At 49.9% G+C, this 57,671-nt stretch carries 48 protein-coding genes, 19 tRNA genes, 3 rRNA genes, 1 pseudogene, 1 riboswitch and 1 other annotated feature (1 of these 73 only partly in view); of the genes and pseudogenes, 60 read left to right on the plus strand and 11 right to left on the minus strand.

Going from position 1 to position 57,671, the window contains the following annotated elements:
- From BBI15_RS06260 to BBI15_RS06365, 22 genes are all read left to right on the plus strand, one after another.
- Positions 1-1,122, plus strand: a 16S ribosomal RNA gene (locus tag BBI15_RS06260); it begins 429 nt to the left of the window's first position.
- A gap of 186 nt (positions 1,123-1,308) precedes the next feature.
- Positions 1,309-4,241: ribosomal RNA gene (locus BBI15_RS06265) — 23S ribosomal RNA — on the plus strand.
- Between the two features lie 138 nt (positions 4,242-4,379).
- Positions 4,380-4,495 (plus strand): 5S ribosomal RNA (gene rrf, locus BBI15_RS06270).
- Together the 16S, 23S and 5S rRNA genes with 19 tRNA genes alongside form the textbook arrangement of a ribosomal RNA operon.
- 8 nt (positions 4,496-4,503) lie before the next feature.
- Positions 4,504-4,579 (plus strand) — tRNA-Val (locus tag BBI15_RS06275).
- Between the two features lie 11 nt (positions 4,580-4,590).
- Positions 4,591-4,666: transfer RNA gene (locus BBI15_RS06280), tRNA-Thr, on the plus strand.
- Between the two features lie 9 nt (positions 4,667-4,675).
- Positions 4,676-4,751: transfer RNA gene (locus tag BBI15_RS06285), tRNA-Lys, on the plus strand.
- Positions 4,752-4,772: 21 nt separating this feature from the next.
- A tRNA-Leu gene (locus tag BBI15_RS06290) sits at positions 4,773-4,857 on the plus strand.
- Position 4,858: 1 nt separating this feature from the next.
- Positions 4,859-4,933: transfer RNA gene (locus tag BBI15_RS06295), tRNA-Gly, on the plus strand.
- 23 nt (positions 4,934-4,956) lie between these two features.
- Positions 4,957-5,045, plus strand: a tRNA-Leu gene (locus BBI15_RS06300).
- Positions 5,046-5,070: 25 nt separating this feature from the next.
- A tRNA-Arg gene (locus tag BBI15_RS06305) sits at positions 5,071-5,147 on the plus strand.
- Positions 5,148-5,172: 25 nt separating this feature from the next.
- Positions 5,173-5,249 (plus strand) — tRNA-Pro (locus BBI15_RS06310).
- A gap of 6 nt (positions 5,250-5,255) precedes the next feature.
- Positions 5,256-5,331 (plus strand) — tRNA-Ala (locus tag BBI15_RS06315).
- A gap of 22 nt (positions 5,332-5,353) precedes the next feature.
- Positions 5,354-5,427: transfer RNA gene (locus BBI15_RS06320), tRNA-Met, on the plus strand.
- An 8-nt stretch (positions 5,428-5,435) separates the two neighbouring features.
- Positions 5,436-5,512, plus strand: a tRNA-Ile gene (locus BBI15_RS06325).
- 149 nt (positions 5,513-5,661) lie between these two features.
- A tRNA-Met gene (locus BBI15_RS06330) sits at positions 5,662-5,738 on the plus strand.
- Between the two features lie 3 nt (positions 5,739-5,741).
- Positions 5,742-5,817 (plus strand) — tRNA-Asp (locus BBI15_RS06335).
- 15 nt (positions 5,818-5,832) lie between these two features.
- Positions 5,833-5,908: transfer RNA gene (locus BBI15_RS06340), tRNA-Phe, on the plus strand.
- Positions 5,909-5,912: 4 nt separating this feature from the next.
- Positions 5,913-5,986: transfer RNA gene (locus BBI15_RS06345), tRNA-Gly, on the plus strand.
- A 3-nt stretch (positions 5,987-5,989) separates the two neighbouring features.
- Positions 5,990-6,066 (plus strand) — tRNA-Ile (locus BBI15_RS06350).
- A gap of 4 nt (positions 6,067-6,070) precedes the next feature.
- Positions 6,071-6,145: transfer RNA gene (locus BBI15_RS06355), tRNA-Asn, on the plus strand.
- A gap of 4 nt (positions 6,146-6,149) precedes the next feature.
- Positions 6,150-6,241 (plus strand) — tRNA-Ser (locus BBI15_RS06360).
- A gap of 6 nt (positions 6,242-6,247) precedes the next feature.
- Positions 6,248-6,319, plus strand: a tRNA-Glu gene (locus tag BBI15_RS06365).
- A gap of 13 nt (positions 6,320-6,332) precedes the next feature.
- Here the strand turns inward: BBI15_RS06365 and BBI15_RS06370 are convergent.
- Both BBI15_RS06370 and BBI15_RS06375 read right to left on the minus strand, forming a co-directional pair.
- Complete coding sequence (locus BBI15_RS06370; protein WP_068868791.1) at positions 6,333-7,313, minus strand: DMT family transporter; 981 nt, start codon at positions 7,311-7,313, stop codon at positions 6,333-6,335.
- Between the two features lie 139 nt (positions 7,314-7,452).
- Positions 7,453-8,367, minus strand: a complete 915-nt coding sequence (locus tag BBI15_RS06375; protein WP_068868792.1) for a 1,4-dihydroxy-2-naphthoate polyprenyltransferase — start codon at positions 8,365-8,367, stop codon at positions 7,453-7,455.
- A 161-nt stretch (positions 8,368-8,528) separates the two neighbouring features.
- Between BBI15_RS06375 and BBI15_RS06380 the strand changes: the two genes are divergently transcribed.
- The 6 genes from BBI15_RS06380 (at position 8,529) to menC (ending at position 15,809) form a co-directional block, all read left to right on the plus strand.
- Positions 8,529-9,920: an isochorismate synthase gene (locus BBI15_RS06380; RefSeq protein WP_068868793.1), complete on the plus strand. Its 1,392-nt coding sequence runs from the start codon at positions 8,529-8,531 to the stop codon at positions 9,918-9,920.
- The gene (gene menD / locus BBI15_RS06385; RefSeq protein ID WP_068868794.1) at positions 9,907-11,610 is read left to right on the plus strand and encodes a 2-succinyl-5-enolpyruvyl-6-hydroxy-3-cyclohexene-1-carboxylic-acid synthase; all 1,704 of its coding nucleotides are present in this window, start codon (positions 9,907-9,909) and stop codon (positions 11,608-11,610) included. The genes BBI15_RS06380 and menD overlap by 14 nt, the downstream gene beginning before the upstream one ends.
- The gene (menH, locus tag BBI15_RS06390) at positions 11,601-12,422 is read left to right on the plus strand and encodes a 2-succinyl-6-hydroxy-2,4-cyclohexadiene-1-carboxylate synthase (protein ID WP_068868795.1); all 822 of its coding nucleotides are present in this window, start codon (positions 11,601-11,603) and stop codon (positions 12,420-12,422) included. The genes menD and menH overlap by 10 nt, the downstream gene beginning before the upstream one ends.
- Before the next feature lies 1 nt (position 12,423).
- Positions 12,424-13,245: a 1,4-dihydroxy-2-naphthoyl-CoA synthase gene (gene menB, locus BBI15_RS06395; protein WP_068868796.1), complete on the plus strand. Its 822-nt coding sequence runs from the start codon at positions 12,424-12,426 to the stop codon at positions 13,243-13,245.
- 81 nt (positions 13,246-13,326) lie between these two features.
- Entirely contained in the window at positions 13,327-14,757 is a 1,431-nt protein-coding gene (locus tag BBI15_RS06400; RefSeq protein ID WP_068868797.1) for an o-succinylbenzoate--CoA ligase, read from the plus strand.
- A complete protein-coding gene (gene menC, locus BBI15_RS06405; RefSeq protein WP_068868798.1) occupies positions 14,748-15,809 on the plus strand; it encodes an o-succinylbenzoate synthase in 1,062 nt (353 codons plus the stop codon). Before BBI15_RS06400 ends, menC begins: the two co-directional genes overlap by 10 nt.
- 31 nt (positions 15,810-15,840) lie before the next feature.
- On the opposite strand, the gene BBI15_RS06410 is transcribed toward menC, so the two are convergent.
- A complete protein-coding gene (locus BBI15_RS06410) occupies positions 15,841-16,878 on the minus strand; it encodes a metal ABC transporter solute-binding protein, Zn/Mn family (protein ID WP_068868799.1) in 1,038 nt (345 codons plus the stop codon).
- 108 nt (positions 16,879-16,986) lie between these two features.
- Complete coding sequence (yidD, locus tag BBI15_RS06415) at positions 16,987-17,217, minus strand: membrane protein insertion efficiency factor YidD (RefSeq protein WP_068868800.1); 231 nt, start codon at positions 17,215-17,217, stop codon at positions 16,987-16,989.
- Positions 17,218-17,337: 120 nt separating this feature from the next.
- Here yidD and BBI15_RS06420 point away from each other — a divergent pair, with 120 nt between their 5' ends.
- The 3 genes from BBI15_RS06420 (at position 17,338) to BBI15_RS06430 (ending at position 19,109) form a co-directional block, all read left to right on the plus strand.
- Complete coding sequence (locus BBI15_RS06420) at positions 17,338-17,784, plus strand: Dps family protein (protein WP_068868801.1); 447 nt, start codon at positions 17,338-17,340, stop codon at positions 17,782-17,784.
- 67 nt (positions 17,785-17,851) lie between these two features.
- Positions 17,852-18,310, plus strand: coding sequence for an NUDIX domain-containing protein (locus BBI15_RS06425; protein WP_068868802.1), 459 nt, complete (start codon positions 17,852-17,854; stop codon positions 18,308-18,310).
- Entirely contained in the window at positions 18,291-19,109 is an 819-nt protein-coding gene (locus tag BBI15_RS06430; protein ID WP_084632775.1) for an alpha/beta hydrolase family protein, read from the plus strand. Before BBI15_RS06425 ends, BBI15_RS06430 begins: the two co-directional genes overlap by 20 nt.
- A gap of 76 nt (positions 19,110-19,185) precedes the next feature.
- Here BBI15_RS06430 and pckA read toward each other — a convergent pair whose 3' ends face one another.
- Positions 19,186-20,778 carry a phosphoenolpyruvate carboxykinase (ATP) gene (gene pckA, locus BBI15_RS06435; protein WP_068868803.1) on the minus strand — a complete coding sequence of 531 codons (1,593 nt, stop codon included), beginning with the start codon at positions 20,776-20,778 and terminating at the stop codon, positions 19,186-19,188.
- A 236-nt stretch (positions 20,779-21,014) separates the two neighbouring features.
- Positions 21,015-21,125: riboswitch (SAM riboswitch) on the plus strand.
- A gap of 197 nt (positions 21,126-21,322) precedes the next feature.
- Here pckA and metK point away from each other — a divergent pair.
- Positions 21,323-22,519, plus strand: a complete 1,197-nt coding sequence (gene metK / locus BBI15_RS06440) for a methionine adenosyltransferase (RefSeq protein WP_068872532.1) — start codon at positions 21,323-21,325, stop codon at positions 22,517-22,519.
- Between the two features lie 35 nt (positions 22,520-22,554).
- Here the strand turns inward: metK and BBI15_RS06445 are convergent, their stop codons facing one another.
- Positions 22,555-23,064, minus strand: coding sequence for a gamma carbonic anhydrase (locus tag BBI15_RS06445; RefSeq protein ID WP_068868804.1), 510 nt, complete (start codon positions 23,062-23,064; stop codon positions 22,555-22,557).
- Between the two features lie 99 nt (positions 23,065-23,163).
- On the opposite strand from BBI15_RS06445, the gene BBI15_RS06450 reads away from it, so the two are divergent.
- From BBI15_RS06450 to BBI15_RS06465, 4 genes and pseudogenes are all read left to right on the plus strand, one after another.
- Positions 23,164-23,961: an alpha/beta hydrolase gene (locus BBI15_RS06450; RefSeq protein ID WP_068868805.1), complete on the plus strand. Its 798-nt coding sequence runs from the start codon at positions 23,164-23,166 to the stop codon at positions 23,959-23,961.
- A 51-nt stretch (positions 23,962-24,012) separates the two neighbouring features.
- Positions 24,013-25,022 (plus strand): annotated as a pseudogene (locus BBI15_RS06455) (LLM class flavin-dependent oxidoreductase).
- 118 nt (positions 25,023-25,140) lie between these two features.
- The gene (locus BBI15_RS06460) at positions 25,141-26,739 is read left to right on the plus strand and encodes a pyruvate oxidase (RefSeq protein ID WP_068868806.1); all 1,599 of its coding nucleotides are present in this window, start codon (positions 25,141-25,143) and stop codon (positions 26,737-26,739) included.
- Between the two features lie 62 nt (positions 26,740-26,801).
- Entirely contained in the window at positions 26,802-27,824 is a 1,023-nt protein-coding gene (locus tag BBI15_RS06465) for a zinc-binding alcohol dehydrogenase family protein (RefSeq protein WP_157101689.1), read from the plus strand.
- A gap of 187 nt (positions 27,825-28,011) precedes the next feature.
- Here the strand turns inward: BBI15_RS06465 and mnmM are convergent, their stop codons facing one another.
- Together mnmM and mnmL are read right to left on the minus strand one after the other, a co-directional pair.
- On the minus strand, positions 28,012-28,581 hold the full coding sequence (gene mnmM / locus BBI15_RS06470) for a tRNA 5-(aminomethyl)-2-thiouridylate-methyltransferase MnmM (protein ID WP_068868808.1): 570 nt from the start codon (positions 28,579-28,581) through the stop codon (positions 28,012-28,014).
- Complete coding sequence (gene mnmL, locus BBI15_RS06475; protein WP_068868809.1) at positions 28,578-29,534, minus strand: tRNA modification radical SAM protein MnmL/YtqA; 957 nt, start codon at positions 29,532-29,534, stop codon at positions 28,578-28,580. Before mnmL ends, mnmM begins: the two co-directional genes overlap by 4 nt.
- Before the next feature lie 169 nt (positions 29,535-29,703).
- Here mnmL and BBI15_RS06480 point away from each other — a divergent pair, with 169 nt between their 5' ends.
- The 3 genes from BBI15_RS06480 (at position 29,704) to leuS (ending at position 33,799) form a co-directional block, all read left to right on the plus strand.
- The gene (locus tag BBI15_RS06480; protein ID WP_068868810.1) at positions 29,704-30,390 is read left to right on the plus strand and encodes a CoA transferase subunit A; all 687 of its coding nucleotides are present in this window, start codon (positions 29,704-29,706) and stop codon (positions 30,388-30,390) included.
- An 18-nt stretch (positions 30,391-30,408) separates the two neighbouring features.
- On the plus strand, positions 30,409-31,062 hold the full coding sequence (locus BBI15_RS06485) for a 3-oxoacid CoA-transferase subunit B (protein WP_068868811.1): 654 nt from the start codon (positions 30,409-30,411) through the stop codon (positions 31,060-31,062).
- Between the two features lie 44 nt (positions 31,063-31,106).
- Positions 31,107-31,301: a binding site (T-box leader), on the plus strand.
- Positions 31,302-31,387: 86 nt separating this feature from the next.
- A complete protein-coding gene (gene leuS / locus BBI15_RS06490) occupies positions 31,388-33,799 on the plus strand; it encodes a leucine--tRNA ligase (RefSeq protein WP_068868812.1) in 2,412 nt (803 codons plus the stop codon).
- A gap of 1,006 nt (positions 33,800-34,805) precedes the next feature.
- Here leuS and BBI15_RS06495 read toward each other — a convergent pair.
- A complete protein-coding gene (locus tag BBI15_RS06495) occupies positions 34,806-36,092 on the minus strand; it encodes a BaiN/RdsA family NAD(P)/FAD-dependent oxidoreductase (protein ID WP_068868813.1) in 1,287 nt (428 codons plus the stop codon).
- Between the two features lie 131 nt (positions 36,093-36,223).
- Between BBI15_RS06495 and BBI15_RS06500 the strand changes: the two genes are divergently transcribed.
- Positions 36,224-37,828: a putative polysaccharide biosynthesis protein gene (locus BBI15_RS06500; protein WP_068868814.1), complete on the plus strand. Its 1,605-nt coding sequence runs from the start codon at positions 36,224-36,226 to the stop codon at positions 37,826-37,828.
- A gap of 11 nt (positions 37,829-37,839) precedes the next feature.
- Complete coding sequence (locus BBI15_RS06505; RefSeq protein WP_068868815.1) at positions 37,840-38,553, plus strand: pseudouridine synthase; 714 nt, start codon at positions 37,840-37,842, stop codon at positions 38,551-38,553.
- Between the two features lie 27 nt (positions 38,554-38,580).
- Here BBI15_RS06505 and BBI15_RS06510 read toward each other — a convergent pair whose 3' ends face one another.
- On the minus strand, positions 38,581-38,802 hold the full coding sequence (locus tag BBI15_RS06510) for a DeoR family transcriptional regulator (RefSeq protein ID WP_068868816.1): 222 nt from the start codon (positions 38,800-38,802) through the stop codon (positions 38,581-38,583).
- Positions 38,803-39,104: 302 nt separating this feature from the next.
- On the opposite strand from BBI15_RS06510, the gene pepV reads away from it, so the two are divergent.
- The 6 genes from pepV (at position 39,105) to BBI15_RS06540 (ending at position 44,450) form a co-directional block, all read left to right on the plus strand.
- Positions 39,105-40,472 carry a dipeptidase PepV gene (gene pepV / locus BBI15_RS06515; protein WP_068868817.1) on the plus strand — a complete coding sequence of 456 codons (1,368 nt, stop codon included), beginning with the start codon at positions 39,105-39,107 and terminating at the stop codon, positions 40,470-40,472.
- Between the two features lie 22 nt (positions 40,473-40,494).
- The gene (gene dat, locus BBI15_RS06520) at positions 40,495-41,343 is read left to right on the plus strand and encodes a D-amino-acid transaminase (protein ID WP_068868818.1); all 849 of its coding nucleotides are present in this window, start codon (positions 40,495-40,497) and stop codon (positions 41,341-41,343) included.
- Positions 41,344-41,431: 88 nt separating this feature from the next.
- Positions 41,432-41,968 carry an RNA 2',3'-cyclic phosphodiesterase gene (gene thpR / locus BBI15_RS06525; RefSeq protein WP_068872533.1) on the plus strand — a complete coding sequence of 179 codons (537 nt, stop codon included), beginning with the start codon at positions 41,432-41,434 and terminating at the stop codon, positions 41,966-41,968.
- A gap of 17 nt (positions 41,969-41,985) precedes the next feature.
- A complete protein-coding gene (locus BBI15_RS06530; RefSeq protein WP_068868819.1) occupies positions 41,986-42,897 on the plus strand; it encodes a diacylglycerol/lipid kinase family protein in 912 nt (303 codons plus the stop codon).
- Between the two features lie 21 nt (positions 42,898-42,918).
- Positions 42,919-43,566, plus strand: coding sequence for a tRNA (guanosine(46)-N7)-methyltransferase TrmB (trmB, locus tag BBI15_RS06535; protein ID WP_068868820.1), 648 nt, complete (start codon positions 42,919-42,921; stop codon positions 43,564-43,566).
- A 26-nt stretch (positions 43,567-43,592) separates the two neighbouring features.
- Positions 43,593-44,450, plus strand: coding sequence for a YtnP family quorum-quenching lactonase (locus tag BBI15_RS06540; protein ID WP_068868821.1), 858 nt, complete (start codon positions 43,593-43,595; stop codon positions 44,448-44,450).
- Positions 44,451-44,504: 54 nt separating this feature from the next.
- Here the strand turns inward: BBI15_RS06540 and BBI15_RS06545 are convergent, their stop codons facing one another.
- Positions 44,505-44,819: a PepSY domain-containing protein gene (locus BBI15_RS06545; protein ID WP_068868822.1), complete on the minus strand. Its 315-nt coding sequence runs from the start codon at positions 44,817-44,819 to the stop codon at positions 44,505-44,507.
- Positions 44,820-44,961: 142 nt separating this feature from the next.
- On the opposite strand from BBI15_RS06545, the gene BBI15_RS06550 reads away from it, so the two are divergent.
- From BBI15_RS06550 to ccpA, 13 genes are all read left to right on the plus strand, one after another.
- The gene (locus BBI15_RS06550) at positions 44,962-46,068 is read left to right on the plus strand and encodes a M42 family metallopeptidase (protein WP_418312494.1); all 1,107 of its coding nucleotides are present in this window, start codon (positions 44,962-44,964) and stop codon (positions 46,066-46,068) included.
- 66 nt (positions 46,069-46,134) lie between these two features.
- A complete protein-coding gene (locus BBI15_RS06555) occupies positions 46,135-46,644 on the plus strand; it encodes a DUF84 family protein (protein WP_068868824.1) in 510 nt (169 codons plus the stop codon).
- A gap of 146 nt (positions 46,645-46,790) precedes the next feature.
- Complete coding sequence (locus BBI15_RS06560) at positions 46,791-47,288, plus strand: hypothetical protein (RefSeq protein ID WP_068868825.1); 498 nt, start codon at positions 46,791-46,793, stop codon at positions 47,286-47,288.
- Positions 47,289-47,293: 5 nt separating this feature from the next.
- A complete protein-coding gene (locus BBI15_RS06565) occupies positions 47,294-47,611 on the plus strand; it encodes a thioredoxin family protein (protein ID WP_068868826.1) in 318 nt (105 codons plus the stop codon).
- Between the two features lie 64 nt (positions 47,612-47,675).
- Positions 47,676-48,491 carry a DUF1444 family protein gene (locus BBI15_RS06570; RefSeq protein WP_068868827.1) on the plus strand — a complete coding sequence of 272 codons (816 nt, stop codon included), beginning with the start codon at positions 47,676-47,678 and terminating at the stop codon, positions 48,489-48,491.
- Positions 48,488-49,096 (plus strand): YtpR family tRNA-binding protein, encoded by a 609-nt coding sequence (ytpR, locus tag BBI15_RS06575; protein WP_068868828.1) that lies wholly within the window; start codon positions 48,488-48,490, stop codon positions 49,094-49,096. The genes BBI15_RS06570 and ytpR overlap by 4 nt, the downstream gene beginning before the upstream one ends.
- Before the next feature lie 2 nt (positions 49,097-49,098).
- Complete coding sequence (locus BBI15_RS06580) at positions 49,099-51,738, plus strand: DNA translocase FtsK (RefSeq protein WP_068868829.1); 2,640 nt, start codon at positions 49,099-49,101, stop codon at positions 51,736-51,738.
- A gap of 154 nt (positions 51,739-51,892) precedes the next feature.
- Complete coding sequence (murC, locus tag BBI15_RS06585) at positions 51,893-53,206, plus strand: UDP-N-acetylmuramate--L-alanine ligase (RefSeq protein ID WP_068868830.1); 1,314 nt, start codon at positions 51,893-51,895, stop codon at positions 53,204-53,206.
- 188 nt (positions 53,207-53,394) lie between these two features.
- Positions 53,395-53,889, plus strand: a complete 495-nt coding sequence (locus tag BBI15_RS06590; protein WP_068868831.1) for a DUF948 domain-containing protein — start codon at positions 53,395-53,397, stop codon at positions 53,887-53,889.
- A 36-nt stretch (positions 53,890-53,925) separates the two neighbouring features.
- A complete protein-coding gene (locus BBI15_RS06595) occupies positions 53,926-54,735 on the plus strand; it encodes a YtxH domain-containing protein (RefSeq protein WP_068868832.1) in 810 nt (269 codons plus the stop codon).
- A gap of 17 nt (positions 54,736-54,752) precedes the next feature.
- A complete protein-coding gene (ytxJ, locus tag BBI15_RS06600; protein WP_068868833.1) occupies positions 54,753-55,082 on the plus strand; it encodes a bacillithiol system redox-active protein YtxJ in 330 nt (109 codons plus the stop codon).
- Positions 55,083-55,331: 249 nt separating this feature from the next.
- Positions 55,332-56,417: a bifunctional 3-deoxy-7-phosphoheptulonate synthase/chorismate mutase gene (locus BBI15_RS06605; RefSeq protein WP_068868834.1), complete on the plus strand. Its 1,086-nt coding sequence runs from the start codon at positions 55,332-55,334 to the stop codon at positions 56,415-56,417.
- A gap of 197 nt (positions 56,418-56,614) precedes the next feature.
- Positions 56,615-57,610, plus strand: a complete 996-nt coding sequence (gene ccpA / locus BBI15_RS06610) for a catabolite control protein A (RefSeq protein WP_068868835.1) — start codon at positions 56,615-56,617, stop codon at positions 57,608-57,610.
- Positions 57,611-57,671: the final 61 nt, after the last annotated feature.

Here is a 57,671-nt window from a genome sequence, read left to right on the forward strand (position 1 = left end):
GATCGTAAAACTCTGTTGTGAGGGAAGAACAAGTACCAAGTAACTACTGGTACCTTGACGGTACCTCACCAGAAAGCCACGGCTAACTACGTGCCAGCAGCCGCGGTAATACGTAGGTGGCAAGCGTTGTCCGGAATTATTGGGCGTAAAGCGCGCGCAGGCGGTCCTTTAAGTCTGATGTGAAAGCCCACGGCTCAACCGTGGAGGGTCATTGGAAACTGGGGGACTTGAGTGCAGAAGAGGAAAGTGGAATTCCACGTGTAGCGGTGAAATGCGTAGAGATGTGGAGGAACACCAGTGGCGAAGGCGACTTTCTGGTCTGTAACTGACGCTGAGGCGCGAAAGCGTGGGGAGCAAACAGGATTAGATACCCTGGTAGTCCACGCCGTAAACGATGAGTGCTAAGTGTTAGGGGGTTTCCGCCCCTTAGTGCTGCAGCTAACGCATTAAGCACTCCGCCTGGGGAGTACGGCCGCAAGGCTGAAACTCAAAGGAATTGACGGGGGCCCGCACAAGCGGTGGAGCATGTGGTTTAATTCGAAGCAACGCGAAGAACCTTACCAGGTCTTGACATCCCGCTGACCGCCTTGGAGACAAGGCTTTCCCTTCGGGGACAGCGGTGACAGGTGGTGCATGGTTGTCGTCAGCTCGTGTCGTGAGATGTTGGGTTAAGTCCCGCAACGAGCGCAACCCTTGATCTTAGTTGCCAGCATTCAGTTGGGCACTCTAAGGTGACTGCCGGTGACAAACCGGAGGAAGGTGGGGATGACGTCAAATCATCATGCCCCTTATGACCTGGGCTACACACGTGCTACAATGGACGGTACAAAGGGTCGCGAACCCGCGAGGGGGAGCCAATCCCAGAAAACCGTTCTCAGTTCGGATTGCAGGCTGCAACTCGCCTGCATGAAGCCGGAATCGCTAGTAATCGCGGATCAGCATGCCGCGGTGAATACGTTCCCGGGCCTTGTACACACCGCCCGTCACACCACGAGAGTTTGTAACACCCGAAGTCGGTGGGGTAACCCTTATGGGAGCCAGCCGCCGAAGGTGGGACAGATGATTGGGGTGAAGTCGTAACAAGGTAGCCGTATCGGAAGGTGCGGCTGGATCACCTCCTTTCTAAGGATAATATCGGAACCGAACTTCGTTCGGGTTGACGTTTTGCGTTCAGTTTTGAAGGTTCACTCCGCAAGGATTGGCTTTCAGACTTGTTCTTTGAAAACTGGATAGATCGACATTGATTAAGAAACAAGCATCAAGTAGCGTGATCGCCTCAAGCGATCAACTTATTGTTTGACCTTCAGTGGTTAAGTTAATAAGGGCGCACGGTGGATGCCTTGGCACTAGGAGCCGAAGAAGGACGGCACTAACACCGATATGCCTCGGGGAGCTGTAAGTGAGCTGTGATCCGGGGATTTCCGAATGGGGAAACCCACTGTTCGTAATGGAGCAGTATCCATGTGTGAATTCATAGCACATGAGAAGGCAGACTCAGGGAACTGAAACATCTAAGTACCTGAAGGAAGAGAAAGCAAATGCGATTCCCCAAGTAGCGGCGAGCGAAACGGGAACAGCCCAAACCAGAAGGCTTGCCTTCTGGGGTTGTAGGACACTCTATACGGAGTTACAAAGGAATGGATTAGGCGAAGCGACCTGGAACGGTCCGCGAGACAGGGTAAGAGCCCCGTAGCTGAAAGTGCATTCCCTCCAGAGTGGATCCTGAGTACGGCGGAACACGTGAAATTCCGTCGGAATCCGGGAGGACCATCTCCCAAGGCTAAATACTCCCTAGTGACCGATAGTGAACCAGTACCGTGAGGGAAAGGTGAAAAGCACCCCGGAAGGGGAGTGAAAGAGATCCTGAAACCGTGTGCCTACAAGTAGTTAGAGCCCGTTAATGGGTGATAGCGTGCCTTTTGTAGAATGAACCGGCGAGTTACGATTGCATGCAAGGTTAAGGTGAGAAGCCGGAGCCGCAGCGAAAGCGAGTCTGAACAGGGCGAATGAGTATGCAGTTGTAGACCCGAAACCAGGTGATCTACCCATGTCCAGGGTGAAGGTAAGGTAACACTTACTGGAGGCCCGAACCCACGCACGTTGAAAAGTGCGGGGATGAGGTGTGGGTAGCGGAGAAATTCCAATCGAACCTGGAGATAGCTGGTTCTCTCCGAAATAGCTTTAGGGCTAGCCTCAAGATAGAGAATCCTGGAGGTAGAGCACTGTTTGGACTAGGGGCCCATCCCGGGTTACCGAATTCAGACAAACTCCGAATGCCAGTGATTTATGCTTGGGAGTCAGACTGCGAGTGATAAGATCCGTAGTCAAGAGGGAAACAGCCCAGACCACCAGCTAAGGTCCCCAAATATCCGTTAAGTGGAAAAGGATGTGGCGTTGCTTAGACAACCAGGATGTTGGCTTAGAAGCAGCCATCATTTAAAGAGTGCGTAATAGCTCACTGGTCGAGTGACACTGCGCCGAAAATGTACCGGGGCTAAACGGATTACCGAAGCTGTGGATGGACATCTGAGATGTCCGTGGTAGGAGAGCGTTCTAAGGGCGGTGAAGTCAGACCGGAAGGACTGGTGGAGCGCTTAGAAGTGAGAATGCCGGTATGAGTAACGAAAGACGGGTGAGAATCCCGTCCACCGAATGCCTAAGGTTTCCTGAGGAAGGCTCGTCCGCTCAGGGTTAGTCGGGACCTAAGTCGAGGCCGATAGGCGTAGACGATGGACAACAGGTTGATATTCCTGTACCACCTCCCCGCCGTTTGAGTAATGGGGGGACGCAGAAGGATAGGGTGAGCGTGCCGTTGGTTGTGCACGTCCAAGTTGTGAGATGAGAAACGAGGAAAATCCCGTTTCTGTATACATCAAGCAGTGATGGCAAGAGGTTTGACCTCAGAGTCCCTGATTTCACACTGCCAAGAAAAGCCTCTAGCGAGGCGGGAGGTGCCCGTACCGCAAACCGACACAGGTAGGCGAGAAGAGAATTCTAAGGTGAGCGAGTGAACTCTCGTTAAGGAACTCGGCAAAATGACCCCGTAACTTCGGGAGAAGGGGTGCTCTGGTAGGGTGAATAGCCCGAGAGAGCCGCAGTGAATAGGCCCAGGCGACTGTTTAGCAAAAACACAGGTCTCTGCAAAACCGTAAGGTGACGTATAGGGGCTGACGCCTGCCCGGTGCTGGAAGGTTAAGGGGAGTGCTTAGCGCAAGCGAAGGTGCGAACCGAAGCCCCAGTAAACGGCGGCCGTAACTATAACGGTCCTAAGGTAGCGAAATTCCTTGTCGGGTAAGTTCCGACCCGCACGAAAGGCGTAACGATCTGGGCACTGTCTCAACGAGAGACTCGGTGAAATTATAGTACCTGTGAAGATGCAGGTTACCCGCGACAGGACGGAAAGACCCCGTGGAGCTTTACTGTAGCCTGATATTGAATTTTGGTGCAACTTGTACAGGATAGGTAGGAGCCAGAGAACCCGGAGCGCCAGCTTCGGGGGAGGCGTCGGTGGGATACTACCCTGGTTGTATTGAACTTCTAACCCACAAGCCTAAGCGGCTTGGGAGACAGTGTCAGGCGGGCAGTTTGACTGGGGCGGTCGCCTCCTAAAGAGTAACGGAGGCGCTCAAAGGTTCCCTCAGAATGGTTGGAAATCATTCGCAGAGTGTAAAGGCACAAGGGAGCTTGACTGCGAGACGGACAGGTCGAGCAGGGTCGAAAGACGGACTTAGTGATCCGGTGGTTCCGCATGGAAGGGCCATCGCTCAACGGATAAAAGCTACCCCGGGGATAACAGGCTTATCTCCCCCAAGAGTCCACATCGACGGGGAGGTTTGGCACCTCGATGTCGGCTCATCGCATCCTGGGGCTGTAGTCGGTCCCAAGGGTTGGGCTGTTCGCCCATTAAAGCGGTACGCGAGCTGGGTTCAGAACGTCGTGAGACAGTTCGGTCCCTATCCGTCGCGGGCGCAGGAAATTTGAGAGGAGCTGTCCTTAGTACGAGAGGACCGGGATGGACACACCGCTGGTGTACCAGTTGTTCTGCCAAGAGCATCGCTGGGTAGCTATGTGTGGCCGGGATAAGTGCTGAAAGCATCTAAGCACGAAGCCCCCCTCAAGATGAGATTTCCCATTGCGCAAGCAAGTAAGATCCCTCAAAGACGATGAGGTAGATAGGTTCGGGGTGGAAGCGTGGCGACACGTGCAGCTGACGAATACTAATCGATCGAGGACTTAACCAACAAACTGAAACGCACGTTTCCCACAATGTCGATTTATCCAGTTTTGAAAGAACAAGATTTTTTGCCTGTGAGCAAAAAAAGACTTGTAAAACTCACCAGAGTTGGTATAATAAAACTTGTCTTTCAAAAACCTTATAGTCCAGTGATGATGGCAAAGAGGCCACACCCGTTCCCATCCCGAACACGGAAGTTAAGCTCTTTTGCGCCGATGGTAGTTGGGGGTCTCCCCCTGTGAGAGTAGGACGTCGCTGGGCATACATATGGAGGATTAGCTCAGCTGGGAGAGCATCTGCCTTACAAGCAGAGGGTCGGCGGTTCGATCCCGTCATCCTCCACCATTTTACTCTATGCCGGAGTAGCTCAACTGGTAGAGCAACTGACTTGTAATCAGTAGGTTGAGGGTTCAAGTCCTTTCTCCGGCACCACTCATATTTGAGCCATTAGCTCAGTTGGTAGAGCATCTGACTTTTAATCAGAGGGTCGAAGGTTCGAATCCTTCATGGCTCACCATTTCAATTTTATAATTGCCACGCGGGTGTGGCGGAACTGGCAGACGCACTAGACTTAGGATCTAGCGCCTTCGGGCGTGGGGGTTCGACTCCCTTCACCCGCACCAAGCGGAAGTAGTTCAGTGGTAGAACGCCACCTTGCCAAGGTGGAGGTCGCGGGTTCGACCCCCGTCTTCCGCTCCAATTTTTTATCTGTCCATTGCCCCGCCGGGGTGGCGGAACTGGCAGACGCACAGGACTTAAAATCCTGCGGTAGGTGACTACCGTACCGGTTCGATTCCGGTCCTCGGCACCAACTGTTTTATAAAATTTTATATTATGCGCCCGTAGCTCAATTGGATAGAGTACTTGACTACGAATCAAGCGGTTAGAGGTTCGAGTCCTCTCGGGCGCGCCATATTTTTGTCATCATCCTATTTAGTCGGGAAGTAGCTCAGCTTGGTAGAGCACTTGGTTTGGGACCAAGGGGTCGCAGGTTCGAATCCTGTCTTCCCGACCACTTTATGGGGCCTTAGCTCAGCTGGGAGAGCGCCTGCCTTGCACGCAGGAGGTCAGCGGTTCGATCCCGCTAGGCTCCACCAACTTATACAACATAAAGATCCTGGCGGCGTAGCTCAGCTGGCTAGAGCGTACGGTTCATACCCGTAAGGTCGGGGGTTCGATCCCCTCTGCCGCCACTTTTTTAGGACCTTTAGCTCAGTTGGTTAGAGCAGACGGCTCATAACCGTCCGGTCGCAGGTTCGAGTCCTGCAAGGTCCACCATTTAATGTTTATCACGGAGGAATACCCAAGTTTGGCTGAAGGGATCGGTCTTTAAAACCGACAGGGGAGTCAAATCCCGCGGGGGTTCGAATCCCTCTTCCTCCTCCATTATTAAAAATGAGTGGACAATTTTTCTTCAATATTATTATCGCGGGGTGGAGCAGTTCGGTAGCTCGTTGGGCTCATAACCCAAAGGTCGCAGGTTCAAATCCTGCCCCCGCAACCAAATGGTCCCGTGGTGTAGCGGTTAACATGCCTGCCTGTCACGCAGGAGATCGCCGGTTCGATCCCGGTCGGGACCGCCATTTTATAAATAATATGGGTCAGTAGCTCAGTTGGTAGAGCATTAGATTGAAGCTCTAAGTGTCGGCGGTTCGATTCCGTCCTGACCCACCATATTGCGGGTGTAGTTTAGTGGTAAAACCTCAGCCTTCCAAGCTGATGATGAGGGTTCGATTCCCTTCACCCGCTCCAAATGGGCCTATAGCTCAGCTGGTTAGAGCGCACGCCTGATAAGCGTGAGGTCGGTGGTTCGAGTCCACTTAGGCCCACCATTTTTCCGAAGTAGCTCAGTGGTAGAGCACCGCACTGTTAATGCGATGGTCGTAGGTTCGAGTCCTACCTTCGGAGCCATACTGGGGAAGTACTCAAGTGGCTGAAGAGGCGCCCCTGCTAAGGGTGTAGGTCGGTAACACCGGCGCGAGGGTTCAAATCCCTCCTTCTCCGCCAGTATTTGGCCCCTTGGTCAAGCGGTTAAGACACCGCCCTTTCACGGCGGTAACACGGGTTCGAATCCCGTAGGGGTCATATTAGAAAAGCGTCATGCATTCATATGCATGGCGCTTTTTTCTTTCTCTATTTTTTGTTCACTATGTGACGTGAAACTATGTATTGCCATTCCTACTATTACCATGGTTAAACCAATTAATGCTATTGAAGAAGGGAATGCAATGCTTAGTAGAAAAAATTCACCAATTAATGCAAATATGACTTCCAAAGATTGTGTAGCTTCCACTGCGGCAAGTTTTGACATGTTATTTCTGACCATATCGGTTGCCATAAAAAATAGAACAGTCGCTATTACTCCTGAACTGATGGCAACAATCAAAGATTGATAAGTTTGAGCGTTAGAAGGCAATCCAGTTGTTAAAAAGCCATAAATAGAAAGAATCAACCAAAGAGGCAGACTGGCAATTGTCATTCCAAGAACCCGTTGATATGCATCTAGCCGATCTTCACAAACTTCCATCATTTTTCTATTGCCAAGTGGATAAGCGAAAGCTGCAATTAAAACGGGCACTAACCCAAGCAATAATGTGAAAGTAGTGACATTAGTAAGGTGATCAAGCTGAAGAAGTGCTATTCCTGCTAGGATGATAGTTGAAAATAACAAGGCTTTAATCGGTATGTGTTGTCTGTGCATGACAGTTTGGCCGGATATATGTATTTTGAGGAAAAAAAGAGGAGCCAGTAAAGTTCCAGCGATGATTGTAAATTGCCAAGTTCCAGCTATTAGCCATCCTGGGGAGTATGCTGCTGCAAAACACAAGGGAGCGTAAAAAAGACCGAATCCTATGAAGCTCCACAATAACCATTTCACCTTATGTTTTTTCATTTCATGGAGGAGCGGAAGTAAATTACCCCTAAGTACGACAATTAATAGGAGGAAAGGGATCATAAACAGATAGCGCAAGGACGCACTCCAAACCCAATGCCCTCCTTGAGCTTCCATTAAAGCATTAATAATAAATGTGACTGCAAAAAACATTGCTCCTGCAAGTCCAAATAAAATTGGTTTCATAAGAAAACCCCTTTAACATATATTATATACAATATATCGCAATTAAGATGTTTTCACCATTCTTATTTCAAATTAGACTTCCTATAACTATCCCTATAATAAAAAGCTGATGGCCCCAATTGCCATCAGCTTTTAGATATTAAGATAAAAAATAATCTACTAGTAGACCTATTGCCAGCAGGAAGGTGAACAATGTATTCGTGATTCCCGTGTCTTTCATAGCAGGCATTACTTGTAGTGGTTCTGTGTAGCGCTTAAAAGTCATAATTACTTTCAAGGGCTTAATAACACTCAGTAACACCAATAAAGCCCAAGGTGTAACAATACCGAGCAATACCAATGAGATAATCCAAGCATAAGATAAGATAAAGAACCACATAAAAATGGTAACTGCAGCCGGTCTGCCAGTCAATATAGCCAAAGTACGCCGTCCGCTTTTTTTATCTCCATCCATGTCTCGGATATTATTGGCCATCATAATGGCTGCTACGAGCAAAGTGCTAGGGACAGCCAACATAATAGCGGTAGAGGTAATGGTTTCTGTTTGGATATAAAAAGCGACGATTACAATAAGGAAGCCCATAAACAATCCAGAAAACAATTCACCTAATGGCGTGTAAGCAATAGGGTATGGGCCTCCGGTATAAAAGTAACCGACTAACATGCCAATGCCCCCGACTGCCAATAGCCACCAACTGGTAGAAGCTGCAATATAGAGCCCGAGTATCGCAGAGATGGCATAAAGCAGGAATGCTAGTACTAAAACGGTTTTAGGCGAAACACCATTTCGGACGATAGCGCCTCCGATGCCGACAGATTCTTTAGTATCGAGTCCTCTCGCGTAATCATAGTACTCATTAAACATATTGGTTGCTGCTTGAATCAGCAAGCTCGCAATCAGCATGGCCAGGAACAGCGCCCAGTCTAAAGCCGTATAATGGATTGCGATCATTGTCCCCAGAAATACAGGGGCAAAAGATGCCGTTAAAGTATGGGGACGTGTGAGTTGCCACCAGACGCGCCACCCACTGTCGGCTTGTATGGAATGTGTCATTTCTATCTCTCCTATTCATTTCTTTCCAACCTACATTGTACTCCAAAACGTAGAGATTTACAGCATATGTTGTGCTGAAATCCAGAGAAAGGGGTATGATAGAAGATAGAGATTAAAATGTATCGCAGCAAATTGACGCTGCAGTAAACGGAGGTAATCCGGTGAATTCACAACCGTATTCATCAACTGAACAAATGGAAGCGAACCGCTTTAGCGGGTACCGTTTCTATACAGAAACCATTGAAGTATCAACCATGTCCGCTTTGGCATTTTTTGAAGCGGGGCAGGAACAATACGAAGGCAAGAGGATGTTTTGGCAGAACCGCGAGAAATCCTTTACGATGGTCGGCCTTGGACATGCTTATGTGCTGACCGCTGATGATTATAAAGGACGTTTCAGCAGCATCCAGAAGGATTGGAAAGCTTTAAGTGCCCAATTGGTAAATGAAGAAACAGCAGTGCAACCAGTGTTATTTGGCGGTTTTTCATTTGATCCTTTGAACAATCAGCCGAGCGGGTGGCGTAATTTCCCTCAGGCTTATTTTGCTGTGCCGACGTTTCAGCTTATTATTAAAGGTGAACAAGCGTATGTCAGCGTTCATTTGATCACTAAGCAGCCAAATAGTTTTATGGATTTTGAAGCGTTACGGAAAGAACGCGACCGGCTGATTCACGGTGCGCAAGTTTCAGAACCAAAGGCGTATCAAAAACCCACAGTTTCGAACAAGAAGGAACTGAAAAAAGAAGAATATATGCGGTCCATTGAAAAGGTGACAGATGTAATCCGTGCAGGGGAAGTTGAAAAAGTGGTTATCGCAAGAGCGCTGGAGCTTGGTTTTAAAGAAGCTTTAGCACCGGCCTCAGCTCTTTACCAGGCAGCTAATGAACAACCAGAAAGCTTTTTGTTTGGCCTTGAAGCCGGCAAACAATTCTTCTTCGGGGCGACTCCAGAGCGCCTTGTGAAAGTGGAACAGCAAAAGGCATTGTCTACATGTTTAGCAGGCTCTACACCCCGCGGCCAATCGGTTGAACAGGATGAAGCATTGGGGCAAGCCTTATTGGATGATTCGAAAAACCGTTCTGAGCATCATTATGTTGTACAGATGATCGGCAATGTATTCCAGGAACATTGTTCGAGTCCGCGCATTCCGCAAAATCCTAAATTGATGAAAATTCGGGATATACAGCATTTGTATACGCCCGTTGAAGGCGAGCTGAAAAATGGGAGCTCACTATTGGATCTAGTCGAAGCGCTGCATCCGACGCCGGCACTTGGCGGTGAGCCGAAACAGCAGGCATTGAGTTTAATTCGCTCGTATGAACCATTAAATAGAGGGTATTATGCGGCGCCAATCGGTTGGATTGATGCAAAAGGCGATGGCGAATTTGCCGTAGCGATTCGTTCGGCTTTACTTGACGGGGATAAAGCCTATTTATTCGCGGGCGGCGGCATTGTGGCGGATTCTACTCCACAAGCTGAATATGATGAAACATGGGTGAAGTTCCGCCCGATGCTTCGTGTATTGGGAGGAAATTTGCATGACGAATCGTGAGTTTTTAACTGAATATGTTTCGACGTTTACCCATTCGCTGATGCACGCAGGGGTAAAAAAAGCAGTCATCAGTCCAGGTTCCCGTTCGACGCCTCTTGCTTACGCTTTTATGAAACAAGAGGGGATAAAGACGTATCGTCAAATAGACGAACGTTCGGCTGGGTTTTACGCGCTTGGCTTGGCAAAAGCTTCAAACAGCCCAGTTGTTTTGATTTGTACATCAGGGACTGCGGCAGCCAATTATTTCCCAGCGATTGTAGAAGCCTATTATGCGCGTGTGCCGCTTCTCGTAATTACAGCGGATCGCCCGCACGAGCTTCGTGAAGTTGGGGCTCCGCAAGCGATCAATCAGATCAATTTGTTCGGCTCCCATGTCAAGTGGTCAGCTGATCTGCCCTTGCCCGAACAAGGCAACCGGTTGGACTTTTTAAAGCGTCATTTGGGGCGTGCAGCAGCCATGGCTGAAAGTGCACCCAAGGGTCCAGTGCATTTGAATGTGCCGTTCCGTGAACCGTTGGGCATCGATTTCGAACAGCCTTATGAAAGCGACAGAGAACTATACCGTTTTGAAAGCGGCCAGCAGCTGACCGATGAAGCTGCGGGATTTTTGCGAGAAGTATTCAGCCATCCTCGCGGCTTGTTGATTGCTGGGGAAAATACTGCTCAGATTTCATCGGAGCAATGGGAATTTATCCGCCGTCTCGGTTGGCCGGTGCTTGCCGATCCGCTGTCGAATTTGCGGTCGAATGTACCGGATGATCTTATGGATGTTATTGTTGATTCATATGATGCTTTGTTGAAAAATGAAAAATTCGCTGACAGTGTAGCGCCGGATGTGGTCGTTCGAATCGGGCCGCAGCCGGTTTCCAAGCCGCTTAGCCAGTTTTTGGCGAAAAACAAGCCTGCGAGATACGTCGTCATCGACGAAAGCCCGTTGTTCAGGGATCCGCAATCCGCCGTTACGCACCATGTCCAACAGCATAGTTCTGTCCTATGGGAGTTGAGCTTGGAAGTGAAAGCTTCAAAGCACTACTTGGAGCAATGGATCAAAGCGGGAGAATTGGTGCGGCAGTCCATGTCCGCACATTGCCAGCAAGAGTTGGATGAAGGCGTGTTGGCAAAAGCCTTTTTCGATGAACTCGATGGTTGTGATTTAACCGTCAGCAGCAGCATGCCGATCCGGGATGCGGATACCTATTTCCAGTCGACGCAGAGGGATGTGCGGATTTATGCCAACAGGGGTGCGAATGGGATCGACGGGGTGGTATCGACGGCTTTCGGGATCCAGGCAGCGAACCAACGGCCCGGGTATTTGTTGATCGGCGATTTGGCTTTGCTGCATGATATGAATGGCTTGCTTGCGTCTAAATTACAAGCTGCAGAGCTGACGATTGTCGTCATGAATAATGATGGCGGCGGGATATTCTCCTATTTGCCGCAGTCGAAAGAAGAGCGCTATTACGAGGAACTATTTGGTACCCCGACCGGGATCCAATTCAAAGCGGCTGCTGACATGTACGATGCGGAATACTTCTCTGCAAAGACTGTGGACGAATTGCAGTCGGTGCTTAGAACACCGAAAGAAAAACCGGTACGCATCATCGAAGTGGAAACAAACCGTTCGAACAACGTAACGGTTCACCGCAAATTGTGGAGCCGCCTGGATGAGGGGCTAAACACATGGAATTGATGGCAAATGGAGTTCGCTACCATGTTAAAGTGGCGGGAGGTGAAGACCTTCCTGTCCTGGTCTTGCTCCATGGTTTTACGGGCAGCACGGCTACATGGAAAACAGTCATTGAAAACTGGCGCGACCACCGGATTGTGGCGATTGACTTGATTGGGCACGGCCAAACAGAAAGCCCGACAGATGAAAGCCGTTATACGATGGAGCGGCAACTGGATGACCTTGACTTCATTTTTGAGGAGATGAAGTTAGAGAACTTCACTTTGCTCGGTTATTCGATGGGCGGGCGTACGGCGCTTGCGTATGCTTGTGAATTTCCAGACCGTGTTGACCAGCTTATTTTGGAAAGTGCTTCCCCCGGTTTGAAAACCGAAGCTGCAAGGGAAGAGCGGCGAGAGCGGGATACCCAGTTGGCCTTTAACATTCTTGAAGGCGGCATAGAACAATTTGTTGGGAAATGGGAAAATATCCCGTTGTTCGACAGCCAGAAATCCTTGCCGGAATTTGTACGCAAGCAAGTGAAGCAAGAGCGGCTCGCACAATCTGCAGTAGGCTTGGCAAACAGCTTAAAGGGCATGGGCACAGGTTCACAGCAATCGTATTGGAATTGTCTGCCGGAATTGAAGATACCGGTTTTACTGATCACCGGTGAGTTGGATCCGAAGTTTTGCGCCATCGCGCGTGAGATGCAGGAGCTCTTGCCGAACGCAGAACACTGCATCATTTCAGCGGGACATGCGATTCATGTGGAAAAACCGGCTGAATTTGCTACAATGGTTATGGAACGAATAAATGGAATCAATGAGGAGGACTAGTATGTCAACACGTCAATGGGTTACAGAACTTACATATGAAGACATTAAATACGAAACATATAATGGGATTGCAAAAATCACCATTAACCGTCCGGAAGTGCGCAATGCGTTCCGCCCGAAAACGGTCCATGAATTGATCGACGCATTTTCACGCGCGCGCGACAATTCGGACGTCGGCGTCATCGTTTTGACAGGTGAAGGCGAAAAAGCATTCTGTTCAGGTGGAGACCAATCTGTCCGTGGACACGGCGGCTATGTCGGAGAAGATGAAATTCCACGCCTTAACGTCCTGGACTTGCAGCGCTTGATCCGCGTTATTCCGAAACCGGTTGTGGCAATGGTTGCTGGATACGCAATTGGTGGCGGACACGTCCTTCACGTTGTTTGCGATTTGACGATTGCTGCAGACAACGCGCGCTTCGGCCAAACTGGACCGCGTGTCGGTTCATTTGATGCAGGCTACGGCTCAGGCTATTTGGCACGCATTATCGGACATAAAAAAGCGCGCGAAATCTGGTACCTGTGCCGTCAATACGATGCACAGGAAGCACTTGATATGGGTCTTGTGAACACAGTTGTGCCTTACGAGCAATTGGAAGACGAAACCGTTAAATGGTGCGAAGAAATGCTTGAAATGAGCCCGACTGCACTGCGTTTTGTCAAAGCGGCAATGAATGCGGACACAGATGGCCTTGCTGGTCTTCAGCAAATGGCTGGCGACGCGACATTGCTTTATTACACAACGGATGAAGCGAAAGAAGGCCGCGATGCATTTAAAGAAAAACGCAAACCGGACTTTGGCCAATTCCCGCGTTTCCCGTGATCGTATGAATTTGAAAGAGCTGTCTTCTTCGGAGGCAGCTTTTTTTCAATCGATTAACTGTAAAAGAAAGGATTTTGAAAAATGGCTTATCCAAATTGGTTGTCGCAGCGCGCTTATTTGACGGGAAATCAATTGGCTTTATCGTTCGGCGAGAATGAATGGACTTTTGCAGAAGTGAACAAGATCGCACTCGATTATGCCGGGAAGCTGGCACATTTCGGCATCACGGAGCATTCACGTGTCGCTTTGCTCGCTAAATCGAATGCCGAAGCGGTGTTTGTTATGTACGGCTGCCTGCATATTGGCTGTGAAATGGTCATGCTGAATGAACGGCTGGCGGCGGCGGAACTGGCTTATCAGATTGAAGATGCAAAGGTGGATCGAGTATTCGTGGGTGCTGAGTTATATGAAAAAGTGGCAGCAGCACAGCCCATTTCTTTTGAGCAATTGAGACAAGCGCCAATCGCGGATTTTCATTTGCAGGCGGAATGGGCGAAAGACCGCACTATGTCCATCATGTATACATCCGGGACGACGGGCAATCCGAAAGGGGTTCGGCAGACTGCTGAAAACCATTTTTCCAGCGCTGTGTCTTCTGCGCTGAATTTGGGCGTTTCCCCCGATGATGTCTGGCTGTGCACGATGCCGTTATTCCATATAAGTGGCTTCTCGATTTTGATGCGGTCGCTCGTCTACGGGATGGGCGTCAGGCTTTACGACAAATTCGATGCTAAGGCGTGTGCGGATGAATTATGCAAAGGGCAAGTGACGCATAGTTCGGTGGTCGCTGTCACGCTTGACCAAGTATTGCGGGAGATCGAGCAGCGGCAACTGCGCGTATCCCCACGCTTCAAGCAAGTTCTTGCAGGCGGCGGCCCGGTTCCCGTTTCATATTTGCAGCGGGCGGAAGCGCATGGCATTCAAGTGCTTCAAACTTACGGCATGACCGAAACATCTTCGCAGACGACGACTTTGCAGCCGGCTGATGCGAAAACGAAAATCGGTTCTGCCGGCAAGCCGTTATTTCTATATCAAGTAAAAATTGATGGTGCAATGTCGGGGCAAGCGGGTGAGATTCTTATTAAGGGACCTCAAGTGACACCTGGATATATTGGTAAGTTCGAGGAACGCGGTGTACAAGAAGATGGCTGGCTTGCAACAGGTGATATCGGTTATTTGGATTCAGAAGGATTTTTATTTGTTGTCGACAGGCGCTCGGATCTGCTCGTTTCCGGCGGGGAGAACGTATACCCGGCAGAAATTGAGAAAGTGTTGATGGCCCATCCATCCGTTCGGGAAGCCGGGGTTTGCGCGATGGCGGACAGCATGTGGGGAGAAGTGCCAGCAGCGTTTGTCGTGCTCGATGATCCCGAAGTATTGGATGAGCTTTCGCAATTTTGCCGGGAACAGCTGGCGGGCTATAAAGTGCCAAAATTGTTCCGCATGGTGGATGCGTTGCCGCGTAATGCATCGAATAAACTGCTCAGAAGGGAATTGAAGGCATGGCTGTAATTGCCGGAATCGAATTCCACAAAGTGAAGCAGCCTTTAAAGCAGCCTTTCATTACCGTCTTGCAGAAAGTCGAGCAACGGGAAGTGACGGTGGTAATTGTTCGAGACCTTGAGGGACGAGAGGGCTACGGTGAATGTGTCGCGTTTGATACGCCTTGGTACACAGAAGAAACGGTGACGGGCAGCCGTTTTGTAATGGAGCAGGTGCTAGCCCCGCTCTTGATAGATGAGCAGTTGGAACATCCGGCTGAGGCGGCGCGGTTATTTTCAACAGTAAAAGGCAACCATATGGCAAAAGCAGCTATTGAAATGGCTGTATGGGATTTATTCGCCAAGCGACAAGGCGTACCGTTGTATGAATTTGTCGGTGGAATCTCTGGTTCGATTCCAGCAGGCGTAGTCGTTGCAGGAAAGAGCGATGATCTGTCGGAGAATGTAAGCGTGGCGATCGGCAGCGGTTATCGGCGCATCAAACTGAAGATTTCGCCTGACTCGGATGCGGCTTTATTGAAAAAGCTTGTTACGTCCAATCCAGAGATTTCGTTCTACGCTGATGCCAATGGCAGTTTTTCTGGACGAGCTTTGAAAGAGTTGCTGGCATTTGACCAGGTTGGTTTCGCGCTGATTGAACAGCCCTACGGAGAACAGCAGTGGGACGCCCATCGGATTGCCCGGTCAAACATGGCAACGCCAATCTGCCTGGATGAAAGCATCCATAGCCTCGAAGATGTAAAGCGTATGGTGAAAAAGCAAGCGGGGGACATCATTGTCTTGAAGATGGGGCGTCTTGGCGGGTGGACAGAAACCTTGAAGGTCGTTGATTTCTGCAAAAACAAACAAATGGAAATGTGGGTCGGCGGCATGATCGAGTTTGGCGTATCGAAAGCGCATAATCTCGCGCTTGCCTCGCTGCCCGAAGTGAAGCTGACTGGTGATTTTTCAGATTCAAACCATTTTTGGCGGACAGATATCGTTTCCCCAGAAATCCGTGTAGAGAACGGGGAAATTAAACTAAGCGCAAGCCCAGGCATCGGGTACGAACTGAAAGTATAAAAAAACTCGCCGATCGTTCGGCGAGTTTTTGTTATTTCAAGACCGTTTCGAGTGCTTGAAGATTTTTTTCCATTAAAGTGAAATAAGTTTCGTCGTTATCGATGTCTTCTTGTGTCAAGACCCCCAAGTTATGCATTTCAATCGCTTCGGCGCCGACTTCGTTTTGGATGACTTCCGTCAGATTCGACGAGACGTTTTGTTCGAAGACGATATATTGAATGTCTTTTTCACGTGCCATGTCGACGATTTCCGTGAGTTCCTTTTGGGACGGTTCGTCCTGGCTGTTCAGGCCTGCGACGGCCACTTGCTCAAATCCGAACGGCTCGGCAAGATAGCCGAATGCTGCGTGGGAGACGAAAAAGGTGTCGCGTTCAACTTTCTCGTCCAAGTTTTGGAATGATTCGTCAAGCGCTTCTAGTTCAGCAACAAGTTCTTCATAATTCTTTTCGAATTCCTCTGCGCCTTCCGGGTCTTTCGCTGTTAGAGCATTGCGGACAGAAGCGGCGAGTTCCTGGCTCAAGACAGGGGAGATCCAGACGTGTGGATCGGTGGAACCGTGGTCATGGCCTTCGTGGCCGCTTTCTTCCCCGTGGCTGTCATCTTCGCCTTCATGGCCGTGTGCATCTTCCTCTTCATGACCGTGCCCGTCTTCCGTGTGTGCATCGTCTTGTGCACCCGCGGCAGCTTCGAGTTGTTCATCGGTGATTGCATCTGCTGTCGCGATAAATTCAAGGTCTTCATTTTTCAGCGTTTCCTGTGCGTTGTCGATAAAGCCTTCAAGCCCCAACCCGACATAAAAGAGCAAGTCGGCATCCGCCATATTGATCATGTCTTTTTGGGTCGGCTCAAAGCTGTGTTCATTGGCGCCAGCCGGGTAAACCGATTTGACATCCACACGCTCGCCGCCAATGCGTTCAGCGAAATAGACAAGCGGGTATACTGTCGCATAAACATCGAGTTTTCCTTCTGCCGTTTCGCTTTCAGCCCCGCTATCGGTTTCTGTGTTGCTGCCGCATGCGGCTAACAATATAATAAGTGCTATACCTGCAAATAATGCTAGTTTCTTCATGAAATGTCCCTCCAAATTTGATACGCGTTCATAAAATGTAATCGTTACGTTTTGTTGACTCTTAGAATCATACAATACAATCCGATTGAACACAAGAAAAAAACCCGCCTATTTTTTAGGGGGCCATTCTTCCGGGACAAAATCCACTCCGCCTTTATGGAACGGGTGGCAGCTTAAAATACGGCGCATGGCGAGATAACCGCCTTTCAATGCACCGTGTTTTTCCACGGCTTCGATTCCGTAATGGGAACATGTCGGGTAAAATCTGCAGCTTGGCGGCGACAGGGGGGAGATGAAGCGTTGATAGAAACGGAACAGCTTCACTAACGCGGTTTTCATCGTGATTACACTTCTTTCTTTGGGTTTATTGGTGATTGTTTGCTGATGTTTATTGTAGGGCTATTTGAGGTATTTATAAAGCAGAAGAGCTTAACAATAAAAAATGGAGAGTGATAGATTGTGTCAACTGCATTAAACGAAGAATTGAACGTACAAGTCGCTACATGGTCAGTGGCGTATACGAAATTACATAATTTCCACTGGTATGTCAAAGGGCCATCATTCTTTACTTTACATGTGAAGTTTGAAGAATTATATAACGAAGCGACACTTCATATGGATGAAATCGCAGAACGTTTGCTGGCACTTGGCGGCAAGCCCGTTGCTACAATGAAAGAGCAACTGGAACTATCGGTCATCGATGAAGCGACAAGCAGCGAGAGCGCGGAAGAGATGGTCGACACACTCGTTTCCGATTACGATAAGATCATGAAATCCTTGAAAAAGGGCATGGGGCTTGCGGCTGAAGACGGTGATGACATGACAGAGGATATGTTGAATGCCATCCATCAGAACTTAGAGAAGCATTCCTGGATGCTATCTGCATTTCTCGGCGAAAAGAAGTAGAATAGAGGAAATGGGCGTACGACCGTTAGCCGGTTGTGCGCCTTTTCTGAAGCCGGGAGGATGTTGGATGGAATATAGAGACTTGAACGGATGCGTTTGCCGTTTGTTTTTTGAAAAAGGGCAATCACAATTCGAAAGCCGGCATGTGCTGGTAGTGGGAAAATACAATGGAAACTGGCTGTTGACGAGGCATTCCGTGCGCGGCATTGAATTTCCTGGGGGCAAAGCCGAGCCGGGAGAATCGCTTGAACAGGCGGCCGTACGGGAAGTATACGAAGAAACCGGAGCTATCGTGAATGACTTGGAATGGCTTGCGGAATATACGGTGTATACTGATAAGCCTTTCAGCAAAACGGTATTTACGGCAACGTTCCGGGATATGGAGCAGATGGAATGGATGGAGACGGACGGCCCGGTGCTGGTACCGAAACTTGCGATCGATGATAATTACAGTTTCCTCATGCGCGATGAGGGCATGAAGGCGATTATAGAGAAGGTGAAGACTATTGAAAAATGGCGATATTGAATCGATGAGATGGTATCCTTCGCCAAACCCGAATGTGCGCTTGCGGGAAGTGACATACTGGTCCGAAGGCTTGCGCGTAAAAGGTTTATTGGCGCAGCCGAAATCAGGTGAATCCGAAAGCGCCATGTTGTACCTGCGCGGTGGCATCCAGTCCATCGGCATGGTACGTCCGGCAAGGATAGCGCAGTTCGCGGGAATGGGCTTTACCGTTTTTGCTCCTTATTATCGCGGCAATCGGGGCGGTGAAGGAAAGGATGAGTTTGCCGGCGCTGACCGCTATGACGCTGTCAATGCAGTGGACGTGCTGAAGAAATTCAGTGACGGGCCGGTTCATTTGCTGGCCTTTTCAAGGGGAGGCATCATGGCGCTTTGGACCGCGGTATTGCGAAGCGATATTTGTTCCGTCGTGACTTGGGCCGGGGTCACGGACACTGTGCTGACGTATAAGGAGCGGTTGGATATGCGCCGTATGATGAAACGGCTTTACGGCGGGACACCGAATACCGCGCTGCCTGCATTCGAAGAGCGCAATCCTTTAATGCGCATCGGGGAGAGCGATGCGTCTTACTTGATCATCCATGGCCTGAAAGACGATAATGTTTCGCCCCAGCAGGCGTTCCTGCTCGAAGAAGCATTGCAGCTCAATCATCAGCCATGTGAAACTTGGTATTTCCCGGAATACACACATTTTTTCCCTCCCACGGCGAATCGCAAGACTGCAAAAGCGCTGGCGGTATGGATGAAAGAGCAGGAGAAGCGTAAAAAGAATATTACCGAAGCTGTCCGCAATAATGCATAAGCCTAACGCGGTAATGGAGAGTAAAATAAAAAAGGCCGGAGGGAAATGAGTCATTTCCCTCCGGCCTTTTATGATGTTATTGATTATGTGTAGGGCCGCCTTTTTGGCTGATGCCAGCATCGACAGTGCCGAATTTTTCAAAGTTGTCTTTGAATTTCTTCGCCAGTTCCTGTGCTTTTTGGTCATAAGCTTCTTTATCAGCCCATGCATTGCGCGGGTTCAATACTTCAGTTGGCACGCCTGGGATTTCTTTAGGCATGTTCAAGCCGAAGACGGATTCGTGTTCCATTTCCACGCCGTTCAAGTCGCCGCGGATCGCTGCGCGCACCATCGTGCGGGTGTATGACAATTTCATGCGGCTTCCGACGCCGTAGATGCCGCCAGTCCAGCCTGTGTTTACAAGGTAGACGTCTGCGCCGTGCTCATCAATTTTATCGCCGAGCATTTCAGCGTACACGGTCGCATGAAGCGGAAGGAATGGCGAACCGAAGCATGTCGAGAATGTCGCTTCCGGTGACGTGATGCCGCGTTCTGTGCCGGCAAGTTTCGATGTATAGCCGCTCAGGAAGTGGTACATCGCTTGTTCTTTCGTCAATTTGCTGATTGGAGGCAATACGCCGAATGCGTCTGCAGTCAAAAAGACGATCGTTTTCGGGTGCCCTGCAACAGAAGGGACGACAATGTTATCGATGGCATCGATCGGGTATGCTGCACGCGTGTTTTCTGTCAACGATCCGTCGTCGTAATCCGGGATGCGCGTATCTTCGTCAACGACTACGTTTTCAAGAACCGAGCCGAAACGGATGGCATCGAAGATTTGCGGCTCGTTTTCACGGGACAAGTTGATGGTCTTCGCGTAGCAGCCGCCTTCAATGTTGAAGACGCCGTTATCGGACCAGCCGTGCTCATCGTCACCGATCAATTTGCGGTCTTCGTCAGCTGATAAAGTTGTTTTCCCTGTACCGGAAAGCCCGAAGAACAAAGCGACATCGTCATTTTTCCCGACGTTCGCTGAACAGTGCATCGGCAGGATGCCTTTTTCCGGAAGGATATAGTTCATGATCGAGAAGATGGATTTCTTCATTTCGCCAGCGTATTCCGTGCCGCCGATCAAGATGATTTTCTTTTCCATCGAAACGATGATGAAGGTTTCGGAATCCGTTCCGTCCACCGCTGGGTCTGCGTGGAAAGTCGGAGCGTAAACGACAGTGAATTCAGCTTCATGCGCCTCCAGTTCTTCCGCAGTCGGGCGGATGAACAATTGATGGGCGAACAGGTTATGCCAGGCGTATTCATTGATCGTCTGAATCGCAAGACGGGACTCAGGATCTGCGCCGGCGAAGCCTTTGAAGACGTACAAAGCGTCTTTTTCTTTCAAATGATTGAGGACTTTAGCATATAGGTTCTCGAAGATTTCAGATGAAATCGGGCGGTTGACGCTGCCCCAGTCAATTTTATCTTTCGAAATTGCCTCTTCTACCATATACTTGTCTTTAGGCGAACGGCCAGTGTACTTGCCGGTTTCGGCTTTGACTGCGCCTTCACGGGTCAATACTGCCTCCCCACGGGATGTGGCTGCTTCAACCAGTTGGGGAACGGATAATTGAGTATTGACATTGGAGCCTGCCAAAAGCTCTTTCAAATCATTTGCAAAGTTCACTGAAGTCATATATATGTACCTTCCTTTTCGTTTATTCCCAAATGAATGGGGAAGATGTATATTCGAACATTAGTATAACACATTGATGCGATTAGTCTATACTAATAACTCGAAATCTGTCAATGTTCATGATTTGTGCAATTTTATAGTAGAAAAAGCTGCATGTTTAAAAGTCCGACAATTGTTTCCGGTAAAAACGTTGACAGTGCTGGCAGCATTCCGTATGATGGGAAATTGAACGGATACTCTTATTCCGAGCTGGTGGAGGGTGCAGGCCCGATGAAACCCGGCAACCTGCTGCGCTTGCAGCGATGGTGCCCAACCTGAAGCAAGGCGAATGCCTTGGACGATAAGAGTGAAAGGTGCTTATGATGATTATTCCTTTCCTCAATGTATTGAGTGAAGGGATTTTTTTATGGAATGCCCTTAATCCTCGTGTGCAGGCTGAAAAAGCTGGAAGTTCAATTCCTTAATGGAAACGGACTTGACATGGGAAAACGAGTACCGTATCAATTTCGAGAGCAATCTCGCAGGATATAAGGAGGAACTTTTTTTGACAAACCGTCGATTATTCACATCAGAATCAGTAACAGAGGGCCATCCGGATAAGATTTGCGACCAGATCTCAGACGCAATCCTGGATGCCATTTTAGCGGAAGACCCGAACGCGCGTGTCGCATGCGAAACGACTGTAACGACAGGGCTCGTTCTTGTCGCAGGCGAAATCACGACATCGACATATGTAGACATTCCGAAAGTCGTGCGCCAGACCGTCAAAGAAATCGGCTATACACGTGCGAAATACGGATTTGACTCTGAAACAAGCGCGGTGTTGACAGCGATCGACGAGCAGTCGGCAGACATCGCGGCAGGCGTCAACGTGGCACTTGAAGCGCGTGAAGGCCAGATGACCGATAAGGAATTGGATGAAATCGGAGCAGGCGACCAAGGCTTGATGTTCGGGTACGCGTCAAACGAAACAGAAGAATTGATGCCTTTGCCGATCAGCCTGGCCCACAAACTCGCACGCCGCCTGGCAGAAGTGCGCAAAGAAGAAATCTTGCCGTATCTCCGTCCAGACGGAAAAACGCAAGTGACGATTGAATACGATGAAAACAATAAACCAGTGCGTGTCGATACGATTGTCATTTCGACGCAGCACCATCCGGAAGTATCGTTGGAGCAAATCCAGCGCAATTTGAAAGAGTACGTCATCAACGAAGTCGTGCCGGCAGAACTATTGGATGCTGAAACGAAATACTTCATCAACCCGACAGGCCGCTTTGTCATCGGCGGGCCTCAAGGAGATGCTGGTCTTACTGGCCGTAAAATCATCGTTGATACGTACGGCGGCTATGCACGACACGGCGGTGGCGCATTCTCCGGTAAAGACGCGACAAAAGTCGACCGTTCCGGCGCATATGCTGCACGCTATGTAGCGAAAAATATCGTGGCATCAGGCCTTGCCGATAAATGTGAAGTGCAACTGGCCTATGCAATCGGCGTAGCACATCCGGTATCGATTGCGGTCGATACGTTCGGGACAGGAAAAGTCAGCGAGGAAAAATTGATCGAACTCGTGCGCGCGAACTTCGATTTGCGCCCGGCCGGCATCATCAAGATGCTCGATTTGCGCCGCCCGATCTACAAACAGACAGCGGCTTATGGCCATTTCGGCCGTACGGATGTCGACCTACCGTGGGAACGCACAGATAAAGCTGAGGCTTTGAAACAACAAGCGAACGCATAAGAAAAAGCAGGCGGATATTTTTCCGCCTGCTTTTTCTATTGAAGGGATTTATAATAAGCAGCTTTTTCCGCATACTCCCGGACAATGCGTTCCATATCTTGTTTGTCCGCTTCGTTCAGTTCACGCACCACTTTTGCCGGCCGCCCGAAAGCCAATGTGCCTGGCGGAATTTTCTTGCCTTGGGCGATAAGGCTGCCAGCGCCGATAAAAGCGCCTTCGCCGACTTCAGCGCCATCCAATATGATCGAGCCCATGCCGACCAATGCGCCTTTTCTGATTTTGCAGCTGTGAAGCGTGACTTGATGGCCGATCGTGACATTGTCTTCTAGGATGAGGGGATTGTCGGGACTTTGGTGAAGCATCGACAGATCCTGTATATTGGTGTTTTTCCCGATGATCGTCGGTGCCACGTCGCCGCGGATGACCGTGTTGAACCAGACCGAGGAATTCTCGCCGATCGTCACGTCGCCAGTGACGGTCGCATAATCGGCAATGAAGGCCGATTTGTCAATGTTTGGTGATTTGTCTTTATATGGATAGATCATGGCAAAGCTCCTTTATCATTGATAAGATATAATTAGTTCTAATCGTATCAAAACAACGAAAAAGGTCAATCGATCAAGCTGTAGAGGGAGGCGCAGTTTATGTGGAAATGGCAAGCGGAAGGCGAGGCAAAAGGCGTTATCGTAATAATCCATAGCGCATATGAAGAGCATCGGCGCTATGCATGGCAAATCGAGAAATGGCGCAGGAACGGTTTTCATGTCTATATGGGCGATCTGCCAGGGCATGGGACGCAGGCTGCAGGGGATGCGGTACACCGGGAACAATTTTTCGAGTACGATAAAATGGCCGCTGAACTGCTGCGTATGGCAGCGGGCAATGACTTGCCGGTGGTGCTCGCGGGACACGGGCTCGGAGCTGCAATCGCCATCCACGCCCTTGCTGGAAACCGCCATCCGATAGCAGCGTTTATCGCCACCTCTCCATGGTTTGAATTGCAGAAAGTGCCGGGCAAGCCAACACTTGCCTTGTCGGGCATCAGCAAGCTGACCGGCAAAGGGAAAATCGACCACGGCATCGACTTGCGCCATTTGACGAGACGCAAGTTCCAGGATGATTCGGCAGAGGCCGATCGGATCCTATCGCTCAGTACACCGGCGTGGTGGAAGGAATTGCAAGGCTATCTGGAACAGGCAGCACAAACAAAGCTGGCTGATTTGCCGGTCCTGCTCCATGTCGGCCAGCGAGATTTGATTACGCGAAACACTGTTGGGCGAACTTGGCTGTCCAAGCAAGCTGTGAATGAATTCCATTTCAAGGAATGGCCATTCTGCTACCACGACTTGCTGCAGGAACCTGAGCGGGAAGAAATATTCCGGTCAGTGCTGTGTTTTGCCGAATCGGCTGTGGAATCCGAGAAGATACGGCGCAGCCAGTAAAATATCATTATACCGGCAGCTATATAAAAGATTTGGAAAGGGAAGATCAAGATGCCATTTCGTTTCAGCATATTAGACCAATCCCAGATTTCTCAAGGACAGACAGCCCGCGAAGCTTTGGCCGATACGGTCCGGTTGGCGGTTCATGCGGAACAATGGGGCTATACGCGTTTTTGGGTGTCGGAGCATCACGATGCCAAAACCTTGGCTGGTTCTTCGCCGGAAATCTTGATCAGCCATATCGGAGCTAAAACTTCTTCGATCCGCTTGGGTTCGGGCGGTGTCATGCTGCCCCATTATTCGGCATTCAAAGTGGCAGAGAACTTCAATTTATTGGAGAACCTGTACCCAGGGCGCATCGATGCCGGGGTGGGACGAGCGCCAGGCGGCATGCCAAGAGCATCGTTCGCCTTGTCGAATGGCCGCTTGCGGGATGCGGGGCGCTTTCCTGAACAATTGGATGAACTGCGCATGTATTTGGAAGGCAGCATCCCCGAGTCGCATGATTATTACGGAATGAACGCAACCCCGGTACCCCGAAAGCGCCGCCGATCTGGATGCTCGGCTCAGGTCAGGGCTCCGCGCAATTGGCCGCAGAAAAAGGCTTGCCGTATATGTTTGCCCATTTCATCAACGGGGAAGGCGGGCAGGAATTTGCCGCCAACTACAGAAACAACTTCATTTCCCATAATGGCACTGAACCGTATACGGGTTTCGCGATTTTCGCCGTTTGTCAGGAAACTCTTGAAAAAGCCGAATATATCGCTTCTTCACTCGACCTATCGCTAGCAATGGGTGCACAAGGAATGCTTTCTAACGGAACGCCGCCTCCTGAACAGGCAGTGGCTTACGAGTATTCGAAGTTCGAGAAGCTACTCGTCGCAGAAAACCGCCGGCGCATGGTCGTCGGCGACCCTGTTCAAGTGGTGGATCAATTGGAAGCGCTTTGCGCAGAATATGGCGCCGATGAAGTGATGCTCGTTTCCGTGGCCTATGATTTCAATGACAAGTTAACGACGTTCCGGTTGATCGTGGAAGAAATGGCGAAAAGGACCCCATAAAAAAGCAGCAGGCTGATCGAGAGCCTGTTGCTTTTTCTTGTTTCCCCAAAAAGGTTTAGAGCTTCGCTGGAAGGAAAAAGAAGTGAAACGACTAAAAATACAGAAAGAAGGGAAGCCCATGTTTGACCGTACCGCAGGCAGCCATGTCGTCGAGCTGTTGAAGCAATGGAATATAGAACATATTTACGGGATGCCGGGGGACTCAATTAACGAACTGATGGAGGAGTTGCGAAAAGTGGACATTCGCTTTATCCAGATCCGCCACGAAGAGACAGGGGCGCTCGCCGCATCCGCTTATTCGAAATTGACCGGGCGCATCGGCGTGTGCTTGTCGATTGCCGGTCCTGGGGCGATCCACCTGCAGAATGGCTTGTACGATGCGAAAAAAGACAAAACGCCGGTGCTCGCAATCGTCGGGCAAGTGACCAGCAGTTCGGTCGGGACCGATACGTTTCAGGAGCTGCAATTGGAATCGATGTTCGAAGATGTGTCGGTTTATAACCGCCGCGCGCAAAATGCCGAGCAATTGCCGGATATGCTCAATCAGGCTGTGCGGGCAGCTTATGCTGAAAAAGGCCCGGCTGTGCTTGTGGTGTCGGACGACCTGTTCAGCACAAAAATTAAACGGGAGAAAGAGATGACTTCGCCGGAGTACTCCGTACCGCATATCCGGGCGGCGGAAGAAGATTTGAATGAAGCGCTGGAGCTATTGGAAGCTGCAGAAAAACCCGTCATCTTGGCGGGTAAAGGCGCACAGGGCGCATCCGGCGAAGTATTGGCATTCTCGGAAAAATTAAAGGCGCCCGTCATTGCATCGCTTCCGGCAAAAGGATTGATCCCCGATGACCACCCGAACAATCTCGGGCAGCTCGGGCAGCTCGGAACGGAACCTGCGGAACAGGCGATGAAGCATGCCGATCTCGTCATCCTTGCCGGTACGGCTTACCCATACCGTGAGTATTTGCCGGAGCAGGCGCAAGCGATCCAAATCGATATCGACCCGCGCGTGATCGGCAAATATTATCCGGCTACGGTAGGCGCAGTGGGGGAACTTGGGCCGGCGCTTGCCTGGTTGACAAGTAAACTCGGTGAACAAGATCCAGCATTCTTGGAGCAGTACCAAGAGAAAAGAAGCGCTTGGCACGATAAGCTGCGTGCCGATATCGACAAGCAAACGGATGTGCTGCAACCCCAGCAAGTGCTGGGGGAAGTCCAGCGCATCATGGAGCGGGACGCAGTCGTCTCCCTCGATGTCGGCAGCATCACCATCTGGACAGCGAAATACTTGCAGCTGACCGGACAAAAATTGGTGTTATCTTCCTGGCTCGGCACGATGGGGTGCGGCTTGCCGGGGGCCATCGCGGCAAAACTGGCCTATCCGGAAAGACAGGCTATCGCAATTGTCGGGGACGGCGGATTTTCCATGGGCATGCAGGATTTTGTCACCGCGGTGAAATACAAGTTGCCGATGATCATTGTGATATTCAATAACCAGAAGCTTCAATTGATTGAAGATGAACAGAAAATGGCGGGCAATAAGCCGACAAATGTCGAGCTGGCCAATATCGATTTTGCTGCGTTCGCCATCGCTTGCGGCGGGGAAGGCTACACGGTGAAAACACGCACCGACTTGCAGGAGGCTTTATCGAAAGCGAAAGCAAGCAATCAGCCTGTCGTCATCGATGCATACGTGGAAGACATCTCGGCTGTATTGTAGAACGGTTGGCTACGGCACATCCGACATGAATGAAAGGAAGGCGAAATGATTTGACTTCAAAAATGACAGCATTAGGATTCTATAAACCGGGAAATATCGAGCAGCCACCTGAATTCGAAGCGGTGGAATTGGATAGGCCTGAACCGGAAGGGCACGATTTGCTCGTTGAAGTGAAAGCGGTATCGGTGAACCCGACCGATTACAAAACGCGTGATTCGAAAAAACCGGACGATGATTCCTTAACGATTGTCGGAAGGGATGTCGCGGGTGTTGTGGTATCGACCGGAAGTGATTGTTCATTGTTCAAAGAAGGCGATGAAGTGTTTTATGCCGGAACCAATGTCCGGGCAGGCGGCCATAGCCAATTTCATTTGGTCGATGAGCGCATCGTGGGCCATAAGCCGAAAAAATTGGATTTTGCCCAAGCGGCCGCATTGCCATTGACGGGATTGACAGCAATGGAAGCCTTGTTTGTGCGTTTGGGCATTTCGAAAAACCCACAGGACAATAAAGGCAAAAATATCTTGATCATCGGCGCTGCAGGCGGTGTCGGTTCGATCGCCACGCAAATCGCCAACTTGGCCGGGCTCACTGTGATCGGGACGGCGTCTAGGCCGGAAACGGTTGAATGGGCGAAAAATCACGGTGTTCATCACACGATCAACCACCACCGGGAATTGTTGCCCCAACTGAAGGAATTGGATATCGACGGGGTAGACTATATCTTCTGCCTGACGAATGTCGATGACCATATGGAAGGCATGGCTGAAGCAATCCGGCCTCAAGGAAAAATCTGTTCGATTTTGCCGGCGTTCGAACCGTTGGAACCATCCTTGTTTGGCAAAAGCGTCACCTTTGTCTACGAATTGATGTACACGCGCTCCATGTACCGAACGGAAGATATGATCGAGCAACATCATTTATTAAATGAATTGTCGGAATGGGCAGACAGCGGCAAGGTCCAGTCGACGCTCAATGAAACGATGGCACCGGTCAATCCGGCAAACTTGAAAGAAGCATACGGAAAATTGATGTCAGGCAAAACCATCGGGAAAATCGTTCTCGAGGGTCCTGTTGAGAAATAGACAAAAGAGCAGCGCGCAAATGCACGCTGCTCTTTTCAGCTTGTCGTATCAAGGTTTCTCGAGGGAGTCGAACGAACGCTTCTCCAAATACTGAGATAATTCGTTGATTTTTAATTGTGGAATAGTGTCATACTCTTTTCATTTATAGAAGATTATAGACTTCTTCAACACTCTTTCAATTTAACGATTATTTCTTTCGGCGCTGCTGTTTTTTCTCGATTGCGACTAAAAACGGGGGGGAATGCCGTTGATTGATGAATTCATATTTCATGACATCGTAGCGGGTTTGCGGCAGTTGCTTGACGTAATCCATCACAGCGTCGCGCTCTTCACTGCCGCCGTCGTGTCCTGAATAAATGACCACCAACACCAAGCCGCCATCTTTCAAGCGCTCCAGGCATTGTTCAATCGCCTGCAAGGTGCTATTTGCTTTAGTGATGATCGCGTGGTCGCCTTTTGGCAAATAACCGAGGTTGAAAACGGCAGCCGCGATCGATTCCGTAACGTATTGATCGATTTTCGCGTGGCTGTCGCAAATCAATTCGACATGACGAAACGCTTCTGTGCGCTGTCTCGTCGCTTCGATCGCTTGTTGCTGGATATCGAATGCGTAGACTTTTCCGGAGTCACCGGTAAGCCCAGCCAGGAAATGGGTATCATGCCCATTTCCGGCAGTGGCATCTACCGCTGTATCGCCTTTTTGGACAACTTGTTCAAGCAAAGATTTAGTGAACGGCAAGACGCGCTGCAAAGTCATATAATCACGCTCCCTGCATAATGCTTGCCTTGCCAGCTGCCTCGGGTTTCGAGTTCTTTATCGATGCCATTCAGCACTTCCCATTTATTCGTGCTCCACATCGGGCCGATCATCAAATCGATCGGGCCATCGCCGGTGATGCGCTGGACGACCATGCCAGGCGGGATGATTTCAAGCTGGTCGGCGACGAGTTGGATATAGGCGTCCTTTTCCAGGAATTCAAGCATGCCTTTTTCATATTGCTTGACCATCGGCGTGCCTTGGAGCAAGTGCAGCAGATGGATCTTGATGCCTTGTACATCGAGCTTTGCGACTGCCTGTGCGGTTTCCATCATCATGTCCCGGTCTTCAAGCGGCAAGCCGTTAATGATGTGGCTGCAAATATTGATGCCATGTGCGCGGAGTTTGTCGACACCTTCTTTGTATGTGTCAAAGTCATGCGCCCGGTTGATGAGCTGCGCAGTGCGCTCATGGACAGTCTGCAGCCCGAGTTCTACCCATAAATACGTGCGTTCGTTAAGTTCGGCCAAGTATTCGACGACTTCATCCGGCAGGCAGTCAGGCCGTGTGCCGATGCTGATGCCGACGACATTGTCCTGTGCGAGTGCCGCTTCGAATTGTCTCTTGATGACCTCGATCGGCGCATGGGTATTCGTATACGCTTGGAAATAAGCAATGTATTTAGCGTCTTTCCATTTGCGGTGCATTTTCGCCTTCACTTGCTCGAACTGGACGGGGATCGGGTCCACCCGGTCTCCGGCGAAATCACCAGATCCGGCGACGGAACAAAATGTGCAGCCGCCAAAAGCGACCGTGCCATCGCGGTTCGGGCAATCGAATCCGGCATCGAGCGAGATTTTCATGATCTTTTCGCCGAACTGACCGCGTAGATGGCGGTTCCATGTATAATAGCGCTTCCCGTCACTCGGGAAAGGAAATTCGTTGTCCATCATAAAACCCTCCTCAGCTGACATTATACCACGCTGCCGCCATCGGGAAAGGCGCCTATAATCATGTCAACATTGTCCTTGTTGCGTTTACTACGGACTTTTGGTTAAATTGGTAATGGAAGCGTTTTATTGAAATAAAATTCAGTTAATGTTGCAGAGGGGGAAACGCGCGATGAAACCGATTTACAATTCTGCCAAAGAGGCAGTCGAACCGATACAAGACGGCGCCACCATCATGGTTGGGGGATTCGGGCTGGTCGGGATTCCGGAACAGCTGATCCTGGCGCTCGTCGATAAAGGGGTAAAAGACCTTACCGTCATTTCCAATAACTGCGGCGTCGATGAATGGGGCCTCGGGTTATTGCTGAAAAACAAGCAAATCAAAAAAATGATCGGCTCATATGTCGGGGAAAACAAGGAATTCGAACGTCAAGTACTGTCCGGAGAAATCGAAGTCGAATTGACACCGCAAGGAACGCTCGCTGAAAAGATGCGCGCAGGCGGGGCCGGCATTCCGGCATTCTTCACACCGGCAGGCGTCGGTACCACTGTGGCAGAGGGTAAGGAAATCCGTGAATTCGGCGGCAAAGAGCATGTGCTCGAAATGGCATTGACAGCTGATTTTTCGCTGGTGCGTGCACATACAGCCGATAAAATGGGCAATCTTGTCTACAACAAGACTGCACAGAACTTCAATCCGCTAGCGGCAGCTGCCGGTAAAGTGACGATTGCGGAAGTTGAGCATTTGGTGGAAATCGGGGATATCGACCCGAACCATGTGCAAACGCCAAGCATCTACGTGCAAGGACTGTTGCAGGCAGACCAGGAAAAACGAATCGAGCGTTTGACGACGCGTTAAGAAAGGATGGGGACAACAGTGGACAAACAGGCTATCAGAGAACGAATCGCAAAACGTGCGGAAAAGGAAATCAACGATGGAGATTACGTCAACCTTGGCATCGGCATGCCGACCTTGGTTGCAAACTTCATTTCCGATAATAAACAAGTGGTCTTGCAGTCTGAAAACGGGCTCCTCGGAATCGGACCGTATCCGACTGAAGACCAAGTCGATCCCGATTTGATCAACGCCGGGAAAGAAACCGTCACTACGATCCCGGGCTCCGCATTCTTCACGAGCGCAGAGTCATTCGCGATGATTCGCGGCGGGCATATCGATGTCGCGATCCTTGGCGGCATGGAAGTTGCAGAAAACGGAGACTTGGCTAACTGGATGATTCCAGGGAAAATGATCAAAGGCATGGGCGGCGCGATGGACCTCGTGCACGGCGCGAAAAAAGTCATCGTCATCATGGACCATGTCTCGAAGGATGGTTCAGCGAAAATCAAGAAAGCATGTGATCTGCCGTTGACCGGTAAAGCGGTAGTCAATTTGATCATCACGGAACGGGCGGTCATCGAAGTGACGGATTCCGGCCTTGTGCTGAAAGAAGTATTCGAAGGCCATACAGTAGACGAGGTCGTCGCTGCAACCGATGCCGAGTTGAATACAGACAGCGTGAAAGTACACTGAGCTATTGCATAAAGACAGGCGCTCAGCTAAAATGGAATCAATAGCAAATGGCCGTGAAGAGGAGTAGTAGAGCATTTTTGCATCAAAGAGAGCCGGCGGGTGGTGCGAGCCGGCATGCAGGATGGTTGAACTCGCCTTGGAGTCTGCGCAGTGATTGCGCCGTTTTCCGCGTTAAGGAATCAAGTTGGGCGAGCAATCGCTAATTTGGGTGGTACCGCGGGAAAAATCCCGTCCCTTAGTTTTAAGGGGCGGGATTTTTTTATTTTGCTAAAGAATATGCAGGACATGCGGGCATCCGCTTGTATTTAGAGGAGGAAAATAGGAAATGTCTTTCAACCACAAGGAAATCGAAAAGAAATGGCAAAAGCACTGGCAGGAAAACAAAACCTTCAAAACGAAAAACACGCCGGGCAAGGAAAAATTCTATGCACTCGATATGTTCCCGTATCCATCAGGTGCCGGCCTTCACGTCGGGCATCCGGAAGGCTACACAGCGACCGATATCTTGAGCCGCCAAAAACGCATGCAAGGTTACGACGTGCTCCATCCGATGGGGTGGGATGCGTTCGGTTTGCCGGCTGAGCAATACGCGCTTGATACCGGAAACGACCCAGCGGAGTTCACGGCGAAAAACATCGAGACCTTCAAGCGCCAAATCCAGGAACTTGGCTTCTCCTATGATTGGGACCGTGAAATCAACACGACCGACCCGAAGTATTATAAATGGACGCAGTGGATCTTCATCCAGCTTTACAATAAAGGCTTGGCATATGTCGATGAAGTAGCGGTCAACTGGTGCCCGGCACTTGGCACGGTGCTCGCCAATGAAGAAGTGGTCGACGGGGTTTCCGAGCGCGGCGGCCATCCGGTCGAACGCCGCCCGATGCGCCAATGGGTGTTGCGGATTACGGAATATGCAGACCGCCTGCTTGAGGACCTGGAAGAACTTGACTGGCCGGAAAGCTTGAAAGACATGCAGCGCAACTGGATCGGAAAATCCGAAGGTGCGGAGCTTGAATTCAAAATCGATGGCACTGGGCTTTCATTCCGCGCATTCACGACGCGCCCGGATACGATTTTCGGCGCAACTTACGCGGTGCTTGCCCCGGAACATAAATTGGTCGGTGAAATCACGACATCTGAACAAAGCGAAGCAGTTGCCGAATATATCGACAAAGTGAAAACGAAAAGCGATTTGGAACGTACCGATCTCGCGAAAGATAAAACGGGTGTCTTCACTGGAGCTTATGCGATCAATCCGGCAAGCGGCGAGAAAATGCCGATCTGGATCGCCGATTATGTCCTCGCGACTTATGGGACAGGCGCAATCATGGCCGTGCCGGCACACGATGAACGGGATTACGAATTCGCGAAACAATTCGGGTTGCCGATCGTTGAAGTCGTCTCTGGCGGCAATATCGACGAAGAAGCGTACGCCGGCGACGGCGAACTCGTCAATTCCGGTTTCCTTGACGGTTTGAACAAAACGGAAGCGATTGGAAAAGCGATCGACTGGCTCGAAACTGAAGGCGTCGGCGAGAAGAAAATCACGTACCGTTTGCGCGATTGGCTGTTCAGCCGCCAACGTTATTGGGGTGAGCCGATCCCAATCATCCACTGGGAAGACGGCACGATGTCGCCTGTTGACGAAGCGGACTTGCCACTCGAGCTTCCGGTCACAACGGACATCAAGCCGAGCGGGACAGGCGAATCGCCGCTTGCCAATATCGAGGAATGGGTCAATGTCACGCATCCCGAAACCGGCATGAAAGGCCGCCGCGAAACGAACACGATGCCGCAATGGGCCGGCAGCTGCTGGTATTATTTGCGCTTTATCGATCCCGTTAACGACGAAGCCATCGCGGATCCGGAACTGTTGAAACGCTGGCTTCCGGTTGATGTCTATATCGGTGGTGCGGAACACGCCGTCCTTCACTTATTGTATGCGCGTTTCTGGCATAAAGTGTTGTATGACCTTGGCGTCGTACCGACGAAAGAGCCGTTCCAGAAGTTATTCAACCAGGGGATGATCCTCGGGGAAGGCAACGAAAAAATGTCGAAATCCAAAGGCAATGTCGTCAATCCGGACCAGATCATCGAAAGCCACGGCGCGGACACGCTGCGCATGTACGAAATGTTCATGGGGCCGCTTGAAGCGTCGATCGCCTGGTCAACGAACGGGCTCGACGGATCACGCCGCTTCCTCGACCGCATCTGGCGCTTGCTGGTTGAAGACGGAACGATCTCAAGCAAAGTCGTTGAACAAAACGACGGCAAACTGGAGAAAGTGTATCATCAGACTGTCAAGAAAGTAACCGAAGACTTTGACGGCCTGCGCTTCAATACGGCGATTTCGCAAATGATGGTGTTCATCAACGAAGCCTATAAGGCGGACAATTTGCCGAAAGAATATATCGAAGGCTTCGTGAAGATGCTGTCGCCGATCGCGCCGCATTTGGCCGAAGAGCTTTGGAATAAACTCGGGCATAGCGAAACGGTAACGTATGAAGCATGGCCGACGTTTGATGAGTCGAAACTGGTTGACGATGAAATCGAGATCGTCGTCCAAGTAAACGGCAAAGTGAGAAGCAAGCTGACTGTCGCGAAAGACAGCACGAAAGAACAACTGGAAGAAGCGGCGCTCGCCGACGAGCACGTCCAAAAGGCGGCAGAAGGCAAGCAAGTGCGCAAAGTCATTGCCATTCCAGGTAAATTGGTTAATATCGTTGTAGGATAAATAATGAAAGCCGCCAGGGAGATCCCCCTGGCGGCTTTTCTATTGTGATTCGAATATGAATGTGACAAGGAAGATTAAAGAAGTGAGTGGAAAAGTGTCCGCTATTCGACTGCACTCCAATGGCTGCTTTGGGCTCGCAGGATGCGAGTCATGCAGCTGATGCGACAGGACGTCGCGTTTTCAGCTGCCCGGGGATGGGGTGGGTATTGAGCCAAGGTGGCAAAGAGCGCCACCTTTGTCTCGCCAGCCCGCGCAGTTCCCCAGGAGTCAGCCATTTCTGCTCCGTCTCTAATTTTAGAGTGGAAGGTAAATTATTTAGCTCACTCAGCAGAAGGTGTGAAGATGCATCATATTCTAAAACTTGATTCAACCAGGTTAGAGAATGAAGTGACGTCGGTCTTCAACTGTTAAATAAAATAACAATTGTATCAATTCAAGGACTGACCAGTCAGATGCTTCATCTCAGGAAGCGATTTCCCCACTAGTCGGCAACTAGATACAGAAGCAGACCTGCGTAAACAATCTTCACACAACGAAATTGCCCAGCCGCCGAGCGTTAAGGGTGAGCCGACGCAATAAGACAGGCGTTCTTCCTGGCTTATTGCCAAAGGCCAACCTAAAGCTAGGCGGCGAATACTAAGATGAAACTTAAATCAATATTTAATAACATTTCCGCAAGAAAACTCTCACTATCCTATTCCACGCTCAATTAGGGAAGCGATTTCCCCGCAAGCCGGTAACTTAATAAAGAAGCAGATTTGCTTAAACAGTCTTCACACAATAAAATTGCCCAGCCGCCGAGCGTCAAGGGTGAGCTGACGCAATAAGACAGGTGTTCTTCCTGGCTTATTGCCAAAGGCCAACCCAAAGCCGGGCGGCGAATACTAAGATGACAACCAAATCAATGCTTAGGAACACTTCCACATGAAACCTCTCTGATTTAATTCCGTTTATTTTAAAGGAGCGCAGTCGAAACACTGTTTATTCCATAAAAAAGCCCGATTGCTTATGCAATCGGACTTTCGGTTTGATAAGAAGCAGCGAATTCGGCTGCGTTTTTTCCTGCGACGTGTCCGGTAACAAGGGCGGACGTGATATTGTAGCCGCCGGTGTAGCCGTGGATATCGAGGATTTCGCCGCAGAAGAACAAGCCGGGCTTTTTCTTCGAATGCATCGTCTTCGGCTCGATTTCTTTGATCGACACGCCACCGCCTGTGACGAACGCTTTTTCGATCGGCTGAGTGCCGGAAACGGTCATCGTGAACGCCGTCATTTCGGCTGCGAGTGCACGGACTTTATCTGCCGGCAGTTCAGCGCCGGTCAGTTGCGGGTCAATGCCTGCACGACCCAATAGGAACAGCAGCCAGCGTTCTTGAGCTAAGCTTTTCCAGACATTTTTCAAGGCTTTTTTCGGTTCGTCTTTCATGAGCTTGTTAAGCAGCTGGAAAGCCGATTCCGCGTTGTCATCCGGCATGGAATTGATGCGGACGGTCACGGCTTGGCCGCCATTTTTCTTCATTTCCTTGACGACGTATTGGCTGCAGCGCAGTATCGCCGGGCCGCTCAATCCGAAATGGGTGAACAGCATATCCATCTGGTGGGTGACGAGAGCTTTGCCTTTTTTGTTGAGCACCGTGACGGCGACATCGCGCAGGGCAAGCCCTTGCAGGTCGCGTGATTTGATGAACGGTTCGTTCGACAATAACGGAACTTCCGTCGGATAGAGGTCGGTGACGGTATGTCCTGCTTTTTCTGCCCAAGGATAGCCGTCACCGGTCGAGCCGGTCTGTGGCACGGCTTTTCCGCCAACTGCGACAACCACTGCAAGCGATTGGAATTCCTCGCCTGAATGCAGGCGGATGCCCGTCACTTTATCGTCGTCCATCAGCAAACTTTTGACAGGGGAATCGAGTTTGACTTCCACACCGAGCCGGTCCATTTCACCGAACATCGCATCGGCCACATCCTGTGCCCGGTTTGACACGGGGAACATGCGGCCGTGGTCTTCTTCCTTCAAGGCGACGCCGAGGTTCTCGAAAAATTCGATGATGTCTTCATTGTTGAATACGGAGAACGGGCTGTACATGAAACGCCCGTTGCCGGGAATATGGCGGACGATTTCCTCTAACGGCAGGCGGTTGGTCACGTTGCAGCGGCCGCCGCCGGAGATGATCAATTTCTTTCCAAGCTTTTTGCCTTTTTCGACGAGCAGCACACGCTTGCCATTCGATGCGGCAGCGATGGAAGCCATCAAACCGGATGGGCCTCCGCCGATGATGATGATGTCATACATATGATAAAAACTCACTTTCGTTTTTCTTTTCAGTATACACGACGAGTCAAAACACGTTGAGTAATTTTGTCTATAGGTGTAAACTATCGTGTAGATTGCTTTTTATTTTGAACAAAGTCAGGGAGTGCAAAATGTCCTCATTAATTAAAGGAACAGCCATTTTAACTTTAGGTTTATTTCTGTCGAAAGTGCTCGGCGTCATCTATATCATCCCGTTTTACAGCATGGTCGGGGAAGACAATATCGGCCTCTACCAGTATGCTTACATACCGTATAACTTGATGCTTGCACTGGCGATATCCGGTGCGCCGATCGCGTTTTCCAAGTTCACGGCCAAGTACAATTCACTCGGTGACTATGAAACCGGCAGGCGATTATTGCGTTCGGGCTTGCTGACGATGATGGTCACGGGCTTCGTGTCATTTTTGGCGCTATACCTACTGGCCGAGCCGCTTGCCCGCATCACTATCTCGGAAGATGAAGTCATCTATTCGGTGGGCGATATTGCAGACGCAATCCGCTGGGTCAGTTTCGCCTTGATCGTCGTGCCGTTCATGAGCCTGTGGCGCGGCTTTTTCCAAGGCTATAACTATATGATGCCGACCGCTGTGTCGCAATTGATCGAACAGATCGTCCGCATCATCTTCCTGCTCGGCGGCGCGTTTGCCGTCATTTACCTGTTCGACGGCACGCCGAAAACCGCCATCCAGTTCGCCGTTTTGTCAGCGGCTGTCGGGGCGCTTGGCGGGCTCATCACCTTGTACTATTTCTGGCGCAAAAAGAAACCGGAATACAATCAGTTGCTCGCGACGTCCGTCGAGTCGTACGATGTGCGCCTGCGCGATATGTACCGCGAGATCTTGCTATATGCCGTGCCGGTTATTTTCCTTGGCATCGCCAACCCCTTGTTCCAGTTCGTCGATTTGATGACTTTCAACCGGGCGATGGCAGCCGGCAACAATATCATGGAAACGGATTTGCTGGGGATCTTGAATCTGACCGCACATAAACTGGTCATGATACCGGTCATGCTCGCAACAGGTTTCTCGATGGCGCTCATCCCGCTCATCACGAAACATTTCACGCGCAACGAACACCTGCAAGTCACGAAAACATTGGACCAGTCTTTCCAGCTGATCTTGTTCTTGACCTTGCCTGCCGTCATCGGCATGACGATGCTGTCGGATGAGTTATATCACGTCTTTTACGAAGTTAGTGAAACGGGTTCAGAAATCCTGGCTCATTATTTGCCGGTCGCGATCCTTTTCGCCGCATTCCCGGTGACAGCATCCATCCTGCAAGGGATCAATAAACAGAAATGGATCGTCATCAACTTGCTTATCGGCCTGGGGCTTAAAGCCTTGCTGAATACGCCGCTGATCATGTGGTTCAAGACCGACGGGGCGATCGCTGCGACGATCATCGGGTACGTGGTGGCGATCACCATGAACATGATCATCATATCCAGAGCGATGAACTACCGCTCCAAAATGGTGTTCCGCCGGATTTTGCTCATACTTATCTTGAATGCCATCATGGCGTTCGCTGTGTATTTTGCAATGAACGGATTGGACTATATCATCGGCATGGACAATAAATTCCTGTCGATCATCCGCATCGTCCTCATTGGCGGAGTGGGTGCGGCGGTATATGGATACCTCAGCTTGAAGACAGGGCTTGCCCAGAAGCTGCTCGGCGCGAAAATCACGCGCTTTACCAAACGCTTCGGCTTCTAGGAGGAGATACTATGAGAATCGATAAATTATTGTCGCATACGGGCTTCGGTTCACGAAAAGACGTGAAGATTTTACTGAAATCAAAAGCGGTGGAAGTGAACGGCGAAACGGTGCGCGACCCAAAGTTTCATGTCGATGAGAAAACGGATGAAGTGGCGGTCTCAGGTGAACCGGTCGTCTATCGTGATTTCATCTATCTGATGATGAACAAGCCGCAAGGCGTCATCTCGGCGACGGAAGACCGCTTCGATCAAACCGTCATCGATTTGCTGACGGAAGACGAACAGCGCTTCGAGCCGTTTCCGGTCGGGCGCCTTGATAAAGATACGGAAGGGCTGCTGCTGATCACAAACGATGGCAAATTGGCCCACGAGCTATTGTCGCCGAAAAAGCATGTCGATAAAACGTATTACGCGAGAATCGACAGACCCGTGACGGAGGAAGACATACAGGCATTCAAACAAGGTGTCACGCTTGATGATGGTTACGAGACAAAGCCCGCACAGCTGTGTATTTTGAACAGTGCGGAAGAGTCCGAAATCGAATTGACCATTACGGAAGGGAAATTTCACCAAGTCAAGCGCATGTTCGAAAGCGTGAATAAGCGAGTGGTGTTCTTGAAACGTTTGTCGATGGGCACGCTTGAGTTGGACGAAACGCTTGAGCTTGGGGAATACCGCGAATTGACGGAAGATGAATTAACTAAATTAAAACAAAGAAAATGACCGCCTTGGCGGTCATTTTCTTTGTTTTCAGGATGTCATTTTGACTTTCTTCTCCGTCGTTGTCCATTTGCCCCGGACTGGGCTTTCTACCAGTTCGTTAAAGGCCAACACATTCAAATCCCTTTGAATGGTGCGAGGAGTGATGCCGAATTCATCGACCAGATCCTGTGTGGTCACAGTCCCGTTCTCGAGAATGTACTTGTACATGTCTTTGATTCGAATGAGCATGCGGTCAGTTGTGGGTTTCATAAGTTAAGAACCACTCCTTCATCTTTAGTACCAATGGCAAAGACTAGCGGACGCGTGAGTGTGGTGTATACAGCGATTAAGGAATAATAGCGGTAGACAGCTCCTTTTTTAGAAAATCCGTCAATTTGACTTGTCTGACAATTTGATTATAGCGGAAAAACTTCTGGAGTTCCATGATTTCGGATTTTCTTTACTGGAACTTAATATGAATGAAATAGAAAATATCTGCAGAAAATAACCAGCTATTCTTTAAATTATTTGAAAAAGGTGTACAATAGCCATAACAAAAAGGAGTGTGAGGCATGGATTGGCAGCAGGAAGCAGAGCGGCGTAAAGAAGAATTGCTCAGTGAATTGCAGGAATTGATCGCAATTCCGAGCGTTTTAAGCGAAGACGGGAGTCCTGGCGCTCCTTATGGAAAAGAAGTGCGGAAAGCGCTAGATTGGTTTTTAGAGAAAGGCGAGCGTGCAGGATTCGAAGCGAAAAACATCGATAATGTGGCAGGGCATTTGGAAACCGGGGAAGGCGAAGAACTTCTTGGCATACTCGGACATGTCGATGTTGTGCCCGCAGGGGATGGATGGACAAAAGATCCGTTCGGCGGCGAGATCGCTGACGGGAAATTATTCGGACGTGGGGCTATCGACGACAAAGGGCCGACAATCGCTGCATGGATGGCGTTGAAAATGGTTAAAGATGCAGGCTGCGATTTTAAACGCCGCGTCAGGTTGATCATTGGGACCGATGAGGAAAGCGGATTCCGATGCGTGGAGCGATATTTCCAAACAGAGGAAATGCCGGATATCGGATTTGCGCCGGATGCGGATTTCCCGATCATCAATGCGGAAAAAGGCATCGCGGACATCCTCTACACTCTTGGTTCAGCAAAAACGGGCGAGTTGCTGGAATTCACTTCAGGGGCACGGACCAATATGGTGCCGGACCGTGCGGAGGCCACGGTGATACTGGAAAGTGGCGAGATTGATGCAGCATTCCGGGAATTTTGCCAAACGGAAAAGGTGTCGGGCAACTGCACGCCGAATGCTGAGGGGGCTGTGTTGACGCTGCAAGGCAAATCGGCGCACGCCATGGAGCCGGACGCAGGCGTCAATGCCGGCATTCTGCTCGCTAAATTTTTGCAGGATAAAGTTAGCGGAGATGGAGCCGGATTCGTCCGTTTTATCGCCCATTATTTCGGTGGCGATTCCAGGGGACGGAAGCTTGGGCTTGAATATGCGGATGATGAATCCGGCGATACGACATTCAATGCCGGGATTATGCGTTTCAAGGTGGGGGAACTGGCCGATGTTCGCGTCAGCATGCGCTATTCGGTCAGCTGCCCATTCGATGACATGATGGCGGGCCACCAAATAGATGGTGTGAAAGTAACGATAGCATCCAATTCTAAACCCCATCATGTCGATGCAGCGGATCCGTTCATTCAAACCTTGCAAGAAGCTTACGAGAAGCAGACTGGCGAACCGGCAGACTTATTGGCGATCGGCGGCGGCACTTATGCACGAGTACTCGATAAAGGCGTCGCGTTCGGCATGCTGTTCCCTGGCGAGCCGGATGTTGCGCATCAAGCCGATGAATTCGTCGATATCGACAATCTGGTAAAAGCGACAGCTATCTATGCAGAAGCCATCTATCAATTGGCGTGCAAATAATTACAGGAAAGAAGGAATGGCAATGGAATGGATTTTGTCTAACGGTGAGATTGTAAAAGAAAAGGATTTGGAGATTTCAAAAGAAGACCGCGGCTATCAATTCGGTGACGGCATCTACGAAGTGATTCGCGTATACGAGGGCGATTTGTTTACCGCAACGGAACATATCGACCGTTTCTATGCCAGCGCAGAGAAAATCCGCATTACGGTTCCTTACACGAAAGATGTGTTCCACAAGATGCTCCACGATTTGGTCGAGTTGAATCAAATCGACAACGGTCAAGTGTATGTGCAGATTACACGGGGAGCCGCTCCGCGCAACCATCAATTCCCAGAAAATGCCGAACCGGTTGTTGTCGGTTATACGAAATCGGTCGAGCGCCCTGTGGAACTCCTGGAGAACGGCGTGAGAGCAGTCCTGATCGAAGACGTGCGCTGGTTGCGCTGCGACATCAAGAGCTTGAACTTGCTCGGCAATGTGATGGCAAAACAGCAAGCTTACGAAGAAGGCTATTTCGAAGCGATCCTGCATCGCGGCGACACGGTGACAGAAGGCTCGTCATCGAATATGTACGGCATCAAAGACGGTGTTCTTTATACCCATCCAGCGACGAATTTGATCTTGAACGGCATCACAAGACGTGTCATCTTCGAGCTGTGCGAAGAACTGGGCATCGACGTGGTGGAAACAGCGTTCACGAAGCAACAGGCACTTGAAATGGATGAATTCTTCTTATCCTCGACGACTTCCGAAGTCATGCCCGTGGTTGAGATTTCGGGCCAGAAGATTGCGGATGGCACGCCTGGCGAATGGACGCGCAAACTGCAAAAGGCTTTCGAAGCGCGGATTAAATTGGGCGTTATTTCCTGATTCCTGCACTTATTATGGAATTCCGGGACCGGCAAACAGCCGGTCCTTTTTGAATGCCCGTCAGTTATAATGAAGTGAGGTGATGGCAATGAGCACGCATTATTTTATCGGAATCCGGATTCCCGGGCAAATAGCAGAAAAGATTGGGCAAGCGAGAGACTCCTGGGAGCTGACTACCCATAAACGTCTAACGCCTCCTGCGGATATGCATATTACATTGGTCTTTATCGGCGAAGACCGCTTCGGGGAATTGGAAGAAATCGCAAAACGGCTCGGGCAAATCGGCCAAGCGCCGTTTCACTTGCGGCTTGCCGGTGTGAAGACCTTCGGCAATGCCGAAACGCCGCGCATCGTCTATGCCGCGCTCGCTGACAGCCCTGAATTGATGGAACTTCAACAAGCTGTAGGGCAACAATTGGATTCGCTGAAGCTTTCGACCGATCCGAAACCCTTTGTGCCGCATATCACGCTTGCCAGCCGTTGGAAAGGTGGCAGCTTGCCGAAAGATTGGCCGCTGGAAAAGCTGGACTTCCGCGTCGATGCGTTCTCTTTATTCGAGATTCATCCACGGGAAACTCCGCGCTATAAAGAAATTCAAACTTATCAATTGAAAGGCCGCGCATAAGCGGCAAGGAAAATGCTATGGATATTGTCTTTATCATTAACCCAACAGCCGGCAATGGGGCGGCACTTAAAAAATGGCGCAAATTTTCGGGAACGGTCGATTTTCCCCATGAACAATTCGTCACACGATCTTCAGGGCACGCGTTCCAATTGGTTGATCAATTGAAACGAAGAGAACGGGAAACTTTGGTGGTCGGCTTTGGCGGAGACGGGACGATGCGTGAAATTGCCGCAGCTGCGGCCGGCTCACGGCAACTATTCATCGCCTCGGTCCCCGCCGGATCAGGCAATGATTTTGCGCGTACGTTCAGTTGTTTTTCCGCAGCGCAGGAAATTAGCGGTTTTTTGGCAAGCCCTAAAGGAAAGTTAACCGACATCGGGCAAGTGGGAGTTGAAATAGAGCAGCTATTTGCCAGCAGTTCCGGCATTGGCTTTGATGCCGCTGTCGCACACGCTGTCAATCGTTCGCGAGTAAAGTACTGGCTGAATAAGGTCGGGCTGGGCAAATTGGCGTATTTGATTTTTGTGGTCATCACTCTGTTTACGTTCAAAAAATTCCGCCTCACGGTCGAATTGGATGGAGCGGTCCATCATTTTGAGGATGTGTGGCTCGCGACCGTCAGCAATCAGCCTTATTTTGGCGGCGGCATGAAAATATCGCCTCATTCGTCTGTCGATGATGGACAGCTCGAAGTGACGGTCGTTCACCGCCTATCGAGATTGAAACTATTGGCTGTTTTTGGTACGGTATTTAGCGGAAGCCATACGAAATTTCCGGAAGTCGTACAGTTCAGCGGCAAGCATTTTTCGTTCGCCGTGGACCGTCCCGTGCCGCGCCATGTGGACGGGGACGAGGCAGGAATAACGGATGCGCAAAAGAAAGTAAATTTTCGTGTTTCAGCGAAACAATGGCGTCAAGCAAAATTATAATCAGAAAGAGGATGTCTATACATGAGAGCAAGATATAAACCATGGGCGGCGGATTTGATCGCCGGCCATCCGGAAATCGTCATTCCGAATCCGGAGGCGTTAAAGGGCAAATGGCACGAAGAATTCGGCAATGACCGTCCGATCCACATCGAGGCCGGAAGCGGGAAAGGGCGTTTCATTACGGGCATGGCTCAAGCCAACCCGGATATCAATTACATCGGAATTGAATTGTTCGAAAGCGTCATCGTGACGGCGCTTCAAGGGGCTTTAGAGCCAGAAGGCGGCATCCCGAACTTGCGCCTCTTGCAAGTGAACGCACAGGAACTTGAAACGTTTTTCGAAGCAGGCGAGATCGACCGCGTTTACTTGAACTTTTCGGATCCTTGGCCGAAGACGCGACACGCAAAACGCCGTTTGACACACGAAAGTTTCCTGAAGTTGTATGAGCGCGTCTTGCCCGAAGGCGGCGAAATTCATTTCAAGACCGACAACCGAGGGCTTTTTGAATATTCACTCACAAGCATTTCCGAATATGGTATGTTATTGAAGGATGTATCGCTGGATCTTCACGCCAACGAACCGGAATGGAATATCATGACGGAATATGAAGAAAAGTTTTTGAAAAAAGGGCAGCCGATCTACCGGCTGGAGGCGAAATTCCAAGCGTAACATCAACTCGACAAGGGGGAATTTGTATGCAGAAATTTCAATTTCACGACATGTCATTGACTTGGCTCGATGGGGGGACGACTTGGCTGGATGGCGGCACGATGTTCGGCGTCGTGCCGAAAGTAGTCTGGTCAAAACGCTATCCTGCTAATGGGCACAACCAAATTGAATTGCCGACCCATCCGATTTTAGTGCAATTTAAGGGGCACAACATTCTGATCGACAGCGGCCTTGGCACTGGCAAATTGACCGATCGCCAAAAGCGTAATTTAGGGGTTTCCTCGGAATCGCGTGTGGAAGAGGAGCTAGAAGAACTGGGCTTGTCTGCGGGAGATATTGACACGATCTTGATGACTCATCTTCACGGCGATCACGCGGCAGGCTTGACGAAAAAACAAGGGGAAACATATGTGCCTGCGTTCCCGAACGCGGAAATTTACGTGTCGGCTGTGGAATGGGAAGAAATGCAGAACCCGAACATCCGCTCGCGCAATACGTATTGGAAAGAAAACTGGGAACCGATCACCGGACAGGTCAAGACCTTCACCGATCAAGTGACCGTTTTCGACGCCATCACCATGATCCATACAGGCGGCCATTCGAATGGCCATAGCGTCATCAAGTTGGAGCAGAATGGGGAGACGATCCTTCATATGGGCGATATCATGCCGACCCATGCCCACCAAAACCCGCTTTGGGTATTGGCGTTCGACGATTATCCAATGGACTCGATCTATGCAAAAGACAAGCTGATGAAAGAAGCGCTTCCGGGCAACTTCTATTTCAGCTTCTATCACGATGCGTTCTACCGTCTCATCAAATGGAACGCAGATGGCAAAGAAATCGTCGATGCGCTCGAGCGCAAAGAAAAAGTGTTTGAATAGCAAATAGCAAAACGCCCTGCAGATGTATGCCGCAGGGCGTTTTATCGTGGCCTTTTATGATTTTGTGACTTCTAGGACAGCTCCCGTATATGCATCGGCTAAAAATTCGTATTGCTCGAGTTCATCGTCGCGATGCCGCGTGATACCGCCTTTATACACTTCGGTTTTGACCGCGTGCTGATTATAAGGCTCGGTTTTCATGAAGATCCACGAACCGTCGATCGGGCCTTCCTCTTTGAAAGACTGTTTGACCTTCTTCAAGACATCGTCGGCTGGGTAAAGCGTCTGTTTGTTTTCGTAAATTTCCTTTGCGATATAGGCTGCGGCTGCTCCGGCAGCAAATCCAATGAGTAAATCACGACTTTTCATGAAAACCCCTCCTTTGCATTCTGGCTAAATTGTACCATAAAGCGGAAATATGTATGCAATGAACAGCAAGTACCCAAAATATTTCGTCAATCGAACTACCTGAACTGGCATTCACAAGGAAAAAGCTCTAAACTGATAAAGGATGCATATACATATTTATCAGGGGGGAATTCACTTGAACCAAGATACAAGAACGTTGTTTAAAACCTTAACCGAGCTTCCGGGAGCACCTGGCAATGAACATGCCGTGCGCAAGTTCATGCGCAGCGAGCTCGAAAAGTATTCGGACGATATTATCTCGGATAACCTTGGAAGTATATTCGGCGTCAAAAAAGGCGCGCAGGATGGGCCGCGTGTCATGGTGGCCGGCCATATGGACGAAGTGGGCTTCATGGTGTCCCAAATCACCGATAACGGCATGCTGCGCTTTCAGCCACTCGGCGGCTGGTGGAACCAGGTCATGCTGGCGATGCGCGTGGACGTCGTTGCAGGAGACCGGATCGTTCCGGGTGTCGTCGGGTCGATCCCGCCGCATCTCCTGGATGAGGCGACGCGCCAAAAGCCGATGGACATCAAGAACATGCTGATCGATATCGGTGCGGATGATAAAGAAGATGCGCTCTCGATGGGCGTTCGCCCAGGTCAGCAAATCGTCCCATTCAGCCCGTTCACACCAATGGCCAATGATAAGAAAATCATGGCAAAAGCTTGGGACAACCGCTACGGCTGCGGATTGGCGATCGAATTGCTGAAAGAATTGCAAGGCGAATCGTTGCCGAACCAATTGTTCTCGGGCGCGACGGTCATGGAAGAAGTCGGCCTTCGCGGTGCGCAGACGGCAGCCAATTTGATCCAACCGGATATCTTCTATGCACTGGACGCAAGCCCGGCAAACGATGCCACAGGGGATAAGAACGAATTTGGCCAGTTAGGTAAAGGGGCGCTCTTGCGCATCCTCGACCGCACGATGGTCACGCACCGCGGCATGCGTGAATTTATTCTCGATACTGCTGAAACGCATAACATCCCTTATCAGTATTTCGTTTCGCAAGGCGGAACGGATGCTGGGAAAGTCCACATCGCGAACGAAGGGATCCCAAGTTCCGTCATCGGGGTCTGCTCTCGCTATATCCATACCTCCGCCTCGGTCATCCACACCGACGATTACGCAGCCGCTAAGGAACTGCTCGTAAAACTGGTGAAGGAAACAGACCAATCGACGATTGATACAATCAAACAAAACGTCTGACGAAAAGCGGCCCTCGGGCCGCTTTTCATCTGAATGAAAAAAACGCAATGAAAAGGCGGGAGAACTATGAAATTATGCGTGGCATCGACCAATCCGGCTAAAATAGGGGCAGTCACGTCAGCTCTTGAGAAATTAACCGTTCAAGCAGAGGTCAATCAACAAGAAGCACAATCAGGCGTTTCAGCACAGCCTTTTTCCATTGAAGAAACAAAAGCCGGGGCGATCAACCGTGCGCATCATGTACTGGCTGGTTTTGACGCGGCAATCGGGTTGGAAGGCGGCGTTTTTGAACTCGACGGCACATTATACTTGTGTAATTGGGGAGCGCTTGTCACATCAACCGGGGCCGTTTACGTTGCAGGCGGGGCGCAAGTGCCGTTGCCAGCGGAAATCGCTACACTGTTGCGTGCTGGCGAAGAGCTCGGCCCTGTTATGGACCGTTATGCACAGGAAACAGGCATCCGCCATCATAAAGGGGCGATCGGCATTTTAACTGCCGGCAAACTGAACCGGGTCGAGCTATTTTCCCAAATCGTCGTCTTATTGTTCGGGCAATGGCAAGCAAACAGCGATTAAGTTGCATGTGCCCATAAACATCTTTAAAATATAGCTTGAAAAGAAAAGCATAATCAATCAAGCCCATCCCGCTAGACAGCCAGTTAAGGAGATGGGGAGCAGATGGAGAAAAAAGGGGAAATGCTGTGCTTCGCAAGGGTTTACAAATGATGTTGTTCTCGTCAGTCTTTGTCCTCGCCGGCTGCGTCAGTCCTGGGGACGAACTGGCGGAAGGCGTATCGGACGCCAGGGCGGCATTTGAAGAGGAAGCGCCGGAACCGAATGAGACGGCCGGTGAAACGGAGCTTTATATTCCCGGGGGCTATGAAGTTGAAGAGCCTTCGGACGATCATAATGTCTTGATCACCCGCGGCAGCCAGGCGTTTGCGTTATTCCTTAACCCAAACGAAGCACCGGATAGCACCTTCTTCTATGATTTGCAGAAAGCGAATCCGGAAGAAACATGGCTTGCTGACGAGAAATTCAGCCAGCACGGCCGGTTCGGTTTCGTCACTGTCCGCACAATTGCTGAAGACCGCTATGAATTGGTGGTCAGTTCGGGCGGGGCGAAACTATCGACAGTAGCTGAACAATCCGCGCTCCGCAATCACATGGAGTGGATGATGAAAACCGCCCGTTCAATTGAAGCGGCGCAAGAGGAGTGAACGATATGGAGAAATTGCAATCAACGGAACAATTCATGCGGCTGGCCAACACGGAAAATGTCATTTTCATGTTTACGGCCGGATGGTGTCCCGATTGCCGGGTGATCGATCCCATCATGCCCGATATTGAAGAGAAATTCAGCGACTATACTTTCGTTTCGGTTGACCGGGACCAATTCATCGATTTATGCATCGAAAAAGACATCTATGGAATCCCAAGCTTCCTCGGATTCCGGGAAGGCGAAGAGCAAGGGCGTTTCGTCAGCCGAGACCGCAAGACGCAGGAGGAAATTGAATCGTTTATCTCCAAGCTGTCAAAATAAAAGGGAAAACGGTTCTCCTGTGTGCAGGATGAACCGTTTGTTTGTGAAAAGGAGGAAATTAGGAATGAAATCCGCCGAGTTATTTACTATACTGAAAGAGCGGGTTGCAAATGACCAGCTGAGCTGGACATTGGACCGCCAAAAAGATATTGCGAACGTAAGGCATAAAAAGCTTGGAAAAGGCATGACCATCTCCCTGCCGCAAGTGATCAATCGTTTCGAAACGAAAGGCGATGCAGCAATCGAGGAAATCGCCTATACCATTTCTGAGACTTTCCAGGCGATGGAACGCGAGTCAGCTGGAGAGTTGCCGGGCGAACAGCATATTTACCCGGTCATCCGCGCAACTTCGTTTCCGGAAGAATCGCGTGAAGGCCATCGCTTCCTGACATCGCCCCATACGGCAGAAACGCGCATTTACTACGCGCTTGATGCCGGGACGACTTATCGCTTGATTGATGAAAAGGTATTGGATAGCCTAGCGCTGACAGCCGAACAAGTGCAGGAAATCGCCAAATTCCAAGTGAAGAAATTAAAAACCGCTGTCAAGGAAGACCATGTGGCAGGCAATGTTTTCTACTTCCTGAATGAAAACGATGGATATGATGCGTCGCGCATCTTGAATGAAACCTTTTTAAAAGACATGAAAAAGAAGATACAAGGGGACATGACCGTTTCGGTACCCCATCAGGACGTCTTGATCATCGGGGATATCCGCAACGAAGCCGGATACGATGTGCTCGCCCAAATGGCGATGCATTTCTTCACGAATGGCAAAGTGCCGATTACGTCCTTGTCATTTGTCTATGAAAACGAGATGTTTGAACCGATATTCATCCTAGCGAAAAACAGACCCGAGAAGGAGAACGATAAAAAATGAATGCATTCTATAATAAACAGGGCGTCGGCGATGTGCTGCTTGTCCAATTGACATTGGAAAAACCGGATAAAATCCATACGGAACAATTTGGTGATGTGACCTTGATCAAAAACGAGCAACAGGAAATCGCAGGGTTCAATTTATTCCAGGCAAGCGATTATATAGACCTTGCGGAAGGGCAGCCTGTCGAAGTGACTGAAGCATTGGTAACAGCGCTACAAAATGCGTTGGAGAAAAACGGCGTCTCACACACCTTGGAAGTCGATTTGACGCCGAAATTCGTCGTCGGCTATGTGGAATCGAAAGACAAGCACCCGAATGCGGATAAATTGAATGTGTGCCAAGTAGCCGTCGGCGAAGAAACCCTGCAGATCGTTTGCGGCGCGCCGAATGTCGAAGCGGGCCAGAAAGTGGTCGTCGCTAAAGTGGGGGCGGTCATGCCTTCGGGTATGGTCATCCGCGATGCAGAATTGCGCGGGACCGCTTCTAGCGGCATGATTTGCTCAGCAAAAGAATTGGGCTTGCCGGATGCACCGGCGGAAAAAGGAATTTTGGTATTGCCGGAAGATGCGCAAACAGGATCTCCATTTGAAATGAAGGTGTAACGATGAGCTGGATGAAAAATATATGGAATAAAATGTTTACAGAAGAAACAGGAGCAGAAGAGAAACCGTATGACCACAGCGAGGAAACGGAGCATATCGAGCCAACGCAACAGGCGAGCAAACCGGCGCCTTTCCGGTTTCCGCTCATTTCCGATGAAGAAGCAAAAGGCCTGCCTGTTGAGACACGCACACCTGAACGGCGGGAAGAAAAACCGCGCGTTGACATGGCTCCCAAAACAACCGAAGAAAAGACTTATGAACTCGATGCCTTGGAGCCGAGCGGTAAATTGCCAAAACCGAATGCAGGGCGCACCAAGAAAAAGCGTCCCCATGTACCGAAAACAGCTGAATCGCAAGGGCTTGACCTGCCGGGCAACACGACACGGCGCTTCCAGCCGACGCGTGTCGCGTCCCCTGTACACGGGTTCACGGACCGTCCGACGCCAATCGATGAACTGTTGGAACAGGAAGCGAAAAAGAAAGCGGAGCTTGAACGCAAAAACGATTGGTCGCAGCGCAGCCTGCAAGAATTGTACAAAAAAAGCGACGACCGGTTGCCGCAGTCAAAAAAACCGCGTTCCTCCATGGAAACAACGGTATATAAGCCTGTAGAACATAATGAGCAAGCTCCAGAAACTGCATCTATCAGTGAAACAACATTTGAAAAAGCAGAAGCGGCAGAAGATCAGCAACCGGAAAAAAAGCCTGAACCCCAGTATGAATGGGCAGATCGCAGCCTCCAGGACTTATTGCCAAAAAACCAAAAAGCTGAACAAGCGCCTGAAAAAATGCCTCAACAACCTGAACAAGCGGAAGTGACCGTTTACCGCACAACTGATCAACAACAGTCATTGAAAGAGGCGGCGGACGCAGCCAGTGCTGATGTGAATGAGGAAATTCATGAGGAAGATACGGGCAAAGGCGGATCGCCGGCATTTGCTGAACAGCCTGTAGTGGAAAAAGAAATCCTTGCAGAAATGCCGCAAAGCCCACAGGCAGAAACTAAAAGTGAAGATCATGTACATAACCCGGAGCCGAAACCGGTATTGCCGCAAGCGAAAACACAGGGCATGGCCAAAAAGGAACGAACCGTGCCATTCAATGTGTTAATGCTGAAATCGGATAAAGAGCGTCTGCCGAAACAGCCGCAAACACCGACAGCGGAAAAAAAAACGGCATTAATAGAGGAAACCACAGCTAAACCAGCAGATCGTGATGAAACAAGCTATACTGGCTACCAGTTGCCAGGGCATGAGTATCTTCTTGAGCCTGAGAACGATTTAAAAGATGAAACGTGGATGCAAGAACAAGGCGAGCGCCTTGTTGAAGCTTTGTCCCATTTCCAGATCAAGGCGGAAATCATCGGGACGGTGCAAGGCCCTGCCGTCACGCGCTTTGAGCTGCGTGTCGCACAAGGGATCAAAGTGAGCAAGATCCGCAACTTGGCCGATGATCTGAAGTTAGCGCTTGCGGCGCGGGATATCCGCATTCAAGCGCCGATTCCCGGAAAAAGCTCGATTGGCATCGAAATCCCGAACCGCCAAAGCCGCGCAGTGCGCTTATCGGAAGTCATCGGAAGCCCGAACTTCAAAGCATCGGCGTCACCGCTTGAAGCAGCGCTCGGGCTCGACCTTGCCGGGAATCCGGTTACGCTCGATCTACGTAAAATGCCGCACGGCTTGATTGCCGGCGCTACAGGGTCCGGGAAAAGCGTATGCATCAATTCACTGCTCGTCAGCCTGCTCTACAAATCATCGCCACGCGATCTGAAAATGCTGTTGATCGACCCGAAAATGGTCGAGTTGGCACCATACAACCATATCCCGCATTTAGTTAGCCCGGTCATTACGGACGTCAAGGCAGCGACCGCTTCCCTGAAATGGGCAGTGGAGGAAATGGAACGCCGTTATCAACTTTTCGCCCATACAGGAGTGCGCGATCTGGAGCGCTATAACAAAATGGTCAACGACAAAGGGCATCCGGCACAACATCTGCCGTATATCCTGATCGTCATCGATGAATTGGCCGATTTGATGATGATGTCGCCTTCAGACGTGGAAGATTCCATTTGCCGCATCGCCCAAAAAGCACGTGCCTGCGGAATCCATTTAGTGATCGCTACGCAACGCCCGTCGGTGGACGTCATTACAGGGTTGATCAAATCCAATATCCCGACGCGCATCGCTTTTTCGGTCTCGTCACAAGTCGATAGCCGGACGATCCTCGATACGCAGGGAGCCGAGCGTTTGCTCGGGCGGGGGGATATGCTGTATTTGGGGAACGGCATGGCCGCGCCAAATCGCTTACAGGGAACGTTCGTGACAGATGACGAGATTGAAAACGTCATCGCCCATGTCCGTGCTCAAGGAGAACCCGACTATATTTTCAAAGAAGAGGAATTGATCCAGCGCAGCCAATCGCCTTCCGAACAGGATGATTTGTTCGAGGAAGCCTGCCGTTTCATCATGTCACAAGGAAGCGCATCGACATCCTTGTTGCAGCGAAAATTCCATATCGGCTATAACCGGGCTGCCCGCTTAATGGATTTGATCGAAGAATATGGCTTTATCTCCGAACAGAATGGCAGCAAAGCAAGAACGGTACTCATTACTGAAAGCGATATCGAAGAAGTGTTCCGTTGAACCTAGGCGCCGCCGGAATTACAGGAATTATTGATTATTTCAGTGCCTCCCGAGTTTGTGTTATAATCGGAGCATTGTGAAAAACCATCCAGCTATTGATTCCGCACAGGCGGTTTGACTAGACTAATTTTCCACTCCCACAGGAGGTTCATTTATGACAGTATTACATTTTACGGGCATTAAAGGCTCCGGCATGAGCGCGCTGGCCCAAATCATGCACGATATGGGCGAATCGGTGCAAGGCTCTGATATCGCACAGCATTTCTTTACGGAAGAGCGGCTGCGGGAAAGAGGCATTACGATTTTGCCTTTCGATCCGGAAAACATTTCGCAGGACATGACGATCGTCGCCGGAAATGCATTTAACGACGAGCATCCAGAGCTGGTCAAAGCCCGTGAAAGCGGCGCGACGATCATCCGGTATCATCAATTCCTCGGTGACTTGATGAGGCAATACGTTTCGGTCGCCATCACTGGCGCACATGGAAAAACTTCGACCACGGGCCTTATGGCGCATGTGCTGAACGGTTACAAGCCCGTCTCATACTTGATCGGTGACGGTACGGGGTCGGGACAGGAAGAATCACATTTCTTTGTAGCGGAAGCGTGTGAATACCGCCGCCACTTCTTGGCGTATCATCCCGACTATGCCATCATGACGAATATCGACTTCGATCATCCCGATTATTTCGGCAGCATCGATGATGTCTTCAAGGCGTTTCAGGAAATGGCGCAGCAAGTGAAGAAATGCATCATCGCTTGCGGAGATGATGAATACCTGCAGCAAATCCAGGCACCTGTTCCGGTCGTCTATTATGGATTTGGCGAAGAAAACGACTTCCAGGCCCGCAATATCGTCAAAACGACGGAAGGGACGACATTCGATGTCGTCATCCGCAACGAATTCTTCCATACGTTCACCATCCCGATGTATGGGGACCATGCCGTTTTGAATGCACTCGCTGTCATTTCGCTATGCCAGTACGAAAGCATCCCGGCAGAAATCATCCAACGCCAATTCGTGAGTTATGAAGGTGTCAAGCGCCGCTTTACTGAAACCGTCATCGGGGACCGGGTGCTCATCGACGATTATGCCCACCATCCGACCGAGATTCGCGCCACGTTGCAATCAGCCAGCCAAAAGTATCCGGATCGCGAACTGATCGCAATCTTCCAGCCGCACACATTCAGCCGTACCCAGACTTTCCTCCAGGAATTCGCAGATTGCCTGCAAGAGGCGGATCATGTCTATTTATGTGATATTTTCGGCTCTGCCAGAGAAGAAGCTGGAACTTTAACTATCCGGGACCTCCAGGAAAAAATCGACAGCAGCCAACTCCTGCAATTGGATGAGGTTGAAAAATTAAGAATCCATGATAATGCAGTATACCTTTTCATGGGAGCTGGGGATGTAACGAAATTCCAGCAAGCTTATGAAGATGTGCTGGCAATGCCGAAAAAAGCCTGACCATTACATATGGTCAGGCTTTTTTCTATGGCATAAAAAGAACTGGGCAGGAATCGCAAAATATTATAGGGGAGTGGCAGGCATTTAAAAGCTTTTGCCGAATAACAATAGAGGCGTGTTTAAACCCATATAGGGCAGGGTAGAAAACAGGTATACGAAATTTATCTAAAATCGAAGGAGGAAACGGAATGGATTGGTCAATCTTGCTTTACATTGCCGCGATTGTCGCCGCTATTGGATTCTTAATTCTATGCGTAGCGTTGGCGATGACTTTGAATTCACTCAAGAACACGTTAAAAGAGGTTTCCGGAACTGTCTCAGGGCTGGAAAACCAATTGCAGGGGGTTACGTTGGAGACGACGAACCTATTGCATAAAACGAACGAACTCGCTGAAGACATCACTGTCAAATCAGAGAAATTGAACGGTGTAGTCGATGCAGTCAAAGGTGTCGGGAATTCTGTGACAGACCTGAACTCTACAGTGCGCCACATCACTTCACGCGTCGGCGTGCAAGTCGAGCAGAATGAAGACAAAATCGCCCAAGTGGTCCAGTGGAGCAATGTCGCAATGGGCATCGCGGACAAATGGAAAGAACGCAAAGTCTACCAGACGCGCAACACAGAGCAATACGCGCCAGTACCTGGCCAAAAGAAATTGCCGGGCAGCAGCGACCAATATTAATACCATCAAATCACGAATATAATGGAGGAATGGACAATGGGAAAAAATAAAAATACCTATTCAAAACCTGATTATAATGAATCCCAATACAACGGCGAATACTATACGCAAGGCGGCAAGTACAACGACCAAGGCGGACAGTATGAACAAAGCCAATTTGTACCGCAATCGTACGGATCATCGAGCCGCTATGACGATTTATACGATTATGAAGAATCGAACGGCGGATCCGGCTTCTTGACAGGCATGATCGTCGGCGGCTTGGTCGGGGCAGCAGCGGCCTTGTTCTTCGCTCCTAAAGCAGGGAAAGAACTTCAGGCTGACTTGAAGACGCAAGCCACCACGTTCAAGGAAAAAGCACAGCAGTCCAAAGAATCCGGCGATTCGACGGACAACCCTGGTTTCACGCAGCAATTGAAAGAGCAATCGACGAAAGTAGTTGATAAGGTTAAGAGCATGAAAGGCAGTAGCTCACCGATGGATGATGGAACTGCTTCATCCGAAGGCGAAGAAAGCGTGGAGTTGTTGGAAACCGTCCAAAACAAAACCGCTAACGGCGACAAAGCAGGAAACGATGCATTCACATCTACAGCGAACGCCTTGAAAGAAGCGGTCGAAGAAGTGAAGGAAGAAAACAAATCAAGCCATAACGATTCGAAAACATCAGCAGGCACGAATGCTTCTGCAAGCCTGCAAAGTTCGGCTGATTCAAAATCTTCCTCTAGCGCTAAAGGTTCTTCGGCATCACAAGGATCTTCAACTTCAAAAGGGTCTTCGAATTCCCAAGGGTCTTCAAATACAAAAGGATCTTCAAATTCACAAAGCAATCAGAACAAAAAGAATTAATTTTGGGAGCGGTTGAAATGGAAAACTTTGTACATGTGAGGAACTTGGATGAGCTTAAGCAAGCGGTGGGCCGTGAACAGCATTATTGGCTGTTCAAGCATAGCAGCACTTGTCCGGTCTCAGCAGGCGCATGGAAAGAGTATTCAGAGTATGCATCATTGCATCCCCATCAATTATTCCTTTATCTTGTCGTCCAGGAAGACAGAGAGCTTTCGGCGTCAATCGAGGAAATAACAGGGATTCGCCATGAATCCCCTCAACTCTTCCATTTTGCCAGCGAGCAAGTCGACTGGCATGCGAGCCATAACAAGATCAAAAGCAAAGCGATGAAGGAATTCATTGCTTAGCTTCCAATGCCTGACCAACGAAAACGGATGGAATGATTCCATCCGTTTTTCTATGGAAAAAGAATTAATTCTGCAACAATATCCCGTGCTACTAGTGGCTTTGCGATGGGATCTTCACAATGAAAACGCTTTAGCGCGTTGAATCGCTAAACATAATTCGTGACTTTCCTGAATAGTTTGCTTATAATGGTCATATCGTGTTAATATGACACCTATTAAAAGCGTCACTCTTGAAAGGGGAAGTGGAGAATGAGTCATACAGAATTGGAACAGCTTAGAGAACAAGTGGATGCAGTGAACCTGCAAATTCTTTCTCTTATCAACGAGAGAGCTTCCGTGATCCAGGAGATCGGGAAAATCAAGGAAAAGCAAGGCGCTACAAAGTACGATCCATTACGCGAGCGCCATATGCTGAACCTATTGAAAGAAAATAACAATGGTCCGCTCGACCAAAAGACAGTCGACCATATTTTCAAGGAAATCTTCAAATCCGCACTTGATATGCAAGAAGAGGATAGCCGGAAAGCACTTCTTGTTTCCCGCAAGAAAAAGGCGGAAGACACAATCGTTTCCGTCAATGGCGAGAACATTGGCGAAGGCGCACCATCATTCATCTTCGGCCCGTGTGCTGTTGAGTCTCAAGAGCAAGTCGATCAAGTAGCACAAGCCATCAGCGACAAAGGGTTAAAATTGATCCGGGGCGGGGCATACAAGCCGCGTACATCGCCATATGATTTCCAGGGCCTAGGATTAGAAGGCTTGAAGATGCTGAAAAAAGCAGCTGATCAATACAGACTTGGTGTCGTGACGGAAATCGTGACGCCACATCACTTGGAAGAAGCATTGGATTACCTGGATGTCGTTCAAGTAGGCGCACGCAATATGCAGAACTTCGAGCTATTAAAAGCTGTTGGGCAGATCAACAAACCGGTGCTATTGAAGCGCGGCATGTCTGCGACGGTCGATGAGTTCATCAAGGCAGCTGAGTACATCATCGCTAACGGAAATGACCAGATCATCCTTTGCGAGCGTGGAATCCGCACATACGAAAAAGCGACGCGCAACACACTTGATATTTCCGCAGTGCCGATCTTGAAACAGGAAACGCATTTGCCGGTATTCGTAGATGTAACACATTCTACTGGCCGCCGCGACTTGTTATTGCCTGCTGCCAAAGCGGCAATCGCTATCGGAGCTGATGGGGTGATGGCTGAGGTCCACCCGGATCCTGCAGTCGCACTTTCTGACGCACAGCAGCAAATGAGCTTGCCGCAATTCGATGAATACTACGATTCATTGATGAAGTTCATGAAGCAGTATGAATTGAAAGTATAAGCAAGAGCCGGACTCGTTCCGGCTTTTTTATTTTTTATAGAGGAGTAGCAGCGGGGAAAGAATGTGGAATCAGGCCCAAAAGATGGACAGTTTCATGAACTTTCCCCATAAGCGTTACTGCAATACATAATAAGAGTTGATATTCATAAAGCGGTTATCGTATCATTGAATGAAAGAATGGAACAGGAGGGCGCAAAATGACCGTTACGATTTATGATGTGGCACGCGAGGCAAATGTTTCCATGGCTACCGTCTCCCGGGTAGTGAATGGCAACCAAAATGTAAAACCGGCCACAAGAAAAAAAGTACTGAAAGTGATCGAAGAACTCGGCTATCGTCCGAATGCCGTAGCTCGTGGGTTGGCGAGCAAGAAAACAACAACGGTCGGCGTCGTATTACCGGATATATCCAATAGTACGTATTCTGAACTGGCACGGGGCATCGAAGATATCGCAACGATGTACCGCTATAACATCATCCTGTCCAATTCCGACCAGAATCCAAACAAGGAGCTTCAATTGCTCGAAACCATGCTCGGCAAGCAAGTGGATGGCATTGTTTTCATGAGCGATGTCATTTCGGATGAATTGCGCAAGGAGATGGAACGTTCCCCTACGCCGATCGTCTTGGCGGGGTCCATCGATGATACAGCATCGATCGCTTCCGTTAACATCGATTATTATGCCGCTGCTTATGAAGCGGTCAAAAAACTCATCGACAGCGGGCATAAGAAAATTGCTTATATTTCTGGCCCTCTATCGTCCGAGATCAACCGTGAACATAAACTGAAAGCCTATCAGGACGCATTGCAGGAAGCGGGTCTGGGGTATGATGAACACCTGGTCATCGAATGCAATAACACCTATGAAGAAGGGCTGGAAGCCGTAAGTGAACTGGAAGCGATCGAACCGACAGCTTATTTCGTCAGCAACGATGAAATGTCGATAGGGGTCATCCATGCTGTGGAAGCTAGCGGGAAGCGCATCCCTGAAGATGTGGAAATCATCACTTACGAAAACTCGAAACTCGCACGCATGGCCCGTCCGATGCTGACGGCAGTAGCATTGCCGCTTTACGATATCGGCGCAGTGTCGATGCGCTTGTTGACAAAATATATGAACAATGAGGAAATTGAAGAAAATCAGGTCGTGCTCCCGTACCGCCTGGAAGAACGCCAGTCGACCAAACACTGATAACCGCTATGGGCAAACCATGTCCAGCAGGAAAACCGCCCTTGCTTCAGGATTGAGTTCA

Origin of the sequence: Planococcus plakortidis (genome assembly GCF_001687605.2) — a bacterium.
Lineage (GTDB): Bacteria > Bacillota > Bacilli > Bacillales_A > Planococcaceae > Planococcus > Planococcus plakortidis.

Bases quoted from the DNA above. Each gene is read 5' to 3' on its own strand.
- BBI15_RS06505 (WP_068868815.1), top strand. From the start codon at position 37,840: ATGAGAATCGATAAATTATTGTCGCATACGGGCTTCGGTTCACGAAAA.
- BBI15_RS06510 (WP_068868816.1), bottom strand. From the start codon at position 38,802: ATGAAACCCACAACTGACCGCATGCTCATTCGAATCAAAGACATGTAC.
- mnmM (WP_068868808.1), bottom strand. From the start codon at position 28,581: ATGACTTTGCAGCGCGTCTTGCCGTTCACTAAATCTTTGCTTGAACAA.
- ccpA (WP_068868835.1), top strand. From the start codon at position 56,615: ATGACCGTTACGATTTATGATGTGGCACGCGAGGCAAATGTTTCCATG.
- BBI15_RS06590 (WP_068868831.1), top strand. From the start codon at position 53,395: ATGGATTGGTCAATCTTGCTTTACATTGCCGCGATTGTCGCCGCTATT.
- thpR (WP_068872533.1), top strand. From the start codon at position 41,432: ATGAGCACGCATTATTTTATCGGAATCCGGATTCCCGGGCAAATAGCA.
- menD (WP_068868794.1), top strand. From the start codon at position 9,907: ATGACGAATCGTGAGTTTTTAACTGAATATGTTTCGACGTTTACCCAT.
- BBI15_RS06410 (WP_068868799.1), bottom strand. From the start codon at position 16,878: ATGAAGAAACTAGCATTATTTGCAGGTATAGCACTTATTATATTGTTA.
- BBI15_RS06605 (WP_068868834.1), top strand. From the start codon at position 55,332: ATGAGTCATACAGAATTGGAACAGCTTAGAGAACAAGTGGATGCAGTG.
- BBI15_RS06460 (WP_068868806.1), top strand. From the start codon at position 25,141: ATGTTTGACCGTACCGCAGGCAGCCATGTCGTCGAGCTGTTGAAGCAA.
- trmB (WP_068868820.1), top strand. From the start codon at position 42,919: ATGAGAGCAAGATATAAACCATGGGCGGCGGATTTGATCGCCGGCCAT.
- ytpR (WP_068868828.1), top strand. From the start codon at position 48,488: ATGAATGCATTCTATAATAAACAGGGCGTCGGCGATGTGCTGCTTGTC.
- pckA (WP_068868803.1), bottom strand. From the start codon at position 20,778: ATGACTTCAGTGAACTTTGCAAATGATTTGAAAGAGCTTTTGGCAGGC.
- BBI15_RS06560 (WP_068868825.1), top strand. From the start codon at position 46,791: ATGATGTTGTTCTCGTCAGTCTTTGTCCTCGCCGGCTGCGTCAGTCCT.
- BBI15_RS06495 (WP_068868813.1), bottom strand. From the start codon at position 36,092: ATGTATGACATCATCATCATCGGCGGAGGCCCATCCGGTTTGATGGCT.
- BBI15_RS06580 (WP_068868829.1), top strand. From the start codon at position 49,099: ATGAGCTGGATGAAAAATATATGGAATAAAATGTTTACAGAAGAAACA.
- mnmL (WP_068868809.1), bottom strand. From the start codon at position 29,534: ATGATGGACAACGAATTTCCTTTCCCGAGTGACGGGAAGCGCTATTAT.
- murC (WP_068868830.1), top strand. From the start codon at position 51,893: ATGACAGTATTACATTTTACGGGCATTAAAGGCTCCGGCATGAGCGCG.
- dat (WP_068868818.1), top strand. From the start codon at position 40,495: ATGGAATGGATTTTGTCTAACGGTGAGATTGTAAAAGAAAAGGATTTG.
- BBI15_RS06375 (WP_068868792.1), bottom strand. From the start codon at position 8,367: ATGACACATTCCATACAAGCCGACAGTGGGTGGCGCGTCTGGTGGCAA.
- BBI15_RS06540 (WP_068868821.1), top strand. From the start codon at position 43,593: ATGCAGAAATTTCAATTTCACGACATGTCATTGACTTGGCTCGATGGG.
- yidD (WP_068868800.1), bottom strand. From the start codon at position 17,217: ATGAAAACCGCGTTAGTGAAGCTGTTCCGTTTCTATCAACGCTTCATC.
- BBI15_RS06480 (WP_068868810.1), top strand. From the start codon at position 29,704: ATGAAACCGATTTACAATTCTGCCAAAGAGGCAGTCGAACCGATACAA.
- ytxJ (WP_068868833.1), top strand. From the start codon at position 54,753: ATGGAAAACTTTGTACATGTGAGGAACTTGGATGAGCTTAAGCAAGCG.
- BBI15_RS06450 (WP_068868805.1), top strand. From the start codon at position 23,164: ATGTGGAAATGGCAAGCGGAAGGCGAGGCAAAAGGCGTTATCGTAATA.
- menB (WP_068868796.1), top strand. From the start codon at position 12,424: ATGTCAACACGTCAATGGGTTACAGAACTTACATATGAAGACATTAAA.
- menH (WP_068868795.1), top strand. From the start codon at position 11,601: ATGGAATTGATGGCAAATGGAGTTCGCTACCATGTTAAAGTGGCGGGA.
- BBI15_RS06445 (WP_068868804.1), bottom strand. From the start codon at position 23,064: ATGATCTATCCATATAAAGACAAATCACCAAACATTGACAAATCGGCC.
- BBI15_RS06465 (WP_157101689.1), top strand. From the start codon at position 26,802: ATGACAGCATTAGGATTCTATAAACCGGGAAATATCGAGCAGCCACCT.
- leuS (WP_068868812.1), top strand. From the start codon at position 31,388: ATGTCTTTCAACCACAAGGAAATCGAAAAGAAATGGCAAAAGCACTGG.
- BBI15_RS06530 (WP_068868819.1), top strand. From the start codon at position 41,986: ATGGATATTGTCTTTATCATTAACCCAACAGCCGGCAATGGGGCGGCA.
- BBI15_RS06555 (WP_068868824.1), top strand. From the start codon at position 46,135: ATGAAATTATGCGTGGCATCGACCAATCCGGCTAAAATAGGGGCAGTC.
- BBI15_RS06545 (WP_068868822.1), bottom strand. From the start codon at position 44,819: ATGAAAAGTCGTGATTTACTCATTGGATTTGCTGCCGGAGCAGCCGCA.
- menC (WP_068868798.1), top strand. From the start codon at position 14,748: ATGGCTGTAATTGCCGGAATCGAATTCCACAAAGTGAAGCAGCCTTTA.
- BBI15_RS06570 (WP_068868827.1), top strand. From the start codon at position 47,676: ATGAAATCCGCCGAGTTATTTACTATACTGAAAGAGCGGGTTGCAAAT.
- BBI15_RS06565 (WP_068868826.1), top strand. From the start codon at position 47,294: ATGGAGAAATTGCAATCAACGGAACAATTCATGCGGCTGGCCAACACG.
- pepV (WP_068868817.1), top strand. From the start codon at position 39,105: ATGGATTGGCAGCAGGAAGCAGAGCGGCGTAAAGAAGAATTGCTCAGT.
- BBI15_RS06425 (WP_068868802.1), top strand. From the start codon at position 17,852: ATGGAATATAGAGACTTGAACGGATGCGTTTGCCGTTTGTTTTTTGAA.
- BBI15_RS06500 (WP_068868814.1), top strand. From the start codon at position 36,224: ATGTCCTCATTAATTAAAGGAACAGCCATTTTAACTTTAGGTTTATTT.
- BBI15_RS06400 (WP_068868797.1), top strand. From the start codon at position 13,327: ATGGCTTATCCAAATTGGTTGTCGCAGCGCGCTTATTTGACGGGAAAT.
- BBI15_RS06370 (WP_068868791.1), bottom strand. From the start codon at position 7,313: ATGAAACCAATTTTATTTGGACTTGCAGGAGCAATGTTTTTTGCAGTC.
- BBI15_RS06550 (WP_418312494.1), top strand. From the start codon at position 44,962: ATGCATATACATATTTATCAGGGGGGAATTCACTTGAACCAAGATACA.
- BBI15_RS06595 (WP_068868832.1), top strand. From the start codon at position 53,926: ATGGGAAAAAATAAAAATACCTATTCAAAACCTGATTATAATGAATCC.